The organism is Saccharospirillum salsuginis (assembly GCF_014651855.1).
GTDB classification, from domain to species: domain Bacteria; phylum Pseudomonadota; class Gammaproteobacteria; order Pseudomonadales; family Natronospirillaceae; genus Saccharospirillum; species Saccharospirillum salsuginis.
Map to the genome: position 1 here is coordinate 54763 of NZ_BMXR01000003.1, position 57671 is coordinate 112433.

Here is a 57671-nt window from a genome sequence, read left to right on the forward strand (position 1 = left end):
CGCAGGGATGCGGTCGCCAAGCCTACATGGACGTATTTACGGCGACCCCGGAGGGGTTTACCCCCTGGCCTTGGCCTCTCTATGGCACGGCTGGAGTAGCGCCAGGGTTCGGCGAGGCCACCGGGTACTCCCATTTGGGGTCGCCGTAAACCCGTCCATGGGGGCTTGACGGCGCGCGTCCTGCGCGCCGACATCCCCAAAGGGGAGCACCCGGCACCCTCGCCTTGCCACGGTGCCCATCTGAGCTGGTAACAAATTTCGGGCATAAAAAAACCCGGCATGGCCGGGTTTTCTTGTCGAAAGCCGATCTTATTTGATCTTGGCTTCCTTGAACATCACGTGCTTGCGAACAACCGGATCGTACTTTTTGAATTCCAGTTTGTCCGGAGTGTTACGCTTGTTCTTGTCTGTGGTGTAGAAGAAACCGGTACCGGCACTGGACACCAACTTGATCTTATCACGCATGGCCGGTCTCCTTAGACTTTCTCGCCACGAGCACGAATGTCGGACAGAACCGACTCGATGCCCTTCTTATCGATGATGCGCATGCCCTTGGAGGAAACACGCAGCTTCACAAAACGCTTTTCACCCTCAACCCAGAAACGGTGAGTGTGCAGGTTCGGCAAAAACCGACGCTTGGTTTTGATGTGAGAGTGGGAAACATTGTTCCCGGTTACAGGACGCTTACCTGTAACTTGGCAAATTCTAGACATGTTGCAATCGCCTCCGATTCTTCGGTGACACCGACGTTTGAGTAAACGGATCGACCCCCCGATGGTGTATTGGTTCGGTCGACCCGACACCCCTTAACAGGCAGGGATATCAGCCCCCGATCCGCCCTGTCGATCCGGGGCCCGGATAAAATGAGGCGCGATTTATACCAGAAGGAGCGCCTTACCTCAAGCAGAAATGGCGATTTTTTGTACTCGACAGTGTTTCCGCTCACTCAGACCTTGTGGTTGCATTTGGGGTGCCAGAACCCGCACCGGCTGCCGGGTACATGTATTCGGGGTCGCCGTGAACCCATCCATGGGGGCTTGACGGCCGCCGTCCTGGCGGCCGACATCCCCGAATACATGTACCCGGAATCCGGCGCTAGCCTTCGGTCAACCATTTCACACTGAGAGCTTCCGGATCCAACAATCTTTATATCCAGCCACGCTCGGCGAAGCTGACCACAACACCGGAGCCCACTACCATGTGATCGAGCACCCTAACATCGATGGCGCCCAGGGAGTCGACCAGGCGATCGGTGATCTGCCGGTCCGCCTGGCTGGGCTCGGCCACGCCGCTCGGGTGGTTGTGCGCCAGGATGGCCGCTGCGGCGTTGTGTTTCAAGGCGGTACGGACGACTTCGCGCGGGTAGACGGCGGCGCCGTCGATGGTGCCGTTGAACAGCGGTTCGTAAGCCAGCACCCGGTGCTGGTTGTCGAGCCAGATGGCCGAGAAGACTTCGTGCTTGAGCCCGCGCATCTGGGCCAGCAGGAATCGGCGGGTATCGCCGGGCGACGTCAGGGCCGGGCCGGTCCGCAGTTCGTCGAGCAAATAACGGCGGCCCATTTCCAGTACCGCCTGCAGTTGGACGTATTTGGCCATGCCCAGCCCTTTGCCGTGGCAGAACTGGGCTTGTTCGGCCGAGAGCAGCGGGGTCAGGCCGCCATAGTCCGACAGCAGTTGCCGGGCGAGGTCGACGGCGCTCTGGCCGGGCAGGCCGGTGCGCAGAAAGATCGCCAGCAGTTCGGCATCGGTGAGGGCGTCGGCGCCCAGTGAGAGGAGTTTCTCGCGTGGCCGGTCGGACGCCGGCCAGTCCTTGATTGACATAACTGTCAGTCCCTGTGTCCCTGCTCCTGAAAGAGCGTTGTCGATGAGGAACACCACACCCTTGTGGTATTCTAGCGAACCTATTTTCACGCCCGGGGCACCCGAATGCAAACACTGGTCAACAAACGCATCGTCGTCGGCATTACCGGTGGTATCGCCGCCTACAAGTCGGCCGAGCTGGTGCGCGAGCTGATGCGCGCCGGAGCCGAGGTGCGGGTGGTGATGACCGATGCCGCGAAGGAATTCATCACGCCGCTGACGCTGCAGGCGCTTTCCGGGAAGCCGGTGCATCACAGTCTACTCGACGAAGAAGCCGAGATGGGCATGGGCCACATCGAGCTGGCGCGCTGGGCGGATCTGTTGCTGGTCGCGCCAGCCACGGCCGATTTCATCGCACGGATGGCGGCCGGTATGGGCAACGACCTGTTGACCACCCTGTGCCTGGCCACCCGAGCCCCGATCGCACTGGCGCCGGCGATGAACGAGAAGATGTGGTTGAACGCGACCACCCAGGCCAATGTGCAACGCCTGCGCGATACCTACCCGGACCTGCGCTGGTTCGGGCCGGATGCCGGCCAGCAGGCCTGTGGCGATGTCGGGCCGGGCCGGATGCTGGAACCGGAAGGACTGGTGGAACTGGCGGCCGGCTGCTTTGCCCCGGGGCTGCTCACCGGTCGCCGGGTCGTTATTACCGCCGGACCGACCCGGGAGGCGATCGACCCGGTGCGTTATCTGAGCAACCACAGCAGCGGCAAGATGGGCTTCGCCCTGGCCCGGGCCGCCGCCGAGGCGGGCGCCGAGGTGGTGCTGATCGCCGGGCCGGTCGATCTGGCGACACCGGAACGCGTGACCCGCATCGATGTGGTTTCGGCACAACAGATGTACGAGGCGGCCCTGGCCCGGAGCCCGGGAGCGGATCTGTTCATCGCCACGGCGGCGGTGGCGGATTTCCGTCCGGCCGAGGACGCCGCGCACAAGATCAAGAAACAGCCCGGCCAGTCCGAGATGACGCTCAAGCTGGTGCAAAACCCGGACATCGTTGCCGGCGTCGCCGGGTCCGACAAGCGGCCCGCCTGTGTCGTCGCCTTCGCCGCCGAAACGCAGAACGTAGAAGACTATGCCCGTCGCAAATTGTCGAAGAAAGGGGTCGACTGGGTCGTCGCCAACGACGTTTCGCGCACGGACATCGGCTTCGGCAGCGACAGCAACGAGATCCTGCTGGTCGGTCGGGACCACAGCGAGCCGTTCGGCCCGGCCGGCAAGCAACAGGTCGCCCGCTTTCTGGTCGAGGCCTTCGCCCGATCACTGGGCACCTAGAAGATTCCAGTAGGAGTTTCGTAGTCGGTAGGGTGGGCACTGCCCACCATGGAAGGATACTTTGGCTCCGGCTTGTCTCTTGGCTGAAGTTTTTGTGGCGTGGTTGCTTACCACAAGCTGGTGGGCGGTGCCCACCCTACACGGCAAGCAGATTTCAGAGACGACTGCGAACTGCTTAGCTAAATACATGCCTGCCCGGTCACAAACCGGACGACACCGATTATTCTCGAGGACCGTTCATGAAAAAGACGTTGAAGATCAAGAAACTCGATGCCCGCCTGGGTGACAGCATTCCCCTGCCGACTTACGGCACCGAGGGTTCGGCCGGTCTCGACCTGCGCGCCTGCCTGGACGCGCCCGAGGTGCTCGAACCCGGCCAGACCAAGCTGATCGGCACCGGCCTGGCGATCCACATCGAAGACCCGGCCTACGCCGCCATGATTCTGCCGCGCTCCGGTCTGGGTCATAAACACGGCATCGTCCTCGGCAACCTGGTCGGTCTGATCGATTCGGACTATCAGGGTGAACTGATGGTTTCCTGCTGGAACCGGGGATACGAGACCTTCACCATCGAACCCGGCGAGCGTCTGGCGCAACTGGTTCTGGTGCCGGTGGTGCAGGCCGATTTCGACTGGGTCGAGGATTTCGACCAGAGCGATCGCGCCGACGGTGGCTTTGGTCATACCGGTCGTCATTGATTCGGGGCTCCGAACGCCTTGGCGGGCGTCCGCTTCATCCGCTAAAGTAGCTACAGTTTTGTCTGAAGTGGCCGCTCACTGACCTCGACACGAGCCCACCCCGCAGCTAATAAAAAGGAAGAGTCCGTGGCGTTTCCTGGCATCAAGAAGAATAAAGCCGCCGGCGAGAAACCGGCCCCGTCGAAATCGAGCCTGTCCGCCAACCGAGGCGTATTCAGTTTCATGCTGATCCCCATCGCCACACTGGTGGTGGCGGTCGCCGGTTCGGCCTGGTGGGTCATCGACAAGACCATCGGTCCGGTCAACCAACGCCACCAGACCGTTCTGGTCGAACAGGTGGCGGAGCAATACGAAGCCTATTTCAACAATGTGCTGTCCCAGCACCAGTCGTTGATCGACCGGCTGGCGAACAGCCAGGAAGTGGTCGAACGGCTGATGCAGAGCAGTCCGTCGGCCCTGGCGGCCACCGAACAACGCATCGCCAGCCAGGTACCCCATGGCCTGGCGGTCCACCTGTTTCCGACGGGTGAAGCCGAGACACAGCCCGAGTCCACCCCGCCGCTCGGCTTTGCCGGCCTCGACATGATTCGACGCACCGAACAAGGCCAGTCGCTGCCCTGGGAAGCGCATCAGGCCGAAGGCCAGCCCTACCTGCATGCCGTGACCGCCGTGCGCAACAATAACGGCACCCTGGTCGGAACGCTCAGCGTCAGCCAGAGCATGGATTATTTGCAACAGGAACTGGCCGGCATCGACGGCAGCCAGGGCAATGTGGTGGTGCGTCAGCAGTTTCAGAACGGTCCGCAGCAGACGCTGCTGACCTATGGCGCCAAGAACAGCAACGACGTCATCACGCTGCGCTCGGACAACCCGAACTGGACCCTGACGTTCCAGCCGTCCGATGAATTGACCCAGTCCACCGTCTTCGCGGCCAGTAGCTTGTGGGCGGCCTTCGGTCTGATTCTGGTTGCCGGGTTGGTCGCCATTGCCTTCGCCGCCCAACGACTGCAGAACGCTCTGCGACATGACGGCAACCTGTTCGCGCGGCATATTCAGCGTCTGATGGCCGGTCAGTCGAGTGAGCCGCAAGCCTACTCGCTGGCGATATTCAATTCCGTGGCCAAGGGCCTCAGTCGCATGCGTATGGGAAAAAACCCGGCACGCGGTTCGGCACCGACGCAACCTCCCGCGTCTACCCGATCCGCCCCGGTCACATCCACGGCGCCGGCCGCTCCGGAAGCCGAAGAAGTGGACGATTTCGACGTCACCATGATGGAAGGCGACAGTGATATCCTGGGAATGGACGCACCGCCATCCCCACCGCCCCAGACCTACACCACAGCGGTCTCACCCGAGATATTCCGGGCCTACGACATTCGCGGCATCATGGGGGAAACGCTCGATGCCGGTGTCGCCCGTCAAATCGGCCTGGCGGTCGGCAGCGAGGCCTACGACCGCGGCGACCAGACAGTCATCGTCGGTCGCGACGGGCGCCTGTCCAGCCCGGAACTGACCAAGGCGTTGATCGCCGGCCTGACCGAGAGCGGCCGCGACGTCATCGACATCGGTGTCGTCCCGACCCCGCTGGCTTACTACGCCACCCAGACGCTGGGCGCCACCTCCTGCGTGATGGTCACCGGCAGTCACAACCCGGGCAACTATAACGGCTTCAAGGTCGTCCTCGGCGGCAATGCCCTGACCGGCGACGAGATCCAGGCGCTGCGCGAGCGCATCGAGAACGAGCAGTTCCTCAGCGGCAGCGGCGGGGTCAGCACCAACGAAATCGTGCCCAACTACATCAATCGCGTGGTCGAGGACGTCAAGGTCGCCCGGCCGATGAAAGTCGTTGTGGACTGCGGCAACGGCGTCGCCGGCGGTGTAGTACCCAAACTGATTAAGTCGCTCGGTTGTCATGTGCTGCCGCTGTACTGCGACATCGACGGCAACTTCCCGAATCACCACCCGGATCCGGGCGATCCGAACAACCTCCAGGACCTGGCGCGCACCGTGGTCGAGACCCGAGCCGACATCGGTCTGGCTTTCGACGGCGACGGCGACCGCATCGGCGTGGTGACCAACAGCGGCAAGATCATCAACGCCGACCGTCTGCTGATGCTGCTCGCCAAGGACATGATCACCCGAAATCCGGGCGCCACCGTCATCTACGACGTCAAATGCAGCCGCCGACTGCACGGTTTGATCGTCGGCTACGGCGGCAAGCCGCTGATGTGGAAAACCGGACATTCGCACATCAAACGCAAAATGAAGGAATCCGGCGCGATGCTGGCCGGCGAGATGAGCGGCCATGTCTTCTACAAGGAGCGCTGGTACGGCTTCGACGACGCCCTCTACACGGCCGCCCGCCTGCTGGAGATCGTCTCGGCCAAGAGCGACAGCCTGGATGCCCTGTTCGGCGCCTTCCCGGAAGACATGTCGACCCCGGAACTGGCCATCGCCACGCCGGAGGACCGCAAATTCAGCATCATCGAGCGGCTGCAGCGGGAGTCACGCTTCGAGGGCGGCAAGATCACCGACATCGACGGCGTGCGCGTCGATTTCCCGGACGGCTGGGGTCTGGTGCGGGCTTCGAATACCAGCCCCAAACTGGTGTGTCGCTTCGAGGCGGACACGGATCACGCCCTCAATCGCATCCAGGCGGAGTTCCGGTCCCAGCTTCAGGCCGTTGACAGCCAGCTACAGATTCCCTTTTAATCCCGGCGCCCGACGGGGCTGGCGTTCGCGGCCACCCCGTCCCTTCCCGAACTAAGGACCGAACCATGCCCATCGATCGCACATCCGCACTGAACTTCGTCAATGTCCTGCACGAAGCGCTGCCCTACCTGCAGAAGTTCCAGGGCTCGACCGTGGTGATCAAGTACGGTGGCAACGCCATGGTCGACGAGACCCTGAAAGCGAGTTTCGCGCGCGACATCGTTCTGTTGAAGACGGTCGGTTTCAATCCGGTCGTAGTGCACGGCGGCGGCCCACAGATCGGCGAATTGCTGACCAAGCTGAACATCGAAAGCCGCTTCGAGGGCGGCATGCGGGTCACCACCAGCGAGACCATGGACGTGGTGGAGATGGTCCTCGGCGGCCTGGTCAACAAGGAGATCGTCAACCTGATCAACCAGGCCGGCGGCGAAGCCTTCGGCATTACCGGCAAGGACGGTCACACCATCCAGGCCCGGCAGTTGAAGGTGACCCGGAAGACACCGGACCTGGAGAAATCCGAAATCATCGACATCGGCCATGTCGGCGAAGTCGAGAAGGTCGACACCCGCTTGATCAAGTTGATGGCCGAAGGCGGCTATATCCCGGTGGTGGCGCCGATCGGTGTGGGCTCGGACGGGGCGTCCTACAACATCAACGCCGACCTGGTGGCCGGCAAGCTGGCCGAGGTGCTGGGCGCCGAGAAACTGATCCTGCTGACCAACATCAGCGGTTTGCAGGACAAGGACGGCCAGGTGCTGACCGGCCTGACCACCGAGCAGGTCGACGCCCTGATCGCGGACGGCACCATCCACGGCGGCATGCTGCCCAAGATCCAGTGCGCGCTGGACGCCATCCACAACGGCGTGAACAGCGCGCACATCATCGACGGCCGGGTGGCGCACGCGACCCTGCTGGAAATCTTCTCGGACGAGGGCGTCGGCACCCTGATCAGTAACCAAGTGGAAGGACTATGACCGAAAGTACCCCGACGGCGACGTTGTCCCGCCGCGACCAGATCCTGCAGGCCCTGGCCCATATGCTGGAAACCAGCCCGGGCCAGACGATCACGACGGCTCGGCTGGCAAAGGCGGTGGGTGTTTCCGAGGCGGCGCTGTACCGCCATTTCCCGAGCAAGGCGAAGATGTTCGAGGGTTTGATCGAGTTCATCGAGGACACGCTGTTTTCCCGGGTGAACCGGATTCTGCAGGAGGAGCAGAGTGCGGTACCGCGTGTCGAAGCGGTGCTGACGCTGCTGCTGGCGTTCGCGGAGCGCAATCCGGGCATGTGCCGGATTCTGATCGGCGATGCGCTGGCCGGCGAGGTGGAGCGACTGCGCTCGCGTGTGGCGCAGGTGTTCGATCGGCTGGAGACGCAGATCAAGCAGATCATCCGCGAGGCGGAGATTCGAGAGGGGATCCGCACCACGGTGACCTCGACCCAGGCGGCGAACCTGCTATTGGCGGCGGCCGAGGGGAAGATCAATCAGTTCGTACGCAGCGAGTTCAAACGCAAGCCCACGGATGACTGGAAAACCCAGTGGGACGTGCTGACCCAGGCGGTCTTTCGTCGGGACTGAGGTAGAAATGTTTCAGTGCCTGTGGTCCGCATCGGGAACCGGGTATTGAGTAGGTTGGATTAGCCGTAGGCGTAATCCAACAACAAAGTGGCACAGTCATTACTCGGCCTCATTTTGTTGGATTACGCTTCGCTAATCCAACCTACTGGACTACCCGGCTCCCGATGCTCGCTGTAGGGTGGGTCGGTACGTCTGGTCCGGCACCCCGGTTTCGGCTGCCCACCATCGGACCAACCACTTCATCAATCCTAAAACTTAATCCTCAACCCACCCCCGAACCGGGTCACATTCCCCTCACTCTCCTCGGGTAAAAACACCTCCCCGAAACTGTAACTGCTCACCTGGTTGCTGAATTGAATCTCATGCACGGCGGAAAAATACGTCTGGGTCTCATCGATGGTATCGGCGTCGTTTTCCTGCTGGGCATAGCCGCCGGAGACACGCAACCGGGTCGGCCAGCGGGTGACGTCCAGCGGCATTTTGGCGAAGCCGAGGAAACTGGTGCCATTGAGGTCCTGGTCGGAGTTGCCGGCCATTTGCAGCAGGCCGCCGAGGGTGATCTCGCCGAGGTCGTATTCGCCGACCAGACGGAACACCTGGGTGTCTTCGGCGGCACCGTTGACTTCGAAGCCGGCGCTGGCGCGGAAACTCGGCTGTTCGACGTTGGCGGCGACGGAGAAGCCGGTGTCGCCGTCGGGGTTCTGGGCGGGGAGGATGGCGCCGTCGAAGCTTAGACCGCCTTGGAGGTCGTTGCTGGTGTAGTTCAAACCGGTGTTGTAGCCGGTACCGGTGGGCAGGAACGCATTCGGTGTCAGCATGCCGCCGCCCAGAATCAGCGCATGGCTGGTCGGTTCGTCTTCCATCAGGTTGTAATAGGAGCGCGTTTTGGAAACCGGTGTTGGCCCGCCAAACAGGCGCAGGGTGCCGAAATCACCTTGCACCCCGACATGGCCTTGCAGCGCGAACGGGAAGGCGCCGTTGTTCAGGTCGACAATGTCGGCGTAGTAGCGGCTGTCGAAAACGGCGGTTACCTCGGGCGTGATGGGCGTATCGCCCTTGAAGCCGAAGTAACTGCGGTCGGCGTCGAGCTCGAGGCTGGCACCGGGGTCGGTGTTTTCGACGTAGACCATACCGTCGGCAACGCCGTAGATGGTGGTGCGAGCGTCGGCCGTGGCGCTCAGGCCGGACGCGATCGCGATGGCGGTCATCAGACGTGTGGTGTGCATAAGCCCTCCTCTTTTGATCGGGGCAGTGTAGTGCCAGAACCTTGGGCGTGTCTGCGACACAGGGCACATGTCGATTATCGTCGAAGCCGCTCATCCGCTATACTGACGGACGCGGTATCAACATTCGCGGGGATCGTTCGCTGTCTCCCTCGGTTTCGCTCACTAACCGACACCGACACTTCTATGGATACCTGGATACGCCATTACCGGCAATTGCCGGACACGCGCCAGCGCGAGGTGTTTTTCAACGCGCTGGTACAGCACTACACCGACCTCTTCGATGCCACCGAAGTCGGGTTCCTGTTACTCGACGAATCGCTCCACGTCTTATCGAGCAATGCCCTGGCCGCCGATCTGCTCGGTCATACCCCGGCCACGGGTCAGCAGATCCCCCGGCCGGGTGATTTGTTCGAGTTGGACGAGGACCATGAGGACAGCGATTGCGTCATCACCCGCGCCCTGGAGGAGCAACGTCCCTGCCAGACGGAGTTGACCGTGCGTCGCAACGGGGAGCTGCACTGGTTGCGGCTGACGGCCATTTCGGTCGCGATGCTCGACAGCCGCCAGGTTCTGATGATGGTGCAGGACATTTCGGCCGAGAAGCGTCTCGAGGCCGATGTGGAGGCCAAGCAGCAACAGCTGGACAAGGCGCGCACCCGCGATGCCCTGACCGGTCTGCACAACCGACGTTACATCCTTGAGGAACTGGACCACCTCAATGCCAAGGCGAAACGCTACGGCACTCCGTTTTCCATTTGCCTGATCGATCTGGATCATTTCAAGAGCGTGAATGACACCTACGGCCACGACATTGCCGATGAAGTATTGCAGTGCCTGGCAAACCTGATTCAGGACGAGCTGCGCGATGCGGACATCACCGCCCGCTACGGCGAGGAGGAGTTTATGGTGCTGCTGCCGGAAACCGGCGTCGAAGACGCGGTGCACACCATCAACCGCTTACGCCAGCGTTTTACGGAATCCCGGGTGCCGGGCATCAACCGCTCGTTGACGCTGAGCGCCGGTGTCATGCAGTGGGAGGCGGGGTTGTCGCGCGAGCAACTGGTGTTCAAGACCGACCAGCGCCTGGCCATGGCCAAGTACGCCGGCCGCAATCAGGTATGCGGTGATATCGACGAAACGGAGTAAGCCTGGATCGGGTGCGGTGCCACCGCTTTGGTGCCTGAGTCACGTTGGGTGCCAATGGCCCGTGCCCACCCTACGTCGGTTTGGTGCCGACTCAGGAATCGGACGTCAGGGCCCGGAACTCGTTCATTCGGCGCAGGCTCTTGAAGGAGTCGTCGGACTTGGCTTCCTCGCGGTACGAAGGCGCGACGCCGATCGCCTTTTCCAGGAATTCGAGCGCGACCGTGGGTTCGTTGCGTTGCGCGTAGGCACAGGCCATCTGGTAGTAGGCGTGGCCGTGTTCGGGGTCGATCGCCAACGCCTGTTCGCTGAGGTTGATCGCCCACTTGGTCTCGTCCAGTTCCAGCGCGGCGTCGGCCTTGTAGGTCAGCGCTTCGGTGTCGAAGGGCCGCAGGGTGAGGATGTGATCGTAAATCTGGATCTTCGCCTGGGGGCTGGCTTCCTGGCTGGCACGCAACCACAGCGAGTGAATCTCGTTGGTTTTCTCGATCTCCTCGCGGTTCTCCTCGATCACCGCCGTCTTTTCTTTCAGGTTTTTCTCCAGCGCCTTGAGTCGCTTCTCGTAAGAGGACACCAGTTTGGTCACCTCGCGGTCGGCATAGGTGTGCGCCTTTTCCTTGATGTCGCGAATGTTGGCGTAACCAATGACAACCAGCAATGAGGTCACACCGGCGATGAGATAGAAGAAATAGGTGACGGTGTCGATCGAATAGGTGACGGACTGAGTCGCCAATTCCAGCTGTTTGGCGTTCAGTTTGTCCGAATACTCGACCCGGAAGTTCATCATGTCCTGACGCAGCGTCTTGATTTCGTCGAGCATATAGCGCTCGATAAACGGGCTGTACATCGGTTCGTCGAGCCGTTCGACGGTTTCGGCGATGTCGTCGTCGGTGTAGGTGTCGGCAGCGGTGGGGGTGTTGGAGGTGGTTTCGGGTTGCTCGCCCCAGGCCGGGGCGAGCAACAACATCAGTATCAGCCCGATCAGGCTACGCATGTACTTTTATCCTGTATGGCGGGTTCGATCAACGCACTGTGCAGCGTGCGAATCGCTGCTTCGTACTGATCGTCCTCAACCACAACACGGATGTCAACCTGACGCATGCCCTGGTGAATGGCCAATACACTGATTTTGTTGTCCGCCAGCGCGGTGCTGAGACGGGCCAGGATACCCGGCACGTTCATATCGCTGCCGATGGCGGAGACCATGGCGATCTTGCGGCTGGAGATGTCGGCACCCGGATAGTACCGCTCCAGTCGGCTCTTGATGCGGCGGATCACCTTCAGGCCGGTGTCCAGATAGAGCGTTACGGTGTTGGCGTTGTGCTCTTTCGCCAGCAGCGGCACGTCGAAATCCTGCACCAGTTTCTGGATTTCAAGGAAGTGGTTCGGCTCGCCGACGATGTCCTGGTCAAACACATCGATCGCGAAGATGTGCGGCTTGCCGGCGACAATCTCGACCGCTGGCTCTTCGCTGCGGTAGTCGTTGTCGATCAGGGTGCCGTCATGGTTCGGCTCGAAGGTGTTCTTCACACGCAGTGAAATGCCCTTCTGGCGCAGACCCTTGGCGGCTTTCGGGTGGATGGCTTCCATCCCGATCAGCGACAGCTGGTCGGCCACGTCATAGTTGGTGCGGCCGATCGGCTTGACCTTGTCGTCGCCGACGACCTTCGGGTCCGCCGTGGACAGGTGGTATTCCTTGTGGATCACGGCTTCGCGGGCGTCGGTCAGTTCGGCGATCTTGCTGAAGGTGATCTCGCTGTAGCCCCGGTCGAAGGTTTTCATCAAACCTTCCTTGCACTGGGTGTAGCCGGTCACGATCGGCATTTCCTGGCTCAGGTCGAACTTGCTGAAGATGCGGTGGATCTTTTCGTCCATCAACAGGTTGTCCGGCTCACGCCAGCCGGTCAGGTCGACAAAGCGGGCGTTAATGCCTTCGGCCTGCAACAGCAGGGCGGTGTTGAACGCACTGTGGGCTTCACCCACACCGGCCAGCATTTCGCGGACGGTGGCCAGGTGCTCTTCGATCTGGAAGTGGCCGTAGGAGCAAACGCGCTGCAGGTCGAGCAGACAGGAGCGGATGCCTTCCATCCGTTCGGTGATGAACTGGTCGGCCTGTTTGCGGGTGTGCGGCAGCTCGAACATCTCGGCGTTGACGTCGCGCATCGCCTTGGCCGCATCGGTCAGACGTTCGCTCCACTGCCAGTCGGAGTCGTTGTTGGCGAACAGGGCGTAGACACCCGGTTCCTTGGTTTTCTTGTGCTCAAGCAGCAGGTTGGTGATGCCGCCATAGGCGGAAACCACGAAAATGCGTTGATAGAGATCTTTCGGATCCCGGTGGACCTGCACGATGTTGTCGCGCACGGCCGCGAAGTCGCTCATTGACGTACCGCCAATTTTCTCGACTGTATGTTCCGCCATCTGGTTAAACCTCCTTCGGCGCTGAGCGTTATTGAAACCGCCGGTGGCGAAACCGGCGTGGCATCAGGCCTGACTGTAAAAAGTGTGACTTGCGGTCATGAAACCGACTTCGGGCGATGACTGCGCTCACCCACCGCTCGAAGCCGCTCTCGGGCATACCAAGGCCCGCCCGGACGGGCGGGCCTTGACTTCAGGTCAGTTCGAGCTGACTCAGCTGGCCTTGGCCTTGGATTCGGGCATCACCTTGGCAAAGGCGTTTTCGAGAATATCGATGCCCTTGTTCAGGTCTTCAACCGGAATGGTCAGCGGACACAAACACTTTACAACTTCGTCCCACGGACCACTGGTTTCGATGATCAGGCCATTGGCGAAGGCTTCTTTACAGATCTTCTCGGCGATGTCGCCGTCCGGCGTGCCGATGCCGCGCATCATGCCACGACCTTTCAGCACCAACTGGTCTTCACCGAAACGCTTGATGATGTCACCGAACCGCTTCTCGATGATCTCGGCGCGCTTGGCGATTTCCTGTTCGAACGCCTTGTCCTGCCAGTACTCTTCCAGGGCAACCCGGGCGGTAACGAAAGCCAGGTTGTTGCCACGGAAGGTGCCGTTGTGCTCGCCCGGCTTCCACTGGTCCAGTTCAGGACGCATCAGAGTGACGGCGAACGGCAGGCCGTAGCCGCTCAGCGATTTGGACAGGGTGACGATGTCCGGGCTGATGCCGGCCGGCTCGAAGCTGAAGAAGGTGCCGGTACGGCCACAGCCAGCCTGGATGTCGTCGACGATGAACAGCATGTCGTGCTTGCGGCACAGGGCTTCCAGCTCTTTCAGCCAGTCCAGGCGCGCGGCGTTCAGACCGCCTTCACCCTGGACGGTTTCGACAATGACACCGGCCGGGACTTCGACGCCGCTGCCCGGATCGGTCAGCATCTGGTCCAGCAGTTTCAGGCCCATGAAATCGTCGCCGGCGTCACCGTAACCGTCGTAAGGGATACGCGTAACATTGTCCAGTGACACACCGGCACCGCCGCGCTGACCCTTGTTGCCGGTCGCCGCCTGGGCGCCGAGGGTGCAGCCGTGATAGCCATTGGTGAAGGAGACGATGCCGCTGCGGCCTTTGGCCTTACGAGCGATCTTCAGCGCCACTTCAACGGCGTTGGTGCCGGTCGGACCGGTGAACTGGACTTTATAGTCCATGCCGCGCGGTTCCATGATGATGCTCTTGAACGCCTTCAGGAAACGCTCTTTGGCATCGGTGAACATGTCCAGACCATGGGTGACACCGTCGTTCTGGATGTAGTCGATCAACGGCTGCTTGAGCAGGTCGTTGTTGTGGCCATAGTTCAAGGTGCCGGCACCGGCCAGGAAGTCGATGTAGGAATCGCCTTCCTTGTTCACCAGACGCGCGTTCTTGGCGGTGGTGAAGACTGTCGGGAACGACCGGCAATAGGAACGAACTTGAGATTCTACTTCGTTAAAAATGTCCATCTGTGCTCTCCAAATGATTGATTCTGTATGAATGCGTGTCTGAATCGGCCCAACTTCAACGGCGTATGGGGCCGATCCGGTACAGTTCTTCGGATTCGTGGCGGCCACCGAAATGAGAATCCTTATCAAAAAGGACGCTGATGTCCAGTTCGGCTTCCCATTCACGGGCCAACGCCTTGAATAAACGTTGCGACGGCTCGTTGTCCGGCGTGATGGTGGTTTCGAGATAAGCCACGTCGGCCATTTCGTCGCGCGCCATCAGGCTTTGAATCATGCGCTTGGCCAGGCCCTGTCCCCGTGCCTTCTCGCCGACCACGACCTGCCACAGGAAGTAGGTGTCGCCGGCACCGGGCTTGCGGTAGCCGGACACGAAGCCCACCAGCTCGCCATCCGCCTCGGCGGCGATGGCGGTATCGCCGAAGTGGCTCGTCTGCAGCAGGTTGCAGTACAGCGAGTTCGTGTCCAGCGGCGGGCTGTTCTCCACCAGCTGGTGGACGGCCAGGCCGTCCTCGGATCTGGGTTTTCTCAGTGTGATGTCCATTCTGTATTCATCACCTCGTTTCACGGCCCGGATCACGGGCTTATTTAGGCTTTAGTTCTTCATCTAATCTTTCGATGGCTAAAGATTTTAACACAAGTCTGAGCGAAGAATGCAAGTCCTGGCCGGATTTTGCCGCTGCGAACCTTTAGGCTTCGAAATTTTTACTTGCGATAGACCGCCTTATGACGCTAATCTAGATAGGGTTTCGAAATGGTTTCATTAGAGGACGAACCTTTTGTCATGCGATATAATCTGGCGCTAATGGGGGACAGTACCCAGCTGGTAAAGGATCAGACGATGAAACGAGTGGATGAAGTATTGGTGTCGTTGCGCCGGATCATCCGCGCTACCGATATTCATTCGAAGAAACTGAGCAAGCACAGCGGTCTGACATCACCCCAGCTGTTGATCCTGATGGCGATCGACAAGCTGGGCGACGTGACCATTGGTACCGTCGCCAAGGACGTGAACCTGAGTCAGGCCACCGTGACCACCATTCTGGACCGGCTCGAGAAGCGCGGCCTGGTGCAGCGGGTGCGCAGTGAAGTGGATCGTCGGCGCGTTCACGCCAAATTGACGGACGAGGGCCAGAAGATCGTCGAAGACGCTCCCAGCCCCCTGCAGGAGAGTTTTGTCGAGAAATTCGACACCTTGCCGGAATGGGAACAAACGATGATTCTGTCATCGCTGCAGAAACTGGCGGAACTGATGCAGGCATCGGACATCGATGCGGCCCCTGTGCTGCACGTTGGCGATGTGACGCATCATTACACCAACTCCCAGAACTGAGACCGCCCCACACCGCGCGACGCTACGTCCTCCCCGCCTCCCAGGTCGCGCGGTCCAGCACATACAGCACGCCCATGTCATCGTAGAACCGGTCCGTCCGCTCCAGGAACCGCATGCCGATGCGCTCCATCACCTTGAGCGAAGGCGTGTTCTCGGGGTCTGCGATGGCGTAGAAATACGGCAGGTTCAGAGTCTCGAAGGCGTAATCGCGGATGGCTAGGGCCGCCTCCGTCGCCAACCCCCGCCCCCAGTATGGCCGGGCCAGATGCCAACCGATCTCGATGTGCTCCGACAATTCGCCTCCGCTGTAGGGCAGGGCTTTCAGCAATAGAATGCCTGCAAAGGCGTTGTCGTCTTTCATTCGAATCGGAAATACACCGGAACCCGGCGTATGGGCCTCCCACAGCGGCGGCCGATCCTTGAACAGACGCTTCATTTCGTCATAACCGGGCTGCTCTGACCATCCTAGGTACTGCCACATTTCGGGGGACTCGTAGATCGCCCAGTGCTCGTCCAGATCCCGCTCGGGTTCATAGGCTGTTATAAAACAGCGTTCGGTTTCGATAGATTGCATCTGGGCATCCTCACAATCGGGTAGTCAATGTGACACACAGTGTAAACCATTGCATACGCCTGAGGCAGCTTCAGGTCTGAACCAGTGAGGAAGCCGTCCCGTCCCAATCGGACTCTGCGTTCCCGGAACGCTCAAAATTCGATCACCGAACGCCTCTATGGCGCTGTTTTGCGCTCGGTAACGCCCTGTGGTTTTTTGTAATCGCCGCTTTCAATCCGTCATCGCTGGTCTACCTTGACTATTGAAGCTGTGGGACGTGCAACCCTTGCTTCACCTGTGATGGGGGCAACCCCAACGTGGGCGGTTGGGCTGGCTGCTGCTCGGTTTCACTGAGTGGCACCCACCGCCCCAAATTTTACCCTTCTGTTGTATTTCCTGTTTCTACTGTGGCCGTGGGCTGTAATGTGCCCTGGTTGTGCGGTGGCTCGGCTGTATGGGTTGCTTGTCGCCCGTGAATGAGGCCGGGCATGCTCCTTCCGGGGCCGCTGTGAACCCATCCATGGGCGCTTAGCTTCGACTTCCATGTCTCAGATACCCCTCCACGAGCATACCCGACCTCTCTCACTATTCATTTTGCCACCGATTAACCACCTAACTCGCATCGTTCAATATGAATGGGTTTGGAGTACTAGCACCAAGGACAGTGTCGGTGCCTGGGATGCTCGTGGAGGGACATCGGCAGCATGGATGCTGCCGTTAAGCCCCCATGGATGGGTTCACGGCGGTCCCGGAAGGAGCATCACAGGCCTCAAACACGGACGCATGGCATCCAAGCTATCCCAGCCAAGGTCAACCCAGGCAACCGAGCAATTGAGAGGCACAATTCGACCCTAACTTTGTAAACTGGAGGCACAAAGCAATCTGGAAAGGAGGAAAATATGAAAACGGTTTTGATTACCGGAGCCAACCGGGGCATAGGGTTGGCGATGGTGCAACAGGCGTTGGAGGCCGGAGACGAGGTGATTGCGACCTGCCGTCGTCCGGAGGAAGCGGAACGCATCCTTCCACAGCACGAACGATTGCGTTGGGTCGCGCTGGATGTGACCGACGAAACCTCCATCGCCGCCCTAGCCAAGCAACTGGATGACATCGGGGTGGATGTATTGATCAACAACGCCGGGACCTATGGCCCCAAAGGCGTGCCGCTGGGCGAGGTGGAAGCGGAGCCCTGGCTGGAGGTGTTCCGGACCAACACCATCGGGCCCTTGTTGGTGACTCAGGCCATGTTGCCGGCTCTGCGGCGCGGCTCGGAGCGAAAAATCGCCTTTGTCAGCTCCAAGGTCGGTTCCATCGACGACAACGGTTCCGGCGGCAGTTACCTGTACCGCAGTTCCAAGACGGCGTTGAACCAGGTGATGAAGAGTGTGTCGGTGGACCTGTCCGAGGAAGGCTTTGTCGTGCTGGCGCTGCACCCCGGCTGGGTGCAGACTCGGATGGGTGGACCGAATGCCCTGATCGATACCGATACCAGTGCCCGTGGCCTGCTCCGGGTGATTCAGGATTCGACACCGGAGCAGAGCGGGCGGTTTTTCAATTACGACGGCTCGACCATTCCCTGGTAAGCCGGGTCGGCCGGGTTACTCCGGTCGCACGGTCAGTTGGTTGGTACCCAGGCGAGCCCGCAACCGGACTTCCGAGTCCGCCCCGACCGGCAGGCTGATGCTCGCCTGTTCGTTGCGGTCGTTATCCCAATGGTTCAGTTGGATCCGGGTCTCGACCTCGAAGCTGTTGCGATTGGTGAGTGTCAGCCGCCATTCGTTGCCACCCAGCGGTTCGCTCGCCAGGGTCACCAGGTCGGAGGAGCCGAGGCTCAAGGTGGCGCTGGTGTTTTCCTGGGGCCGGTATTGAGTCTCAAGCAGGGCGACTTCCTGGTCCCAGACGGCTACCTGAACCGGGCCGGCGATGGCCGGCAGGTCGTCCTCGGAGCGAAGCTGCAGCGACCACTGGCCGGGTACGGTCTGGGTTTGACGGGTGTTCCAGCCGAACTGGTAGTGGTGGCGGACGCTGGACAGCTCGGACGCTTCCACCATCAACCAGGCGTGGCTGCCACTGGGCAGGCTGACCGGCTCTTCGGATTTCAGCGTCGCCTGGCCGCTGCTGTCACCGGCCTTGGGGGCACCGGCCGCGGTGTCGCTCTCGGCCATCATCGTCTGACGCGCCATGACCGGCCCCTGAGCGGTGCTTTGGGCGTAGCTGTAGCCCGGGGCACGGAGGCTGTAGTCAGACTGGTTGTGCAACACCAGTTGCTGATTCAGCGTCTGGGGGTCACCGGTCAGGTCAAGGCTGTAACGGACCTCGGCGGCGATACTCGGATCGAACCAGGCGTAGTCAAATGGATTCGAGCGGGCCTCGCTCTGGCGGACCTGAAGTTCGAAGTCGTCATCGATGTTTTGCCCCACCACCCAACTCAATCGGTACCACTGGTCGCGCGGCAGGGGCTTGCGTACGCCGGCCTGGGCCAGCATGAGCAGATCGTCACTGACATTGACCACCGTCCAGGAGCCGGACCAGCCATCGATCTGGACCACGGTATCCTCGGTTACCCACCATTTGCGTTCCGGTGTTTGCCAGGTCAGCGTCAAGTCGGGGTGTTCGGCCTGCCACCAGAAGTGGGCGGTTTCGAGGTTGTCCACCGGCAATGGCAGGGCGGTGGATTGCTGGCGCAATTCGGCGGAACGCTGAACCCAGGCGCCCTGGCCGGTCAGGTAGAGCCAGTCAGCTTCGATCGGGTCGCTGGCGTGAGTCAGCGGGGAAACCGCCAGTGTGGTGGCGACTCCCAGCCAGAGTGATGTGCGCAAGGTCATACTTGCCTCCCTCGGTGATCGGTGTGTGAACCCTTTGAACGCAGTGTAAAACGATGAGGGAGGGTTGTCTCGGTCTATCCGAGCCGGCCTGTGCCGTCAGTACGGATTGGTGTGCAACTGCCCGAGGACGTAGGCCTGGAGGGCGATGGCGTCGTTCTCGTCGAGACCGCGCCATTGCAGGCCGATGTTACAAGTGCCGCTTTTTTCGTCGAGGACAAAGGACCGGACGATGGCCTGAAGACGCATGACCTTTTCGACGGCACCGAGGTCGAGCTTGGTGACTACGGACAGATGTTCGCCGATCTCGAACGCCTGGGCCCGGGTGCGCACGCGGCCGCCATCGGTGCTGAGGTCGATGATCTCGCCGCTGCTGCGTTCGCCTTCGAAGACGAGGGTGGCGTGAACGCTGACCTTGGCGCGCACGGCCTTGCGCACTTCGCCGAGAAAGAGCTGGCTGGGCATGGCGAGGTGGAGGTGCGGGAAGGGAGCGACGGAGACGTGGATGATGTGGCTGCGGAAGGCGCAGGCGCCGTTGATTTTGTTGGCGAACAGGCGGACGTTGACGCCGGTGTCGAGTTTAACGGTGATCGGGTGACCGTTGACGATCGGTGTGGTGACGATGATCGATTTACCCAGGCGGTAGCCGACCAGGGTGCTGCGGTCTCGGTCGTTGGTGTAGCCGTCCAGTTCCAGTTGCAGAGGTTGGCCCGGGAGCAGCTTGAGCGATTCGAAGGTGGGGTTGTTGTCCGACATCAGAACTCTGTTCCATACATCCTCTGACAGGATAGTCAGAATTTGGCCTGAGCTCTATAGGTAATTCGGAGGTTCTGGTTCTCTTTGGTGCTTAGTACGACGGTGCCATAATCCGCATTTGGTGCCAGAGTTGACCGTGGCTGGGTCCGCGCCTGCCGCCGGGGGTGTCCCATCCGGGGTCGCGCGGTATGCCGCCCACTCAACCCATCCATGGGGGCTTAGCTTCGGCATCCATGCCTCAGATATCCCCGGATAGGACACCCCCGGCGCCAGTCGCTCGGATCCGTGGCTGGCATCACATCCTGATCCCTCAACCCGAAAACACGGTATGGGTAAGTAGGTTGGATTAGCGCGTGAGCGCGTAATCCAACGTTCGTAATTGTGACTCCCAGACCTACTCGGGTTAATCATGTTGAATTACGCCTTCGGCTACCGAATCGTCGGACCGATCCAACCTACAACCGTTCTCGGACAGCCTCTCAAGACCCTGTTTCAGCGTCCGTATTCGATCAGGACGTCCGCTTTACCGCCATGACCACGGCTCCGGCCAGTGCCAAAACCAACAGGATGGCGGTACCGTAAGTCAGCGCTTCGACCATGGTGAGGCCGAACAGGAAGTCGGGGGAGTAGCCGCACATGGTCCAGACCTGGAGGACGTTGGGAAACCAGTCGTCGAGGGGGAGCCAGTCGGGGTAGCCGGGGTCCATGCCGCAAACGCCGTCGTAGGTGCCGCGTTCGACCCGCAGGGCGACGTAGCTGCGTTCCAGCAGGCCGGCGAGGCTGACGATGAGCACGCCCTGGCTGAACAGGCGGCCGGGCCAGCGGCGGTAGAGTATAAGGCCGAGGCTGCCGGCAACGATGGCGCCGAAGGTCCACAGACGGGCGTGGATGCACAGGACGCAGGGCGGCTCGTCAAGGACGTGCTGGTAGAAGAGGGCGATGGCCTCAAGGGCGATGCCGCCCAGCAGGATGGCGAGCCAGTACCAGGGGGTGGCCATCCAGCGGTCGATTTTGTCTGGCAGGGAAGGAGACTCCATGAAAATTCCTTACTCGAACGATGGCCGCATTCTATCCGCTCAGGGCGCGGCTGTCGCATTGTTGGGCGAGAGGTTTACCGGTCCATGACAGTTCGGCCAGGATCGGGTAGTGGTCGGCGGGGTAGACGCCCTTGTAGTCCCGGGTGTAGCGCCGAATGCCGTCGAGGGCGCACAAATCGTCAGTGACGAGGATGTGGTCGATCGCGGGAATCAGGTGCCAGCCCCGATTGTGGTGGTAGGTACTGCCGGCGGGGTCGACCAGGCGGAACCCCTGGTCTTTGAGGAATCCCATCGGTGGCCAGAAGCCGGGGGCGTTGAAGTCGCCAAGAAGGATGACCGCTTTACCGCTGTTGAGTACCGATTCCAAGCGGTTGGCGACCAGTTCGGCGGATTTTCGACGGTTGCTGCCGCTGGCGTAGTCGAAGTGGTTGTTGACGATGCGGACCGTCTCGCCGGTGGTACGGTCGGTCAGCTCGACCCAGGTGGTGAAGGCCGGGTAGCTGCCGTTGAAGGTGCGGCTGTAGATCTCATCCGGGGTGTCGGAATAGAAAAACCAGCCCTGGTCTTCGAGCGTAAAGCGCTTGGAGCGGAACAGGATCGGCTGGGTGATGGGAAATTCACGCGGGTCGCCGATGGCCCCGGCCGTGTACTCCGGGTAGTGCTCCAGCACCCAGTCGAGTTGGCGGTTTTCATCGTTGAAATGGCCGCCGACGAAGGTTTCCATCTCCTGGAAGGCGATGATGTCTGCGTTCATCTCACCGATCACCCGACGCACGGCATCGCGCCGCTCGGACCAGACGATGTCGGTCTGATTCGGGGTAATGTAGTGGATGTTGAACGAAGCGACGCGGAGTGGGGCGGCGTTGACGGCCGCCATCAGTGACAGGAGAAAAACTGCTACGCCAAAACGAACCATATCACCTCGAAGGGTGGGCATTACCCACCGTTGGAGACAGCCAGGCCCGGAACATGCCCACAGCCAATTGAGCCAAATGCCCCGTCCACCCCAAAATGGTGGGCGGGACATCGTTTGGGTTTACTCCGCCAGGCCCTTCATAAATTCCGGCAACGCCAACGCGCCTTTATGCACACCGGCATTGTAGTACAGCGTCTCGAACGCCTTCGCACCGGCATCCGCCTCGCGAAAACCCGTCACATCTAGCCCCTGGCTCGCCATCGTGCAGCTCCACCAGCCCGAGGGATAGATCGGCTGCGGGAACGGCAGCGTCTGCAGGCTCTTGAACCCGGCCGCCCGCATCTCACGGTACATTTCCTTGATCAAGGTCTCGGTGTGAAACAGCGGGCTCTCACTCTGCTGCACCAACAAGCCATCCTCGCCCAAGGCACGCAGGCAATGCCCGAAAAACTCGCGGTTGAACAACCCCGCCGCCGGCCCGACCGGATCGGTCGAATCCACAATGATCACATCCAGATCACCCGGCTCGCAGTTCTTGATCCACGCGATACCATCCTCGAACAACAACGACGCCCGCGGATCCCCGTTCGACTCGCACAGCGCCGGAAAATACTCCTCCGACACCCGGGTCACCCGTTCATCGATCTCAACCTGCCAGGCCTGCTCCACATTCGGATGCTTCAACACCTCGCGCAAGGTCCCGCAGTCACCGCCGCCGATCACCAACACCTTCTTCGGATCCGGATGCGTAAACAACGCCGGGTGCGTCATCATCTCGTGGTACAGAAAATTATCCCGGTCCGTCACCATGTAACAGCCATCGAGCACCATCAACCGACCCCAATGCCGGGTCTCAAATATCTCGATCTTCTGGAACTCGCTCTGCTCCTCATGCAACTTCGCCGTCACCTCCAGCGAAAACGCCGAACCTTCCGGCGACCAGACTTCCGTGAACCAACCTTCGTTGAGTGGGGTGTCAGACATGATGTTTCCTGATGTATTTAAAAATGAATTTGCTCGACAACCAATTCGCTGCGATCACCTAATTCAGCAGAATGGATTTCAGATTAGATATGTTTGGTACTTGGGCGAGCGACTGATGCCGGGTGTGCTTATCCAGGGATGTGCGAGGCATGGATGCCGAGGTCAAGCCCCCATGGATGGGTTCACGGCGACCCTGGATAAGCACACCCGGCAGCAGTTGCGGGTTAGAAGCACAGAACTCTACCCCTGGACCCGCTCGATTTTACCCACAGGCTTCAAAGAGTGTAGCCGACGAATCACCCGGGCCAGATGCTGGCGACTCGACACCGCCACCGTCAGATTCAACCGACTCGTCGTCGCATCCCGCTCCTGCATTTCAATGCTCTCAATGTTCGCATCCGCCTGCGACACCGCATTCGCCACGCTCGCCAACACCCCCCGGGCATTGCGCATCTCCACCCGCAAATCGACGATGAATTCTCCTTCCATCGACTTGTCCCAGCGCAAATGCACGCACTGATCCGGATCCTTGCGCTTCTCCACAATATTCCGGCACTGCTCGACATGAATCACAATGCCCTTGCCCTTGCTGATCACCCCGACAATGGGATCGCCCGGAATCGGCCGGCAGCACTTCGCATAGGTCACCAGCATGCCCTCGGTGCCGCTCACCGTCATCGCCTTGTCATTGCTCGCCTCAGGCAGTTCCGGGCTGTCGTTCAACAGGCGCCGCGCTACCACATAGGACACCTTGTTGCCGAGACCGATATCCTCCAGCAGATCGTCCAGCTTTTTCAGGTGATACTCCTGCAGCAGGCCATTGATCGTCTTGTCGGACACAGCCTCAAGTTCGGTGTCGAAATTCTTCAGCGAATTGTTCAGCAGCTTGCGGCCCAGTTCGACCGAATCCTGCTTCTTCAGGTTCTTCAGGAAGTGGCGGATGTTCGAACGTGCCTTGGCGGTGATCACGAAATTGAGCCAGGCCGGGTTCGGACGGGCGCCCGGGGCGGTGATGATCTTGACCGTATCGCCGCTTTCCAGCGGCTGGCTCAACGGCGCGATCTGCCGGTTGATCAGACAGCCGACGCAGCTGTTGCCGATGTCGGTGTGGACCGCGTAGGCGAAATCCACGGCGGTCGCGCCCTTGGGCATCTCCAGGATCTTGCCCTTGGGTGTGAACAGGTAAATCTCATCCGGGAACAGGTCGATCTTGACGTTTTCGATGAACTCGACCGGATTGCCGGCCCGTTCCTGCATCTCCAGCAGCCCCTTCACCCAGCGCCGGGCGCGGGCGTGTGTCGGGCTGTTGTCGGAGGAGTCGTCGTTCTTGTAGAGCCAGTGCGCGGCGATCCCGTGATTGGCCATGTCTTCCATTTCCTGTGTGCGGATCTGGATCTCGATGGGCACACCATTCATGCCGATCAGCGTGGTGTGCAGGCTCTGGTAGCCGTTAGCCTTGGGAATGGCGATGTAATCCTTGAAGCGGTTCGGCACCGGCTTGTAGAAGTTGTGCACCACACCGAGGATGCGGTAACAGGAGTCGACCGAGTTGGTGATGATGCGAAAACCGTAGACGTCGAGGATTTCCTGCAGCGTTTTGCGCTGGTCCTTCATCTTGTTGTAGATGGAGAACAAATGCTTCTCCCGGCCGACCACCTGGGCGTCGATGCCTTCGACCTCCAGTCGATCGGCCAGCGCCTGACGGATCTGCGTGACCAGCTCCTTGCGATTGCCCCGGCTCTTCTTGATCGCCCGGGCGATGCGCTGGGCACGCAGCGGATAGAGCGCCTCGAAAGCCAGGTTTTCCAGCTCGATGCGCAGGTCGTTGATGCCCAGACGCAAGGCGATGGGGGCGTAGATGTCCAGCGTCTCGCGCGCCTTGCGGCGCTTCTTCTCGGGCGGCATGGCGCCCAGAGTACGCATGTTGTGCAGCCGGTCCGCCAGCTTGACCAGAATCACGCGGATGTCCTTGGACATCGCCAGTACCATCTTCTGGAAGTTCTCGGCCTGCTCTTCCTTCTTGGTCTCGAATTCGAGGTGGGTCAGCTTGGAGACGCCGTCGACCAGATCCGCCACGCCCGGCCCGAACTGCTCGACCAGGGCGTCCTTGGACACCGCGGTGTCCTCGATGACATCGTGCAGCATGGCGGCCATCAGGCTCTGATGGTCCATGTGCATCTCGGACAGGATCGTGGCCACCGCCAGCGGATGGGTGATGTAGCGCTCGCCGCTGCGGCGCATTTGCCCCTCGTGCGCCTGTTCGGCGTAGTAATAGGCCCGTTTGACGCGGCGGACTTTCTCCGGCGCCAGGTAGGATTCGAGCCGTTTGGCTAGCACATCAACGGTGGGCAAAGGTGTCGTCGTCCAAAAAATCAGCGGGTTCGAACATCGGCAGGCCGGATGGGGCGCTGGATGCACTCATTTGAACCTAGTGTAATTAATGTAGGGACGGCGGCAACAGAAAAGTAGGGGTGGGACGGGGCAGATACCGGCCGGGAGGTGGAAAAATCGAGGATCCAGCCTCCCGAACGGCGATCAGGGCGTCAGATCACTCTTCGATTTCTTCCAGAATCGACGGATTGACCTTGTTTTCCGCGATTTCGCGCAGGGCGATCACGGTCGGCTTGTCGTTGTCTTCCGGCACCAGGGGATCGGCACCGTCATTGGCGATTTGGCGCGCGCGCTTGCTGGCGACCATGATCAGTTCAAAACGATTGGCTACGTTTTCCAGGCAATCTTCAACAGTGACTCGAGCCATCGAGGTCTCCTAACAGGATATAAACGGTTCCGGGTCGGCGGATTGTACGGAGTTTGACCAAAAGCTCAAGCCCCGATGGAGGTTGGCTGCGTAAAGAGTACCTGGCTGATGGCCACGGCTCGAAGCCTTTACCCGTTCAGCAGGTGTTCGAACAACCCGCCAAACCGCATCTGCTGTTTCTCGAGCCGCAGTCGATGCGCGATGAAGATCGAACACAATTCATCCAGCGCCTTATAGAAGTCGTCATTGACCACGACGTAGTCGTATTCGTGGTAATGCGACATCTCGCTGGTCGCATCCTTCATCCGCCGAGCGATGACATCGGCACTGTCCTGAGCCCGTTTCTCCAACCGCTCCTGTAACGCCTGGCGCGACGGCGGCATGATGAAAATACCCTGCGTCTCCGGCATCTGCCGACGGATTTGCTGGGCGCCCTGCCAATCGATCTCCAGAATCACATCGTGGCCCTGGTCCAGTTGGCTCTGCACCCAGACCTGGCTGGTACCGTAGTAGTTGTCGAACACCTTGGCATGCTCCAGAAACTCGCCGCGCTCAACCATGGCCAGGAAGTCGTCGGTGTCGACGAAGTGATAGTGCTCGCCGTCGGTCTCACCGGGCCGGTTCGGTCGCGTGGTGTGGGAGATGGACAGGTAGACAAAGGGCAAACGCTTGATCAGGGCGTTCACCAGGCTGCTCTTGCCCGCGCCGGACGGGGCGGAAACCACATAGAGGGTGCCGGGGGCGCCGGCATCGGATACGGATGCGTTCATGCTGAGGATACCTTTACGGCCTTCTTTCGAATTAAGGCTGAGCCGAATGTGGCGCGCAGTATAGTGGCTTTTGGTTTGAACAGCACGACCGGCCCCGATCGCGGGCGGTCTTTTGCCTGTCACGGGGCTGGTGTATTATCGCCCCCCATTTTAACGGCGGCGAGCCCAAGGCGACGCGATCGATGCTCAAGAAGGTGATGTTCTGGACCCCGGCCTACAAGCGCTGGCGCAAGACATGGGGTGAGAAGCTGACATCGCCCTGGGTGCGGCTCTGGGCCCACCTGGACATGGACTGGGTCGACCACGGCTTCCTGCGTGTCTTTTTCTCCAACATCCATCGGTTGGACGAGGGCGTCTACCGCTCCAACCAGCCTTCGCCCCGGCAACTGCGTGCCTGGCACAAGAAGGGCATCCGCACCATCGTCAATTTCCGGGGAGTCAGCAACTTCGGTTCCTACCATCTGGAAAAGGAATGGTGCGAGAAGCTGGGCATCAAAATGATCGATTTCCGCCTCTATTCGCGCAAGATGCCGTCCAAAGAGAACATCCACGAAGCGCGCGAGGTGTTCAAGCAGATCGACAAGCCCGCGCTGTTCCACTGCAAATCCGGCGCGGACCGGGCCGGCATCGGTTCGGCGCTCTATCTGTTGCTGCACAAGGGTGCACCGGTGGAAGAAGCGCAGAAACAACTGTCGATGCGGTTTTTGCACATCAAGTACGCCAAGACCGGCCTGCTCGACCATTTTCTCGAAAGTTACCGTAAATTCAACGAACATCGGCCCACGCCCTTTCTGGAATGGGTCGACTGTTATTACGACCGGGACGCCCTGTCCAAGGAATTCATGAGCCGTGGCTGGGCCAATACCCTGGTGGACAGGTTACTGAATCGTGAGTAAAACCCTCGAGCGCACACAGCCGGACAGTCTCAGCCAACGCGGTACCCGCAGCCTGCTGACGCAGATCTGGCGCGATTATGTCGCCCAGCATACCGGTCTGTTGTTGATCGCACTGGTGTTGATGATCATCGAAGGCAGCGCCCTGGGTGCGGTCAGCTATCTGGTGCGTCCGCTGTTCGACCAGGTGATGGTCGCCGGCAACCAGGACATGATCGGCCTCGTGGCCATTGGCCTGTTCGTTACCTTCCTCGCCCGTGCATTGGGCGGGTTCGGCCAGCGTGTCATCACGGTCAGTGTCGGCCTGCGTGTTGTCACCGGCCTGCAGAAAGACCTGCTGGCTCACCTGATCAAGCTCGACACCGGCTTCTTCTTCCGCAATTCTCCGGGCGCGCTGATCGAGCGGGTGCGCGGCGACGCCCAGACACTGCAGGGTCTGGCCAGCAACGCCCTGATGACCCTGGGCCGCGACACCTTCAGCCTGATCGCCCTGCTGGGCGTGGCCATCTACAACGACTGGCTGTGGACCCTGATCGCCTTTGTCGGCATTCCCTCCCTGGTGCTGCCGGTCATCTATCTGCAAAAACGCATTCGCAACACCACCCGGCGTGCCCGCATGACCTCGGCCAACATCTCCACACGGCTGGACGAGATTTTCCACGGCATCAACGCCATCAAGCTGAACAACCTGGACATGCACGAGAAGCACCGCTTCACCAAAGAAGTCGACCGCTTCCTGCATGCCCAGACGCATTCGGAAATGGGCAAGGCCGGCATGCCGGCCATGATCGACATCATCGCCGGGCTCGGCTTTATGGCCGTGGTCTATTTCGGCGGCCAGCAGATCATCGCCGGCGAGAAGTCACTGGGCGAATTCATGAGTTTCTTCGTCGCCATGGGGCTGATCTTCGACCCGCTGCGTCGCCTCAGCAATGTCGGTGGCGTCATCCAGGCGGCCATGGCCAGCATCGAACGTCTCTACGGCCTGTTCGAAGTTCAGCCGACCATCGTCAACCAACCCCGACTGGCCGATAACATCGAAGCCGCGGCCCGACAGGACGTCGTCCTCGACAATGTGCATTTCGCCTACGGTGACAACCCGGTGCTGAACGGACTGACGTTCACCGCGCCCGCACGCAAAATCACAGCCCTGGTCGGCCCCTCGGGCGCCGGCAAGACCACGGTGTTCAACCTGCTGACGCGCCTGATCGAACCCCAGTCCGGCCGGATCCTGCTCGGCGACACCCCGATCGACGCCTTCGATTTGCGCGACCTGCGCCACCAGTTCGCCGTCGTCAGCCAGGAATCCGCCCTGTTCGATGAGAGCATCCGCCAGAACATCGCCCTGGGCGAACTGAGTGCGGACGAGTCGGCCGTCGAAGCCGCCGCCGACCAGGCGCTGGTGACCCGCTTTACCGACGCCACGGCCGAGGGCCTCGACGCCCTGGCCGGCCCGCGCGGCACCAATCTCTCCGGCGGCCAGCGCCAGCGCGTCGTCATCGCCCGCGCCATCCTGCGCGACGCCCCCGTCCTGCTGCTGGACGAAGCCACCTCCGCGCTCGATACCCGCACCGAACAGGAAATCCAGGCCACGCTGGACCGCATCTCCCGCGACAAGACCACGCTGGTCATCGCGCACCGACTGTCGACGGTGATGAACGCCGATGTGATTCATGTGCTGGATAAAGGCAAGGTTGTGGAGAGCGGGACCCATGAGGAATTGCTGGCGAAGAAGGGCGCTTACTTCGGTTTGTATCAAACGCTGGAACAATAGACGACCGACTTGTCTGTGATCGTGTCGACTGAGTTCAACGTTTTGATCCGCTAGCATAAGCCCTTGCAGCCGATAGGGACGTTATCGGCTGCGTACCATTCGAATTGACTCCCGCGCAAGGACTCGAACCATGAACACGCCTCAGCAAACACTCACTTCCCGCTTCCAACTCGAACACTTCCGCCCCGGCCAGGAAGCGGTCATCCAATCCTTACTGGCCGGTCGTTCCACCCTGGCCATTTTCCCCACCGGGGGCGGCAAGAGCCTGTGTTATCAGTTACCGGCGCTGCTTCTGGATGGGCTGACGATCGTGGTATCGCCGCTGATCGCCCTGATGAAGGATCAGGTGGACCGGCTCAACGCACTTAACATTCCCGCCGCCCGACTGGATTCCAGTCTCAGCACCGAAGACGTCATCTCTCTCTACGACGGCCTGGACAACGGTCGCATCAAACTGCTGTACATCGCACCGGAGCGGTTGGCGAACGAACGGTTTCTGGCGCGGCTGTCGCGACTGAACATCAGCCTGATGGCGGTGGACGAGGCGCATTGCGTGTCCGAATGGGGCCACAATTTCCGGCCGGATTACCTGAAACTGGCCGGATTGGCCCGACAGCTCAATGTGGGCCGGACCCTGGCCCTGACGGCGACCGCCACGCCCAAGGTCGCCGAGCAGATTTGCCGCAGTTTCGACATCGAGCCGAATGACCATGTCCAGACCGGTTTTTACCGCCCGAATCTGCACATCGGTGTGGCGCCCTGTTCAACCGTCGACAAAAAAGCGGTCTTGTTGCAACGCCTCCGGCAGGCGCCCGACCAATCCACCATTGTCTATGTCACCTTGCAGAAAACCGCTGTCGATGTGGCCACCTATCTGAACGACAACGGCATCCAGACCGAACCCTATCACGCCGGTTTGAAAGACGAGGATCGTCATCGCATTCAGGATGCGTTCATGGCCGGCGAGTCGCCCGTGGTGGTGGCGACCATCGCCTTCGGCATGGGCATCGATAAGTCGGACATCCGTGCGATCTATCACTACAACCTGCCCAAATCCCTGGAAAACTACATGCAGGAGATCGGACGCGCCGGTCGCGATGGCCTGCCGTCCCGATGCGAGCTGCTGGCCTGCCGCGACGACCTGACGGTGCTGGAGAATTTCACCTACGGCGACACGCCGGACCCGGCGGCCCTGGCCAACCTGATGCACTGGCTGGACGGTCAGCCGGACGAGTTCGACATATCGATCTATGAACTGTCCCACCACTTCGATGTGCGCCCGCTGGTGCTCAATACCCTGTTGACCTATCTGGAGCTGGACAACCAACTCCACACCACGGCGCCGTTTTACACCGAATACAAAATCGCCTTTAAGGAGCCACGCTCGGCGATTCTCGATCGGTTCGACGCCCATCGGGCCGAGTTCCTGACCCGTCTGTTCAACACCGGCAAGACCGGCCGGACCTGGCTGACGCTGAAACCGGACGATGCCGCGCAGCAACTGGGCGAAGACAAACAGCGCATCATCAAGGCACTGAATTATCTCGAACAACAGGGCTGGATCGAACTGCGGGTCGCGGGGGTTCGCCAAGGCTATCGCAAAACGGCGTCCAACCTGGCCACTGCGGAACAGATCGAACGCATCGCTCAATTATTCGCCGAACGCGAGACCCGGGACATCGACCGTTTGCGGGCCATTTGCGACTGGGCCGAGACCCAGGGCTGTTTGCAACAACCCTTGATGGCCTATTTCGGCGAAACCCTGACCCAGCCCTGTGGACAATGCAGCGGCTGCCAGGGCCATGCCGCGTCCTTGCCCGCCCGTCGGCATAAAGCACCGGACAGGGCTGTCATAGACGCGATGGTGAATGAGGCGCACGAGGCACTGGGTACACCGAGAACCCTGGCGCGCTTCCTTTGCGGCATCACCAGTCCCAAGGCGAGCCGGGCCCGCCTGGGTAAACATCGCTGTTTCGGTGCGCTGGCCGACGCCCCCTTTGCCGAGGTATTGGCACTGAGTACGCAAGCGTTGCCGTCACCGGCGCCACAGCCATAGAATTCGTCAGCCCGGCGCTGACGCTCAGCGTACTGTCCGGCTTTGCCATAGTGGCCAGTGTCGCGTGGCTGTATCGGATGCTCAATTCCGGGACAGCAGCAACCGCAACCCCGCCGCCCCAAACACAGCCGACAACACCCCGTTGAACCAGGCACCCAGGCGACGATAAGCCGCCTGGGCACGCGGTGTGGAAAACAACACCGCGTATCCGCCGAAGACAAGGACCCCGAGACTCAGGCAACCGACGACGATCAACAAAGCGGACAGGGCGGAAGACCCTTCCGGCAGGGCAAGGGCCACGATCGCCATCCAGGCGAAGAGCGCTTTCGGGTTGGTCAGATGCAAGCCCAAACCCCGGAGATACAGTGTGGATAGCGGCGTCTTGGTTCGGGAAGCCGGTTCAACCTCGGACGTGCCATGCGCAAGCGCCGAACGAAGCGACTTGTACGCCAGCCACAATAAATAAACACCGCCCAGCAGCTTGATCATGTAGAAGAGCTGGACATAGGTCGACAGCAAAGAGGCAATGCCGATCACGGCCGCCAGTGCCCAGGTCATCGAACCGGTGATAACACCACCGGCGAAGACCAGGGCCGACTTCCGCCCCTGACTCATGGCCACATCCATGATGGCAAGCGTCGCCGGGCCCGGGCTGGCGGTGGCGATCACATAAGCCGCGAAGGCCAACAACAGATTGAAGACTGAATCCATTTAATACGTCCTTTTCACAATAACCATCGGTTCATACTAACGTGCTCATATTGGGGATGCACAGCGACCCGACACCGACCGACGCCCGACCAGCATGACCGACTAATCACCCTCGACCGGGTTCAACAGCAACCGAGTTTCAAACTTGCTGCGCTTGCGTGAAATCAAGGTCCGGAATTTGCGAATGTTCGGTTCGGAATACAGCACGTTATCGCAAAACCGGTCGTAGGATGCCATGTCAGGCACCAGCACAATCAGGACAAAATCGACTTCACCGGTCACCTGGTAGCATTGGGTCACTTCCGGCGCCGCTTCCACACGCTGCAGGAAGCGTTGGTAGAGTGTCTTGTGATCCCGCTCCATGATGACTTCCACCACCATATGCAGAGCGAGCCCCAGATGCTCGGGCGACAAGAGCGCGACTTCCCGCTCGATGACGCCGGCCTGTCGGAGCTGTTTCACCCGCTTCAGGCACGCCGAAGGCGAGAGGCCGACCGCATTGGCCAGAGCGTGGTTGGTCACGCTGCTGTCATTCTGTAATACGTCGAGGATACGACGGTCCAATCGATCCATGTGAATAATCTGTCGTTTATCTGGATATAAAGACGAATTATTGCGTTGTCAGTGCACATTCAACAACCCATTTATGTATTCCTCTTTATGATGGTCGTCTTTCGACGCCATACGGAACCACTGACGTGATCGCACAGTTGCGTACTCTCCTACAGGAATCTGGCCAGGTTTATTGGACCCTGCTCAAGATCATGGTGCCGGCGCTGATCATCGTGAAAATCCTGGAGAGCCTGGGCGCCACCCAGTGGCTGGGCCATGTGCTGGCGCCGGTGATGGGGGCGCTGGGTTTACCCGAAGGGTTCAGCGTGGTCTGGGCGGCGACCCTGTTGACCAACATCTACACCGGCATGGCGGTGTTCATCGACATCGCGGACCAACCACTGACCGTGGCTCAGGTCTCGGTCCTCGGCGCGCTGATGGTCGTCGGGCATTCGTTACCGATCGAAGGCGCGGTCGCCAAAAAGGCCGGCGTGCCCTGGTGGCTCACTTTAGTGCTGCGCATTGGCGGCGGCTTATTGCTGGGTTGGTTGATGCACCGTCTGTATCAGCAAGGCGACTGGCTGCAACAGGCCAACCATCTGGCCTGGCAACCGGAACGAACCTCACCGGGACTGGTCGCCTGGGCGTGGCTGCAAATCAGGACCCTGGCCGTCATCTATTTCATCATCCTCGCTCTGATGGCACTGCTTGTCGTGCTGCGATACCTCGGCATCGAACGGCTCATGCACGCGATCCTGGCGCCGCCGTTGCGCCTGATCGGCATTGGCCGGGATGCGAGCAACACCACCATTATCGGGCTGACATTAGGGCTCAGTTTCGGGGCGGGTTTGCTCATTCGCGATGCCCAATCCGGTCGGCTCAGCGCCCGGGACGCCTATCTGACCCTGTGCCTGCTCGGGCTTTGCCACAGCCTCATCGAGGACACCCTCCTGGTCATGTTGCTCGGCGCCCATCTCAGCGCCGTGCTCTGGGGGCGGCTGCTGTTCAGTCTCGTCCTGATGGGAATTCTGGCTCGGTTACCACGCCTACCGGACTTGCCTAAAAACGACAATTTCGAATCCGATTAAGAAAACGTGAACCAGGCCGCTTCGAAAGTGACCATGCCCGCACGGAAACATCCGTAAACCACTGTTAGGGTGGCGCGCGCCGTAAGAAACACTCACAAAAACAGATATGCCCACTCACGTATAAGGACGTTACATGAAACGAATATCCAGCCTGGTCGCGGTTCCGCTGACCACCCTGGCCCTGTTGGGTTGCGAACCCCAGGGTTTCAAAGACACCACCGAGAACAGCCAGACAACGCCTCCTCCCAACGACACCACAAGCGATCGGCCTTTATCCGAAACGGAAGGCCCGGAACGATTGCTGGATATTCAGATCCGTTTGGAAGCAGGCTCGGGCCGCAGTGCGTCCGGTACCGATGCCGTGCAGGCAAGACTGGACCCGGTTCTGACCGCTCGCGCCAAGCACCACGCCGACATCGAGGTTACCTCGTCCGATCAAATGGTCCTGGTCGGCCTGGATCGGGACGGCGAAGAGGTCTATCGCGCCGTGGTTCAGGATCCGCTTGAGCGCGAGGTCGAAGTGTTCGACCCGAACACCGGCTCGGTCGAGATGAAACGCAAGGTGGAACAGTCATCAGCGCTGCTGCGGACGAAAATCCCGGAACGGCTGAGTGTGGACCGACTGAAATTGTATCGGGTGGATGACGGCGCCGAAGGCTTCGAGCTTCGTCACCTTCAGGACGTCACAGTCGTGCCCGCCCCGGAAGCCGTACAACCGCGTGCGACGAGCCGGTCGTTCGACGCCAATGGCGTCTACTCGGTTAAACAGTCCGGGGATTCGGCCAACCGGGTCGACCTCGTGGTGCTTTCCGAAGGCTATACCCAAAACGATCTGGCACAGTTCGAACAGGACGTGAACACCATCGTCGACGGTTATTTTGCCGAGGACATCTATTCGGACTACGAGCCGATGTTCAATGTCTGGCGCGTCGAGGTGGCCAGTAACCAAAGCGGCGCCGGTCAGGGCGCGCCCAAAGACACCCGGTTCGGCGCCCACTTCGGTTGCTACAACATCCAGCGCCTGCTGTGTGTGGACGAAGCCGAGGTGTTCGATTACCTGCGCTCGGTGTTGCCGTCCAACGCGATCGACAAGGTTCTGGTCGTGGTGAACACCGAGACTTACGGCGGAGCCGGTGGCCAGGTCGCCACCATGTCGCTCGCGCCCCAGGCGATCGATCTGGCGTTGCACGAACTCGGCCACAGTTTCGCCAAGCTGGCGGACGAATACGACTACGGCACCTGCCGGCTGCGCGAACCGAACAACGCCAACGCGACCACCGACCCGAACGGCGGCAAGTGGAGCCAGTGGTTCGACCGGGCACAGAATGTGGGGGTTTACGAGGGGGCGATGTACTGCCCGACCGGCATGTACCGGCCGACCTTTACGTCGATGATGAAGGACCTCGGCCAGCCGTTCTATGCCGTGAACGAAAGCCAGATCGTGCGCAGCATTTATCAATACGTGGACGTACTGGATGGCACGGCGCCCGCCCCGTCCTCGATCACACTGGAAGGCGGCGACACCCAAACCTTCACCGCCACATCGGTCAACAACCACAACGGCACCGCGCAGGTCCGGTGGTTGCTGAACGGTCAGGTTGTGCATCAGGGCTCTCGATTCGACTTTGTCGGCGCCGATCACACCGCCGGCACCTACACCCTGAAAGCCGAGGCCCGTGACACCACCGACCGGGTGATCGAGGACCCGGACAATCTGCTGACGGCCAGCCGCACCTGGACCATCTCCCTGACCGACTCCGGCCAGAGTTGCGACCGGGCGCCTGCGGTACCTTCAGCGTTTGCCTCGTCCGACGTTGGCAGTGACAACTTCCGACTGAGTTGGGAATCGAGCCGGGGCGCACAGCGCTATCATGTCCAGAAATGGTCCGGCTATCAGTGGTACAACTTCAAGGAAACGACGGACACCTCGCTCAACGTAACATCCGGCCAGGGCGGCCAGACCGACTATTTCCGCGTGTATGCCGAGAACGACTGCGGCACCAGTGCGGCCACGAACTGGATCAGTGTCCGCTACCCCGTCTGTACCGCCGTGCCGGCACAGCCGACCGGATTGCAGGCGCAGGACATCCAGTCGACGCAGTACATGCTGACCTGGTGGCCGGTGGACGGCGCCGAATCCTATCGGGTGGAAGTCTGGAACGGTTACGACCGCACCTGGGATGAGCTGGTGACCACCACCGATTCGTGGAGCCGGATCGCCAACCTCAGAGCCGGTACCGTTCAGTACGTGCGTACCGTGGCACTCAACAGCTGCGGCAACAGCGAGGCGACGCCCTACATCCGGGTACAGACGCCTTACTGATGTCAACGTAACTGGCTGTCTTTACTGCCCCGGCGGTTATAGCTGCTGTACGTCGTTTGTGCGTCCTGTTCGCTCTGGCACCGGACGCACAAACGCACCCCGGGAATCGCCTTGCGCCGGGCTTCGGGGATTTCGGCCTCGCACTCTTCGCAGTGGGTGCGGCTTTCGCCGCTGGGCATTTGCCGGCGCGCGCGGTCGATGGCGTCTTCGATCGTGCTGTCGATCTGATCCTGGACCGCGCCGTCTCCGGCCCAACCATTGGCCATGATGCGCTCCTGTTTAACGCTTCGGGTACCGTAATCTAGACCATCCCGGGTGAGCGCGCGACGTGTGTGGCACCCGGGTGTCGCAAGCGGACCAGGTAGAACCCCTGACCTCGGTCGAGGTAAGGGGATTTGAAATGAACGCCGCGCGGGGAGCGCGGCGATTCGATTGGACGGCTTAAGGATTGGCGGTGTTTTGGCCGTCGCGCAGCATGTTCACCAGATTGCTGGCCCCCAGCACAGCGGCCGCGCCTTCCAGGCTGCCTTCGGAACCCGAGCTGACGTTGACCGTCGGCACTTTGATGATGTCCGGGTTTTCCATGGCCGCCGCCAGCACTTCCTTCAGCATGGCCAACTGGGCCGCGTTGCGGGCACCCAGCACTTCGGCACGGGCCTGCTCACCCTTGGCGATTTCGATCAGCTTCAGCTTCTCGCCTTCACCTTCAAGCGCCAGAGTTTCCTTGCGCTGCTTGGCGGCTTCTTTCTCGATCTCGGCCTTCACCAGCGTGGACTGCTGATCGGCCGTGGCCTTCTGGCGTTCGACTTCGATGCGCTCCTGCTGAGCCAGTTTTTCCTGCTGGAAGGTGGTTTCCAACTGGCCGGCCAACTGCTCGCGCTGACGCGCCACCAGAAGTTCGGGCGGGATCACCGGGTCCGCCATTCGGACTTCCTTCAAGGTCACACCGGCCTTGGCCAGCTCCGGTGACAACGCCTGTTCGGTGTAGTTTTCCATCTCCTCGCGCTGCTCGATCAACTGCAGCACCTTGCGACCTTCCTGACCAGTCACATTGCGCAATACCGAGCGGACGCTGGGCGTGGCGATCTTGTTTTCCACAGCGTTCAGATCACCCACGGAGGCCACCACACGAGGGGCGTCTTTCGGGCTTACCTCGACCAACAGACGCAGCTCGATCGGAACCCGCCAACCCTCGACGTTGGTGATGATGGCGCGGTCGGCCGCGTCATTGGGTTTGCTGACATCGATGGTCGTGGCCCGCTGCTGAATGCCGCCGTCCTCGGCCACGGTCAGGTCGATCTTGCGGGTCTGGTAGCCCCCCTGATAGGTCCAGCTCTGCGCCCGGGTCTGGATGATGGTGGCCTTGTAGGCGCGCGGGTTCAGGTAGTAGTTACCCGGCATATAGGGCTCATCCCAGACACCGATACAGCCCTTGGGTACCACGGGTGTGGACAGGTCGTCGTTGGTTTCCAGGTCCGGTATGACCTGGGGGCAATCGCCGTCTTCCAATGTCTGGACGTTGGACTTGATCACAGCGACTTCACCGGTATCGACTTCCACAGCCGGTACGGTATCGAGTTCGAACAGGTAACGGTTGAACCGGTATTTCCCCGGTGGCAGTACGGTGAGCTGCGTACCCTTCTGGCCGTTCCCGGTCAGGAAGGTCTTGGCGTCGAGCATTTCGTTGATGTTCTCCTGCCCCCAACCACGGGCCAGGAATTGGCCGGAGCGCAATGGCTGACCATCACGGGCGGTCAGAATGCCCATCTGGCCGTCCGGCACTTCGGGCACCGGCAGTTCTTCAACCTGGTACTGAATCTTGATCAGCGGAATGATGTGAAAGCCGGGGCCGAGGACATCGGCCTGTGGACCTTTTTCACCATCGCGGGCGATGATTTGCCCGGTGGGCAGATCCTTGAAACCGTAGATTTTCTTCAAATGCCCGATGCTGTCCTGGCTAATATGAACAAAGGACGTCTGGGCGACCACGAACACAGCGACGATGACCAGACCCACTTGCAGTGGAGCCTTGAACACCTTGTGTTGTTCGGGCAATTTAGCGGGAATGACGAAAGCGAGCACCAGCGCGATGGCGGCGACAATCATCCAGATCATGTAAAACTCCTTGAGACGGGGTGGGTGTCGTCGGTACCCCTGGCACGGACATCCATGCCCTGTAACCGACGGCCGGATATTGGACCAGCCCCCCGCTCAGGAATCAATAGGCTTCATTCCGGGTTGGACGGCCGGTTCCTGTGCCGCACCAGGGGAATGATTTTCAGCAGTACCCAGATTTCCAGCGCGATACCGCCGCCCAGAAAGCTGTAAACCACGCCCTGATCGTTCAGTATGGGCAAAAAGGCATCGCCCTGGGCGCCGAACAAGCCGTAAAGTCCCAAACCGATCAGCACCACGGCCGGCGTACTGAACAACTGGTACTTCAGCAACTGTTTCTGAATGGTTTTGGGATCGTCGTTTTCAAACGTCATGGATAGTGGAGCCTAGTTTAATCCGAATTCTTTTTTTAATTGTTCAACCCGCTCCGGATTATCCGTCATCCATTGGCTGAATTCGTCGATGACCCCGTGATGCTCCAGGGTGGACAGATAATAGAACGATTGATCGTGAGGCAAATGTTCCTGGAAGGTGAGTGCGCCTTCCTGATTCATTTCCCGCAGTTGATACCTGAGAACGTCGATATTGAAATAGGCCCCCTGCGCCCGGCCGGCCAGTACGAACTGGATCAGCTGCTCGACATTGTTCTGCTGATGCAGAGTGATTTCGCCACTGTTGACCTTGTCCATATAGGTCCAGGGCGTGAACCCTCTGACGGTGGAGAGTTTTTCGAGATTCTCGATCCGGCTCGGCGCCGCTACACCGTCGATAAAACCAATGACCGGGTCGGAATAACTGAAACTGAGCCCTTCCCGGATATCGGCCCGCCAGTTCGGGTTATCCGGGTATTTGAAATCCACACCACCGTTGAGAAAGGTATCCATCAATCGCGATACCGGTAGCGGCCGATACGTGAAGGTGTGACCGCTGTCCTCGGCGAATGCATCCAGAATGGCCCGGGCATGGCCACCGTACTCGCCGTTTTCAGTCGTGTAATAGGGGAAGTAGCTGATGTTTTCGACGCCGACGACGAAATCATCCGCCATCGCGATTGAGGCCATCCATAGGCTGGTTACTCCGATCAGGATCCGGTTTATCACTGCATCAACCTCACCAGGGAATGGTCTGAATCAGTAAAGACCAAGTCGGTGAATAAGCAAATCCGATGGCCGGCCAGGAACCTCGATGAATGAGGCCCTGTGCCGGCCGGCCCGATTGTGCTTTTTTGTAATGCCGGGTCATCGCTCCTACACATCCTGGTCCAGTGGCAATTCCACCTCGGCGAACCCGACTACGTAATTCTCACCATAGGCTTTAGAGCACTTCGGACAGGTCGTGTAGAAGAAGTAGGTCCCTTTCAGGGTTTTACCGGCCTTAATCGCTTCATCCGCCAGGGCTTTCTCCCATTTGGACATATCCCGATAGGGGCCTTCGAAGACACGGGTAATGAAATCGCCGGTCAGGCGCTCCATTTTCAATCCGGGCACGGGTTTATCCACCAGGAAATAGTGATCGGCCCGCCAGGGTGAGACTTCCCGGGACAACACCACCGTAGTGTCCTCCAGAGCTCCGTGGGCGTCGTGAATCGCGGTGAAAGTCTTTTTGAAAACAGGCCCCATGTTCAACGGCATGTGAAACAGACTTCGGGTGCTGGCTTTGGCGAACAGCTTGTCGCGGAAATGCAGATCCTGGTGTTCCCAGCCATCCGGATGAAACCGGGGACAACATTGGGTGGGGCGATCGCTGATGTCGTAATACGGAACGGCATTGGTTTCCATGGTCGAACCTCCTGCGCAGGGCGCATGGTGACTCGATCGGTTCCGGGTCCACTGCGGGGCGTGGAATGACAGCCTCGGTCGGTAGCTATCGGGTCGATGGTGTTTACAAGTCGGTGGAGTACAACCACCGAGGGCAGTATAGCGCCGCCCAAACCTGTGAAGGATTGACCCGGGTCAAGGGTATAACGTCAAGGATGTCGGGAGGGTCGGTGACCCGCGTTCGACAGCGGGCCACCGGTTAATCAGTACAGCGACTGTTCCGGCCAGGCATACCAGAGGCTGAATACAAGCGGCAGTGCGGTCGCCGCAACCAGCACAACCGGTTCCAGCCAGCGGGTGTCCGGTCGCCTGGCCACAACCAGGACGGCCGAGCCAACCCATGGCAGGGCAGCCGGCAAGAGCGCCCAGGGCGACACTTCAACCAGATGATAGGCGACCAACGCCACCCAGACCAGCGGCAGGGTCAGTACCGGCACCAAAGCCCGCCAGGTCCGGTGGGGACGTTGCCCGGACACCAATGGCAAACCAAAACCGATCAGCCAGCTCACCGCCATGACTACGCCCAGCGCACCCGCCAGCTCCGCCAGTTTCAAGCTGCCGGCCAACCCGATCACCGGTGCCAGAACGGCCGCCGGTGCGATCAGAAAAGCCGTGGGCCAGAACAATGAGCCGGCATCGTCGGGATCGGCCCGGTTCAGCCACAGCCAGGCCAACCCGACCGGCACCAACAGAGCCAGTATTTGAGCGACCCAGACCATCGGCGTCAGGCTGGAGGCGAACACCCAGACAGCCCAGACGCTGACCGGCAGCCCCAGCAGCAACAGGGCGACCGCCCGGCCCGGCCGCAGCAAAGCAGCCACGGAGGCGACCAGCCCCATCAGCCAGATGCCGTCCATCGCGGTAGGCGGCCACTGCATGGCGCCCTGAATCCAGCCATACGCCCCGAGACCGGCTACAAACGCCGCCACAGCGGGCATCCACGCGGAACCGCGACCCAGGGCGAAGGCCACTCCCATGATCAGCAGCGGCCAGATGACCGTCGGTAACACCAATTCAGTCAACATAACAGATACCAGCGCCGATGCGGCTTACTGGCGAACCCCTTCGATGTAGATGGTCAGTTCGGTTTCATCCGGCACATTGGGGATGAAATAGTCGATGCCGAAATCGCTGCGCATCACCTCGGTGCTGGCCACGAACCCTTGACGATAGCCGCCCCAGGGGTCTTCGCCCTCATCGATCTTCTCAACGTCCAGCTCAACCGACTGTGTCACACCATGCATGGTCAACTCGCCGGTGAGCACACCGCCTTCGGCATCGCCTTCATAGCCGGTGCTGGCAAAGGTAATCGTCGGGTATTGTTTGGCGTTGAAGAAATCCGGAGAGCGCAGGTGCTTGTCGCGATCGGCATGATTGGTGTCGATGCTGTCGGTCTGGATCTCAATGTTGACCGAATTGTCGCCCGGGTTGGCATCGGACCAGACATAGCTGCCGGAGAATTCGTTGAACCGGCCCGGCAGACGGGACACACCGAGGTGACCGGTCTCGAACGTCACGGCGGAGTGCGCCGGGTCAATCTGGTAATCGGCGGCCAATACGGTGGTGCTGAAGAAGGAGGCCGATGCGACGGCGAGGGACAAAGTAAGTTTGTTCATGGGCGAAATCCTTGGTGTGGAGAGTGTCAGGCACGCCACTGTACGGATTAACACGCGGAAATTAAGCACCGTGAATGAGAATGGTTTTTTCGAAATTGGAAAATGTTGAACCGTCCCCCAACACCGCGTATAGAAAGTTTAAGGATCGCCCCTGAGGGCGGTATTCGCGGTACCATGCCGGGTTGTCTTGGGCTTGGGAGCCGGAAAGGATGGACCGACTGACCGCATTACGGGTGTTCTGCGCCGTAGTGGAGCACAGCAGTTTCTCGCGCGCTGCCGTCGAACTGAACATGTCCGTCGCCAAGGTGAGCAAATTGGTACAGGGACTGGAACATTCGCTGAACACCAGCCTGTTGCGCCGCAATACCCGACGCATCACCGTCACCGAAGCGGGTGAAAGCTACTACCAGAGCATGGCGCCGCTGCTGGAGGAAATGGCCAACGTCGACGCCCGGGTCGAGCAAATGACCACCAGCCTGTCCGGCACCCTGCGCATGACGGTGCCACTGGATTTCGGGCGACGACTGATTATGCCTTTGATCCCCGAGTTCAAGACCACCTACCCGGACCTGGAATTGGACATCGAACTGTCCGATCGGCATTCCGACCTGGTCGCCGAAGGCTTCGACCTCGCCGTGCGCATCGCCGACCTGAAAGACAGCAGCCTGATCGCCAAACCCCTCGGCCGCTACGCCATGCTCTGCGCCGCCTCCCCGGATTACCTGGCCCGCCACGAACCCATCCGGACACCGGCCGACCTGGAGCATCACCCCTGCCTGACCTATTCCCTGATCAGCCAGCCGACCGTCTGGCCACTGAGTAACGGCGACGAGGAAACCAAAGTCCTGGTTCGCTCCGCTCTGCAGCTCAACAACGGCGATTTACTCGCCCAGTCTGCCAGCCAACACCTGGGCGTGCTCTATCAGCCGGACTTCATTCTCAAACCCTACCTGGATGCCGGCCAGTTGGTGACCGTGTTGCCCGAGTGGCAACAACGCAGAGTGAATGCATGGCTGGTGTATCCCGCGAGGAAATACTTGCCGATGAAGGTGCAGGCGATGGTGGGATTTTTGGAAGGGCGGTTTTAGCCAACTTCTCCAAGTGACAGACGACCGGGGGCACTGAAATATTCTATCCGCAGGGCCTGAACATCGCACAAACTACCACTCTATCGCGCTTAACTGATGGACAGTACTGCTTCTACACCACTCTATTCCGCCAAACGTGTATAAGAAATTTGGTTTTCATGACATGTCACCTTTGATGCGTATCAATAACGACGCTTTTTATACAGTTTCATACGGAGTCCGGATTAGCCATGCTGCCGTTACTACTTTTGGATAACCTCGAACGCTGGGAATCAAGGACTGCTCTAAAAAAGCTGCCGAAGCTCACCGTTATCTTGCTGAGCTGAAAGGGACCGCAGTAACCATCCCTATAGAAAGATGGAATTCGTGGTGGACGATCTTAAGGTTTCACGCATTACCGCCGCCAAATATCTGGACCAGCTCGTAGATCTGAATTTTCTGGATAAAGCTCGCATCGGGCGCAGCAATTATTACATCAATACCGCTTTGATGAGATTGTTTCTGGATAGAGCGTAATTGAATGTCTCACTCCGGCTCTGGTAACCAAACCGCTTCCTGCTCCAACCCCAATCCCTTCTCAGCCATGGCATCCATTAAGGCCAGGGCAGGATCGGCTTCGTCGAGCTCGCTCAATGCGCGGCGGGCCGAATTGAAATGCTCCCGGGAAGACATCCAACGGTCTGAATTCCCGTAGTGCGCCAATTTGGTGGACCAGTTAGGCATCAACCAAAGTGATACGCGATCACCCAGCCTTGCCCGCGCCCGGGCATAGTTGCCTAAGCCAACCCCGTCGTAATCCGGGAAGAACCAGATCCGGTCGGCGCGCGGTTGTTCGGCCAGCCAGTCGAGCAGGAGCCCGCTGAGATGGCCACCGTAGTACAGAGCGCTTGCCTGGGTTGATTCCGGAAGCCAGTCGAGTCGGTCAAACAGCGCCTGGTTTTCGATCAGCCAGAGGTCGCCTTCGGTCGACCATCGATTGTCGGCCGAGATGGCCAGCGCCGCTGCGCCCTGAGCATCGGTGGCCTGCCGCAGGTCCAGTCGGTGGCCTTGGTCGTCATGCCAGATGGGATATCCTCCACCGGCCTTGAGCAGAAGGTATTGAATGGCATGGCCGTGGCGGGCGCCTTTGCTGTCGCGTCGGGTACCGATGTTGGTGGCCCGGTCGGGCAGAGCGGCATCCAAATCATCGGCCTCGACCGGGCTGAGCCGACGCCAGTGGTGCTCGACGATGGTCGGCTGCACGATGTGGTAGATAACGCCGCGACCGGCCGGTTCGCGGCGAACGGCGCCGGTTTGGCGCGCGAAATCATCCAAGGTGGTTTTCTGGGCCTTGCTCAATGCCGACCCGGGCAGGCGGCCTTGTTCGGCCGCGCGCAATTTATCCAGTGCGGCGCGTAAGGGCCGGCTCATGCCGGGGCCTCGTCCAGGCGTTCCAGAATCTGCCAGCTTTGCCGACTGATGTGGTTGCGCCCTTTATGGTGACGAATGGGCACGCAGTAGCGCGCCGTGGTCAGCGGCGCCGGGGAGGCGAAGATCAGCGCGAACCCGAATTCACTGGCCGTGTCGATCAGGCTTTTCTGGTTGCGTGCGTCCAGCGCCAGGGCTTCGTCCAGGTAACAGATGGCGCGCACCGGGTGGCGCTGGTCCTGCATCAGATACAGCATGGCGAGGCCGGTGACCAGCTTGGCCATCAGGACGGTGCCGTTTGACGCGGCGCTGTCGATGTCGTCGAAGGATTCAGGCGCCTGGTCGGTCTTGCCGACGATGAACACCAGGCGGAACAGGTCGGCGACCTTCAAGCCCTGCCGGGCGTTGCCTTCGTCGATCAGGATTTGTTTGGCGCGGTCCAGTTGGGCGTCGTCCAGCACGCTGCCGTGGTTGAACAGTTCGAAGGTGTCGCCGCTGTCGACCTGGGCGGCGGTGTCGATCAGGGTATGGATGGCTTCGACCAGATGGGTTTCGTCTTCGGGCTCGATCTTGAAGGTTTTCAGGTCCGACAGTTGACGGTGTCCGATAAGACGGTTGAATTCCCGCATGCGGCTTTTGAACGCATAGAGTCCATCGCGCAATTCACGCAGGCTGGCGGTGACATTCACCACAGCGCTGCGCGCTTTTTTCTCCAGCGCTTCGGCTTCGCGCGGCAGGTGATGGCTGAATTCGATGATGCGCTTCAGCTCGCTGTCGTGATCGTCGCTGTATTGATATTTGGTGAGCCCGCCGGCGTGCAACTCGGCCAGTATCCGGTGCAGGTCACGATCGAGGTCCAGCAGTTCGCGGCAATCCCGCTGATACCGCTGCAGACGATCGGCCAGTTCGTCCAGGGTCCAGTCCGGTTCGCCCAGCCAGGGGTGATGGTCGAGTTGATCCAGATAGCCGAATTGTTCCGCTTCGTCGCCCCGCTGATGGCGAATCCGGTCGATGGCTTTATGACGCGCGTCGAGGGTGGCGCGGTCGTCAGCCACGGCTCGAATTTCGGCGCGCAGGCGATCGGCCGTTTCCTCGGAACGGGCCTGGGCCTCCCGGATATCGTCCAGTTCCCGTTGCAGTTCATCCAGCTTCTCGCGGCGCTGTGGCGCCTCCGCCGTCAAGGACTGCCACTCGTCAAATTCGGCGATATCCCGTTCGATGCGTCGCAACTCCTCTTCCAAACGGTCCTTCTTGGCCCGTGCGGCATCCATCGCTTCTGCGGCCGTCAGTTGTTCCTCCAGGGCAGCCTGTTGCAGCGCCAACTCTTCCAGCCGTTCACGCAACTCGGTCTCGGAGTGCTGAGCGTGTTGAGCGGTCAGTTGACTCAGGTCGAGCGTCAGCCCCGGCCAGCGCAGTTGGTCCGGTAGGTTACCCGACAGCCAGCGTTTCAATTCGGCGGGGTCCAGCTCGAACCCAGTCGGCCCCAACGTCAGAGCGGAGCGATTGAAGGCCCGGTTCAGACGGTCCAGCTCTTCCTGAGACAAAGACTCGCTCAGCCGGCGAAACAGGTTGTCACTCAGATTGGCCAGTTCCTGTTCGATCTGGGCATGATCCGTCCGATTGCGCGCTAACTCGCGACGAATGGACGACACACTGCGGGCCCCGGCCTGACTGACCAGGGCGATCTGGTCCTCGTAGGCGCGCTTGGCATCCATTTGTTGTGCCTCGAGATGGGTCCGGTCCGGCACCAGCTCGAATCGTCGCGCCAGTTCGGCTTCCCGCGCTTGTGTGGTGTGCAGCGATTGTTGTTCCTGTTCCAGCCGCAGTTTACGTTCGGTCAGTTCCCGGTCGCGCTGGACCAGGCGGCGTTCGTCCTCGCGCAGGCGGGTCAGGCCTTCATCGAGTTCGGCCACGCGCTGTTCGTAGTAGGCTTGCCAGTCGACCAGTCCCTGTTCGATGCGCGGCCGCCAATCGATCAATTTACCGCGCAGAGTCAGACGTTGTTCATAGGCTTGCTCCAGTTTCCCGATGCGGTCTTTCATGGCGACGGCGGCCTGGTACTGGGCCCGTTCGGCATTCACCTCGGCGAACGCCTTGTCCCACTCCTGTTTGAAGTCGATGCTGGCATCGGGCAGGTCGCGCTTGAAGATCTGCAACAGGTAGTTTTTCACATCGCCGGAATTCAGCTTGTCCAGCCTCAGTGTCCGGGTCAGTACGCGCCGAAACGCCTGGGCATCGGAGGCGTTTTCCAGCCGGAACACGGTGAAGTCGGGTTCATGCCCGGATCGGGATTTGCGTCCGCCGTACAACAGTTCGGCGAATTCACTGGCGTTGTAACGGAACATCGATTTGCCGCGTTCGGCCAGATGGGTCGCCAGTTTGGGTTGCGCGACCAGCGAGCCATCCGCCAGCCGATAGTCCTCGACATCCAGAGGCCCCTGGTAAGCGAAATAGTCGTAATCATGACCGACGCCTTTGCCGACACAGCCCAGTACGACGGTGCCGCTTTGCGGCAGGCTGGCCTCAAGTAAAATATAGGCGCTGTTGTTGGGAAAGTAGAAGCGCCGGGTCTTGTCGAAGTCGTGGGCGCCGAAGTCCATGCGACGCCGGTCGATGATCAACAGGAATTGCAGCGCGTTTATTAAGCTGGTCTTGCCGGTGTTGTTCGGCGCGATCAGGGACACCGAGTCGTCCAGCGGGAGTTCGGCGCGTTGGTAGCCGGCGCTGCCCAGCAACACCAATCGCTGAAAGCCAAAGGTCATCATAGCGGTTGTTCTCCCTCGTCGTCGTTCTCCTCCAGCACGACCTCCTCGGTTTTAGCGACGTTCGCCAGTTCCTCGTAATGGTCGAGGTAGCGACAGACGGCGGGAAGTAACCGCCAATGGCCATTGTAGGCCAGGGCGAATCCAAAACGCTGCGCGGTCTCGAACAAGGCGACCAGCCCGTCCGGTTCGATGCCTTCGGCCACGAGCAATTCCTGGTGTTGTTCGTGCACGGTTTTCAACAGGCTGGAGTCGATCACCCAGTCGCCGAATCGCATCAGGGGTTTGCCGGCGTCGGCCTGGGTGTCGAACAGGACCATAAACAGCAGCGCTAACTGGCGTGTGGCTTTGTTGGTCGCGCTGGTGGCCTCATCGGTGTGGAACCAGGCGAAGCCGCGCCCGTCGATGCGCAGGTCGTAGCCAAGCGCCTCGAATATCGCCTGATACGCGGTCTGCTCGCGTTCCAGCTCCGCCCAGAGCGCCGGTTCGGCTTGACGGTTCAGGTGTTTGCCGTTGTTGAACAACCGAAACAGGTCGGCCAGGGACGGCAGTTGGGCAAGATCGATTCGATGGTCGCTCATTGAGGTTCCAGACGATGTGGATGGTAATGAACCCGCACAGTTTTCAATTCGGTTTCGGTGGCGTCGTCACGCAGCCTGGATTGCCAGGTCGGATCTCGCACCAGATCGTGGTACAGACGTAACACGACGGGATCCGGCAGGTGGCCGTAATGCTGACACAGCCACGCCATCAGGTCCTGGACTGGAAGCGCGTCCAACAGCGCCTTCTTCAAGGCCTCTTCGTCCACCCATTCGGCCATGTCGGCCGGATCGGCCGCCACTTCCTCGGGGAAAGCGGCCACTTCCGGTGTGAACGACCGGGCTTCGGCCATGATCGACAGCACTTCATCGTCCACACCCAGTTTGCGGCCGCGTTCCACTTTCCAGCGCGGCAGCCGACCCCTGACACCCTTGGCACTCAGCCCGCGTCGCAACCCCTGCTTGCGCACCCGCCCGAGGACATGGCTGATCGCTGCGGACAGTTCGTTGTGTTGACGAGCCTCTTCGCGCAACGGCAACAAAGTATCGGCACACTGCTGCGCCACGATGCGACCCAGCCGACGCAGTTCCTTGGCCTGGTAGGCGACCTGGCGAAGCTGCAGACGATGCGTGTACAGGGCGCCTTGCACCGACAGCGCCTCGCTCGCTTTATCCAGTGCTTGTTCGGCCGCCTCGAGGTAGGGATAAAATGTGCCATCCAGCCCACTGTCCATCATCTCGTTCATCGGTTCGACGTACTGGTCGTAGGCTTCCAGTACCGCCTTGTAGCGACGCTCAATGGGCATGGAGGCATCGGTCGACTTGGCGTTCTCGGCCAGTTCCAGAATGGCGTGCCGATCCTGATCCAACTGCTGAGCGATCTGGCGAAACAGGTCCGACAGACGGGCCGCGCCTCTGCGCAAGGCATCGTGATCGTGGTCGGCCAGACCGTCGCTGAGTTGCCGGGTCGCGTCGCGGATGGCCTCGACCCGGGCTTTCAACACGGACGACAGCCCCAACTCGTGTTCCCGGGTCAGGCCACGCACAAAATCCAGCACCAGCGGATTCACTTGCAGGCTGTTGGATCGGGTCAGCCATTGCAGAACGTCGGCGTTGCACAGGGAGCGCAAAACAGCTCCCGGATCATCGCTTTCGCCCGGGGAGCCGTGTTTGCCGATGGTCGCCAGCACCTGACTTTCCTCGAATGCCGGAATATCGCGCGAGGCGCGCGCCAGGGTTTCGACGATGTCCCAGTGTTTGTGGAGGTGGTAAACCAGGCTTTTGGGAGTGGCCATGAGGGTTCCGCCTTATCCCGGTGTTACTCGATGTTCTGCACCTGCTCGCGCATCTGCTCGATCAACACTTTCAAATCCACCGACGCCTGGGTCACCCGGCTGTTGGTGGCCTTGGAACCCAGGGTGTTTGCCTCGCGGGTGAATTCCTGCATCAGGAAATCGAGTCGGCGGCCGACGGCGCCCTTGGCCTTGAGGATATGGCGGACTTCCTGGCAGTGAGTGTCGAGACGGTCGAGTTCTTCGGCGACGTCGGCCTTCTGGGCAAGTAGGACGACTTCCTGTTCCAGGCGCTCCGGTTCGAGGTCGACACTGAGTTGTTGCGCCTTGGCGCGCAGGTTGTCGCGGAAGGTTTCGACCCATTCGGGGACTTCCTTGCGCACCTCGGCGACGATGGTTTCGATGCCGTCCAGGCGCTCCCGCAGTGCTGCCGCCAGCTCTTCGCCTTCGCGCTGACGGTGGGCGAGAAAGTCCTTCAAGGCGGTGTCGAACAGGCTCTTGGACTCGGCAAAGACCTGGTCCATATCGACATTGGCCTCGGCGAGTACGCCGGGCCATTGCAACAGGTCGAGGGCGTTGGGCGCGGCGCTGTCCAGGATGGTCTGGCGTACCTTGTCGAGCGCACCGCCCAGGGCTTGCAGCCGGTCCAGGTTGACGTCGAGACCGGCTTCGGTCTGAGCCAGGTAAAACCGCATTTGCACGTCCACCTTGCCTCGTTTCACCTGTTTTTTCAGGCGTTCGCGCAGCGACATCTCGACCGGTTTCAGGGTATCCGGCAGTCGAAAGCTGGGCTCCAGGTAGCGGTGGTTCACGGAGCGCACTTCGACCGACAGGGTGCCGGCCTCGATCTCGGTTTCGCGCCGGGCGAAGGCGGTCATGCTGTAGGTCATGGCATCAGGCCTCTTCGTTGAGCACGGCTTTCTGGATCTCGCACAGCTCGGCGACGCCCTTGGACGCGAGGTCCAGCATGGCGGTCAGTTCCTTCGGCTGAAACGGTTCGCCTTCGGCCGTGCCCTGGATCTCGATGAAGCCGCCGTTGTCGGCCATAACGACGTTGAGATCGGTCTCGGCGGTGCTGTCTTCGGCGTAGTCGAGGTCGAGGACCGGGGTGTCGTTCCAGACACCGACAGAGACAGCAGCGACGGCGTGCTTGATCGGGTTCTGTTTGATCATTTTGGCGTCCAGCATGTGCTGGATGGCATCGGCCAGGGCGACGTAGGCGCCGGTGATGGAGGCGGTGCGGGTACCGCCATCGGCCTGGATGACGTCGCAGTCGAGGGTGATGGAGTGTTCGCCGAGGGCTTTCATGTCGATGGCGGCGCGCAGGGAGCGACCGATCAGCCGACCGATCTCGACGGTGCGCCCGCCCTGTTTGCCGCGTGCGGCTTCGCGCTGGTTCCGGGAGCCGGTGGCGCGCGGCAGCATGCCGTATTCGGCGGTGACCCAGCCCTGGCCCTGACCCTTGAGGAAGCGCGGTACGCTGGCTTCGACGCTGGCGGTCACGATGACCTGGGTGTCGCCGAAGCTCACCAGCACGGAGCCTTCGGCGTGTTTGGTGAAGCGGCGTTGGATGGTCACGGGGCGGAGTTGGTCCGGGGTACGGCCACTGGGTCTCATGGAATGAAAGCCTTATTTGGAACGATGAATGTGGCCGGACAGTATAAGGGTTTGGGGTGGGTTGGCTACAGTGGTTGCTTAGGCTGCTGTGGCACTGGTTCGCACCCGGTGGCGGGGTATGGCCGTCCGGGGTCGCCGTGAACCCGTCCATGGGGGCTAGACGGCAGCATCCATGCTGCCCACTTCCCCGGAGACCATAACCCGCCACCGGGTGCTTGGAGTTACGCCGCCATACACCAAGACCCCGGATTTTGCGGTGATGGAATTTGTAGGGCAGAAGAGCGACAGCGTTATCTGCCGTGGGGAGGATACGGTGGCACTGGAAAAAACGCCGATATCGGATTCATACCTTTGTTTTGATAAGGAACTGGCAGTCAGCCATATTCGATAATTGTGGCATCGGTTAGCCCAAAGGCTTCAGTTGAGAACGGCAGATAACGCTGTCGCTCTTCTGCCCTACATTCAAATTTGAACTCAGCGGCAGTAGGTGTGGTCGGGGAAGAGAGTAAACCGGTAGCTGTGCGGTGGCTGGGTGGTTTGGGGATCGATATTTCGCCAGGGCAGTGGGTTCTTTTGCTCCCAATCCAGTGTTTCGGGCAGGTGGCCTTCGATCTGGACTAAACGGCTGTCGAGGGCAAGGCTCGTGACGGTGACGCTTTCCAGCGGTTCTGGTGCCGGCAGGCTGAGGCTGGCCGGTCGGTCGCCGAGGTTGACGGTGAGCAGGGTGAGGGTGCCTGTCCGGGTCGGGTGGCAGTGGGCGTAAGCCTGGAACGGGCCGCTGTGACCGGTGACGGTGAGCCATTTGGCGCCCATCAGGCGTTGCCAGAACACCTGGGCCCAGTAGTCGGGGTTGGGGCTGTAATTCTGGCGGTAGGCGAGCAGGGCATAGTCGCCGCCCATCAGGCTTTGGCGGATGACGGTTTGCTGGCCGGTTCGGGCGGCGATGCCGAGGTGGGTAAGCCACCAGAGGCTGGAGCCGAAGCGGTTGGTGAACCGGTCTTCGCCGCCGCATTGGGCGGGGCCGGTTTCGCCGAGCCAGAGTCGGGTTTGCAGTGAATAGCGGTCGATCCAGCCTTTGACGCGCTCGGCCTGGCGGGTGAACTCTTCGACGGTCTCCAGATCGAGCAGGGATTCCCACTCGACGCCTTCGGTTCGCACGGTGCAGCGGTCGGACTGGGTGGGGTAGTAGTGCCAGGTGAAGATGTCGGGTTCGATCCCGCTCTCCAGAAACGTGCGCGAGGTGCCGACCAGGGCGCGCAGCGGTTCGCCGACTTCGGGCCAGAAAGCGTTGGCGGGACCGGCGAGGGGGATGTCGCCGACAATATCGCGGGCCTGCTGATACTCAAGCGTGTATTGCTCGAAGCCGAATTGGTGACGCGGACCGAACATCAACCAGTGGGCGCCGGGTTCGTTGCCGAATTCGAGCACACCGTCGAAGTCGTCCGGCAGCCAGTTCACCAGGCGGCGCAGTTGGTCGGGTTGCCAGGTGCCGTCCCGGCGAACCCGGGGGCCGGTGCTGACGGTAATCATCGCGCGCGCGTCGAGGCGGTCGACGAAGCCGAGAAAGGCCTCCAGATCGGCGCGGTTCAGGTTGGGTTCGGCGACGGTCTCGCCGTCGGCCTGCCACCAGAGGCGATCGGCTTCGGTACCGCCCAGGCGCACCCAGTCCGGGCTCAACACCCGCGTCCAACGCACCAGGTCCGGATCGGTCAGGTCGACCGGGCGCGGCAGATGACTGTCGCCGCTCCACCAGTCGCCGCCGGTCAGCATGGCGGCGTCGATGGCGACACCGAGGAAGTCCGGGCTTGTTTCCCCGCCTTCGAACCCCCAATTGATCACCAGATCGGATGGCGCGTCTTCCTGCGCGAACAGCATCCAGACAGTGACAATGACGAGCGCCGCGGCCAGAGGGTGGCGGCGGCGATGGGCCAGACGGTAAAGTGATTGAAACATGGCGCCTTTCTACGCGCGCAGGATGACAGTTTGACGACATCACCCCAATTCAGAAAAGGACCCTTGGTATGAGCAATCCCCTGCTGGAGCAGCACGAGCTGCCGCCCTTCGAGCAATTCAAACCCGAGCATGTGGTGCCCGCGGTCGAGGAGATCATCGAGCGCAACAAGCAGCACATCGATGACCTTGTGGCGAAGACAAGCGACCCGACGTGGGACACCTTTGTCGAGCCGATCGACCGTTGGAACGAGGACCTGGATCGCGCCTGGTCCGTGTTCAGCCACCTCAGCGGGGTCAAGGATTCCAAGGACCTGCGAGATGCCTATGGCCAGGCTCTCGGCCTGGTGACCGACTACCAGAGCTGGCTCGGCCAGCATCAGGGCCTGTTCCAGGCCTATAAGGCGATCGCCGCGCGAGACGATTTCAATCGCTTGTCGACGGCGCAAAAGACGGCCGTCGAACATGCGCTGCGCGATTTCCGCCTGTCCGGTGTCGATCTGCCGGACAACGACAAGAAGGCGTTCGCCACCCTGCAATCGGAACTGGCGAAGCTGAGCCAGACGTTCAGCGAGCACCTGCTCGACGCCACCCAGGCCTGGAGCCTGCACATCACCGACGAAAACCGCCTCAAGGGCCTGCCGGAATCCGCGCGCGCCACCTTGCAGCAATATGCGAAGCAAAAAGACAAGGACGGCTGGCTGGTCACGCTGGAAATGCCGTCGGTCCTGCCGGTGCTGACCTATGCCGACGATCGCGAAGTCCGCCGGGAAACCTACATGGCTCACATCACCAAGGCGTCGGACCAGGGCCCGAACGCGGCTCATTTCGACAACGGTCCGGTGATGACCACGATTCTCGACAAGCGTCACGCGGCGGCGGAACTGCTGGGGTTCAAGAACCACGCGGAGGTGTCGCTCGAAACCAAGATGGCCGAATCACCGGAGTCGGTGCTGACCTTCCTGCGCGAGCTGGCCGACAAGGCCGTCCCCCAAGCCAAACGCGAGTTCGAAGAACTGCAAACCTTCGCCCGGGACGAATTGGGCCTGGACGACCTGCAACCCTGGGACGTGGCCTATGCCAGCGAAAAACTGAAGGAAAAACGGTACGCCTTCTCGCAGGAGGAGTTGAAGCCCTACTTCCCGGTACCGCGCGTCATCGACGGCCTGTTTGAAACCGTGCACCGGCTGTTCGGTGTCACCTTCGAAGCGGTCGAGCAATTCGAGACCTATCACCCGGATGTGCGTCTTTACAACGTTCTGGAAAACGGCGAGGTGGTGGCCCGGTTCTACCTGGACCTCTACGCTCGCGAGGGCAAACGCGGCGGCGCCTGGATGGATGAATGCCGCAAGCGGCACCGCTTGGGCGGCCAGGTGCAGAAACCGGTCGCCTATCTGACCTGCAACTTCACACCACCGGTCGGCGACAAACCCTCACTGCTGACGCACGATGAAGTGACTACTTTGTTCCACGAATTCGGCCACGGTCTGCATCACATGTTGACTCAGGTCGATGTCGTCGATGTCAGCGGCATCAATGGTGTGGCCTGGGATGCGGTTGAACTGCCCAGCCAGTTCCTGGAAAACTGGTGCTGGGAACCGGAGGCGCTGGCATTCATTTCCGGTCACGTCGACACCGGCGAGCCGCTGCCCGGCGAGTTACTGGATAAAATGCTGGCGGCGAAGAACTTCCAGTCGGCGATGCAAACGGTCCGCCAGTTGGAGTTCTCGTTGTTCGACATGGAGCTGCACCGCAAGACCGAGGGTTTCATGGTCACGGACATTCAGGACGTACTGGATCGGGTGCGGGCCGAGGTCAGTGTGGTGCCGGTGGTACCGGAGAACCGTTTCCAGCACGGCTTCGGCCACATTTTCGGCGGTGGATACGCGGCCGGGTATTACAGCTACAAGTGGGCCGAGGTCTTGAGCGCGGATGCGTTCAGCCGATTCGAGGAAGAGGGCATCTTCAACGAACGGACCGGTCGGGATTTCCGCGAGGTGATTCTGGCGAACGGCGGCAGCGAACCGGCGGGAGAGCTGTTCAAACGGTTCCGGGGCCGGGAGCCAAGCGTGGATGCGCTGTTGCGGCATTCCGGTATCGCGGCTTAATAGATGTAATCGCCGAAGAATCCGCGCCGGCCGCCCGGTAGTCTCCCAGGGGGCCGGCGTGAACCCGTCCATGGGGCCTTAGCCTCGGCATCCATGCCTCGGATATCCCCCTGGAAGACTACCGGGCGTCCGTCGCTCGCATTTCAAACACCTTCCTACTATCCCTTTCTCGCAATCACAGTCCAGTAGTGCCAATGCTTGGGTTTTCCCAGAGCCGTGGTGCCGGGCTCGTCGCGTTCGTGGGCGTGGAGGATGTCGAAGCCGTCGAACAGGGTCTCGAGGTCGTTTGAGTCGACGGTGACGCCCCGGAAGCGGTCGAGTCGGGTCCAGCTGTCGTCGTGACCGAGGATTTGGCCGCAGAAGAGACCGCCGGGGTGGATGGCGTGGCGGACCCGGTGCCAGACGTCGCTAAAGTGTTCGGCTTCGCAGAAGAACAGGCTGGAGCTGGCGTTGATCAGGCTGACGGGGTGGTAGTCGAAGGTGTGGAAGTGGGCGAGGACGGGTTTGAGGTTCGGCCTGACCTGGGTGTTGTGGGTGAGCGAGGCGATGGCGGTGGGTTCGGCGTCGAAGGCGGTGACGTCGAAGCCTTGTTCGGCGAGGTGGATGGCGTCCCGGCCGGTGCCACAGCCCATGTCGATGGCGGTTTTGGGCAGGTCGGGGCTGAGCAGGTCGAGTGCCTGGATCAGGTGCGGACGCGGTGGCTGAGACCGGGTCAACTCGTAGTAGGCCAACCATCGGTCGGAGTGTGAGTTCATGTTGTCTCCCTGGCGATACGATCGGGCGTGTTGGACGCCGTTCCTTGAGTCGAATCAAAGCCTGACAGGTTAGTCAGTTTTTGATCGACCGTCGACGCCCCGGGTCCGGGGTTGTGCGTTCGATCCCAATCCGCGCGGTTTATTTCGCCTTGAGCGGGATCTGTTTGAAACTGACACCGCGCCAGCCGTGGCGCAGGAATTGCCGGATGTTTTGATGGTCGTCACCGTCCGGGTGTTGCAGGACGTCGACGCGAAAGTAGTCGCCGAACAGGTGCAGGGTGGTCGGTTCGGGCAGGTTCATCAGGTGCCCGAACGCGAGGATCTTGCACGAACCGAGATTGCTGCCTTCGCCATTGTGTTGCTCGCCGACGCTGAAGGCGGTGGGGGTGAAGTCGAAATGCCGGTCGATGGCGGCGATGGTTTCGTCGAATGCGATGGCTTCGGGTTCGCTGTAGATGCGGTCGACAAAAGCTTGCAAGGACATGACTCGGTCTCTGTTCGTGAAAACGGCCGGCCAGTATAGCCGGCCGGGCCCTTGTTGTCAGAGCCCGGTCGAATCCGGCTTAGAGCATGACTTCGCGACCGAACAGCCAGTCCTTGAAGTGCCGTGCGCGCAGGCGCAAGCCTTCGATGGTGATCAGCATCGCCGGGACGTAGAACAGGATCAGGACGGTGGCGAAGATAAGCCCGAAGGCCAGGCCCGCGGCCATGGGAATCAGGAACTGGGCGTCGAACGAGGTTTCGAACAACAGGAAGCTGAGGCCGCCCACCGTGGTCAGGGTGGTCAGCAGTACGGCGCGCAGGCGCTGAACGCTGGCTTCAATGACGGCCGGTTTCATCGCCATGCCCTGTTCGCGCAGTTGCCGGTAGAAGGTGACCAGGACGATGGAGTCGTTGATGACGATGCCGGACAGCCCGAACAGGCCATAGATGCTGAGCACGCTGAGCTCGAGCCCCATGATCCAGTGACCGGCGATGGCCCCGGTCAGCCCGAAGGGAATGGCGGACATGACGGCCAGTGGCCAGCTCCAGCTTTCGAATACCCAGGCCAGGGCGATGAAGATCAGCAACAACCCGAGCACAGCGCCGATCTGGACGTCGCGGAAAAAGTCGCTCTGGGCCTGCTGATCGCCTTCCACGTCCAGTCGCAGGTTGGGGTAGCGTTCGCGCAGTTCGGATCGGATCTCGGTGTCGATCAGGCGATTCACCTCGGTGAGGTTGAGGTTCGGGTCGTTCAGTTTGGCCGAGACCAGGACCGACAGTTCGCCATCGACCCGGTTCAACTGCTGAATGGCCCGCTCGGCGGTGGGCTGGGCCAACGCGCCCAGCGGCCGGGTGCGGCCGTCGGGCAGCGGCAGCGGGATCTGCGACAGCGAGAACCAGTTGTCGACCTGGGCTGGATCCAGTGCCAGCGTGACGTCGATCTCGTCGCCATCGACCTGCAGGCTCTGCACCGGATAGCCGTCCACCCACTGGCTCAGCGTGCGCGCCAGCTGGTCCGGCGTCAGGCCCAGGGCTTTGGCGTCCGGGGTCAGTTGCAGGTCGAGCTGTTCGGCGCCCAGCGGCAGGTTGTCGCGGATTTCGATCAGTCCGCCGATCTCCGCCAGCCGGTTTTTCAGCCAGCCGGCCGCCGTCTGCAGCCGCCCCAGATCCTCGCTGACCAGGCGCACACTGACGCCGTCGGTCGACGGTCCCTGCTGACCCTCAACGAATTCGAGATCGACCAGACCGGCCGGTTCGGCGACCTTGGCCCGCCAGAGCCTTATGATCTCGGCGTTGGACAGCGGCCGTTCGGTGCTGTCGTCGAGTTGCACATAGAGGCCGCCGTTTTCCAGGGCGTCCTTGTGGGTTTCCAGTACCGTGGTTTCGACGATGTCGAGCCCGCTGTTGGCTTCGACCTCGAACAGGGCCGCTTCCATCCGGTCCAGAAAGTCCCGGACCCGGGCCGGGTCGGTGCCCTCGGCGAACTCGGCGTTCATCTGCACGGCCGGTTGCTGAATGGCGGGAAAGAAAACGAACTTCACCCGGCCGCTGGCGACCAGCGACCCGGCCAGCACCAGCGCTACGACGACCAGCGCGAAGGTGGTGCCACGATTGTCCATGGCCAGAGTCACGGCACGGCGGAACGGCCCCTGCCGAAACCGGTCGAAACCACCGTCGAACCACTGCCGCAGCCGACTGGAACGGCGCTTTTGCCCCTTGGCGAAGCTGTGCGCCAGATGGCCGGGCAGGATCAGGAAACATTCGATCAGGGAGGCGGCGATGGCCATGATCACCACCAGCGGCACGCTCTTGGTAAAGACCCCGGCCTGACCGCCGACCAGCAACAACGGCAAAAAGGCGGCGATGGTGGTGATGGAGGACGCCAGTACCGCCGGCAACATGCGCCGGGCGGCACCGATGGCGGCCGTCTGCGGGTCGTCACCCGCTTCCATGCGGGCATAGGCGTTTTCGCCGACCACGATGGCGTCGTCGACGATCACGCCCAATGCGACCAGAAAGCCGAACAGGCTGATCAGATTAATCGAGTTTCCGGTCAGTTCCAGGAACACAAAGGTCGCCAGGAAAGAGATCGGTACGCCGGCGGCCACCCACCAGGCCAGGCGGTGATTGAGGAAGATGAACAACACAATCAGTACCAGCAGCATCCCGCCCAGGCCATTCGAGAGAATGATGTTGACCCGTGACTGCACGAATTCGTAATTCTGGTTGTAGATGTGCAGCTGCATGCCGGAAGGCAGGGTCGGCTCGAAGTCCGCCACCCAGTCGTTGAGGACCTCCGCCATGGCCAGGGTGTCTTCGCCCTGGGTCCGGCTCAGCGCCAGACGCACTGCCGGCAGCCCCTGATAGTGAACCCGGGTCTCGTCGTCGGCGCGGGACTGG

General features: G+C 60.7%; 51 protein-coding genes and 1 pseudogene (1 of these 52 running past the window's edge). 16 read left to right on the forward strand and 36 right to left on the reverse strand.

Going from position 1 to position 57671, the window contains the following annotated elements; translation table 11 throughout:
- Positions 1-309 precede the first annotated feature (309 nt).
- From rpmG to radC, 3 genes are all read right to left on the reverse strand, one after another.
- The gene (rpmG, locus tag IE111_RS06445) at positions 310-465 is read right to left on the reverse strand and encodes a 50S ribosomal protein L33 (protein WP_189607702.1); all 156 of its coding nucleotides are present in this window, start codon (positions 463-465) and stop codon (positions 310-312) included.
- A gap of 11 nt (positions 466-476) precedes the next feature.
- Positions 477-713, reverse strand: a complete 237-nt coding sequence (gene rpmB / locus IE111_RS06450) for a 50S ribosomal protein L28 (protein WP_189607703.1) — start codon at positions 711-713, stop codon at positions 477-479.
- A gap of 433 nt (positions 714-1146) precedes the next feature.
- Positions 1147-1821: a RadC family protein gene (radC, locus tag IE111_RS06455; protein ID WP_189607704.1), complete on the reverse strand. Its 675-nt coding sequence runs from the start codon at positions 1819-1821 to the stop codon at positions 1147-1149.
- 105 nt (positions 1822-1926) lie between these two features.
- Here radC and coaBC point away from each other — a divergent pair, with 105 nt between their 5' ends.
- The 5 genes from coaBC to slmA all read left to right on the forward strand — a co-directional run bounded on the left by coaBC (position 1927) and on the right by slmA (position 8124).
- A complete protein-coding gene (gene coaBC / locus IE111_RS06460) occupies positions 1927-3138 on the forward strand; it encodes a bifunctional phosphopantothenoylcysteine decarboxylase/phosphopantothenate--cysteine ligase CoaBC (RefSeq protein WP_189607705.1) in 1212 nt (403 codons plus the stop codon).
- A gap of 239 nt (positions 3139-3377) precedes the next feature.
- Complete coding sequence (gene dut / locus IE111_RS06465; RefSeq protein ID WP_189607706.1) at positions 3378-3836, forward strand: dUTP diphosphatase; 459 nt, start codon at positions 3378-3380, stop codon at positions 3834-3836.
- Between the two features lie 126 nt (positions 3837-3962).
- Positions 3963-6548, forward strand: a complete 2586-nt coding sequence (locus IE111_RS24715; RefSeq protein ID WP_189607707.1) for a phosphomannomutase/phosphoglucomutase — start codon at positions 3963-3965, stop codon at positions 6546-6548.
- Between the two features lie 65 nt (positions 6549-6613).
- Positions 6614-7522, forward strand: a complete 909-nt coding sequence (gene argB / locus IE111_RS06475; RefSeq protein WP_189607708.1) for an acetylglutamate kinase — start codon at positions 6614-6616, stop codon at positions 7520-7522.
- Positions 7519-8124 (forward strand): nucleoid occlusion factor SlmA, encoded by a 606-nt coding sequence (gene slmA, locus IE111_RS06480; protein ID WP_189607709.1) that lies wholly within the window; start codon positions 7519-7521, stop codon positions 8122-8124. Before argB ends, slmA begins: the two co-directional genes overlap by 4 nt.
- Positions 8125-8372: 248 nt before the next feature.
- Here the strand turns inward: slmA and IE111_RS06485 are convergent, their stop codons facing one another.
- Positions 8373-9350: a porin gene (locus IE111_RS06485; protein WP_189607710.1), complete on the reverse strand. Its 978-nt coding sequence runs from the start codon at positions 9348-9350 to the stop codon at positions 8373-8375.
- Positions 9351-9533: 183 nt separating this feature from the next.
- Here IE111_RS06485 and IE111_RS06490 point away from each other — a divergent pair, with 183 nt between their 5' ends.
- Positions 9534-10496, forward strand: coding sequence for a GGDEF domain-containing protein (locus IE111_RS06490; RefSeq protein WP_189607711.1), 963 nt, complete (start codon positions 9534-9536; stop codon positions 10494-10496).
- Positions 10497-10587: 91 nt separating this feature from the next.
- On the opposite strand, the gene IE111_RS06495 is transcribed toward IE111_RS06490, so the two are convergent.
- The 4 genes from IE111_RS06495 to ectA all read right to left on the reverse strand — a co-directional run bounded on the left by IE111_RS06495 (position 10588) and on the right by ectA (position 14940).
- On the reverse strand, positions 10588-11487 hold the full coding sequence (locus IE111_RS06495; protein ID WP_189607712.1) for a tetratricopeptide repeat protein: 900 nt from the start codon (positions 11485-11487) through the stop codon (positions 10588-10590).
- Positions 11475-12911, reverse strand: a complete 1437-nt coding sequence (locus IE111_RS06500; RefSeq protein WP_189607713.1) for an aspartate kinase — start codon at positions 12909-12911, stop codon at positions 11475-11477. Before IE111_RS06500 ends, IE111_RS06495 begins: the two co-directional genes overlap by 13 nt.
- A gap of 210 nt (positions 12912-13121) precedes the next feature.
- Entirely contained in the window at positions 13122-14399 is a 1278-nt protein-coding gene (gene ectB / locus IE111_RS06505) for a diaminobutyrate--2-oxoglutarate transaminase (RefSeq protein WP_189607714.1), read from the reverse strand.
- Positions 14400-14454: 55 nt separating this feature from the next.
- On the reverse strand, positions 14455-14940 hold the full coding sequence (gene ectA / locus IE111_RS06510; protein ID WP_189607715.1) for a diaminobutyrate acetyltransferase: 486 nt from the start codon (positions 14938-14940) through the stop codon (positions 14455-14457).
- Positions 14941-15237: 297 nt separating this feature from the next.
- Between ectA and IE111_RS06515 the strand changes: the two genes are divergently transcribed.
- Entirely contained in the window at positions 15238-15729 is a 492-nt protein-coding gene (locus IE111_RS06515) for a MarR family winged helix-turn-helix transcriptional regulator (protein ID WP_189607716.1), read from the forward strand.
- A gap of 22 nt (positions 15730-15751) precedes the next feature.
- Here IE111_RS06515 and IE111_RS06520 read toward each other — a convergent pair whose 3' ends face one another.
- On the reverse strand, positions 15752-16303 hold the full coding sequence (locus IE111_RS06520; protein WP_189607717.1) for a GNAT family N-acetyltransferase: 552 nt from the start codon (positions 16301-16303) through the stop codon (positions 15752-15754).
- A gap of 878 nt (positions 16304-17181) precedes the next feature.
- Here IE111_RS06520 and IE111_RS06525 point away from each other — a divergent pair.
- On the forward strand, positions 17182-17865 hold the full coding sequence (locus IE111_RS06525) for an SDR family oxidoreductase (RefSeq protein WP_189607718.1): 684 nt from the start codon (positions 17182-17184) through the stop codon (positions 17863-17865).
- A 15-nt stretch (positions 17866-17880) separates the two neighbouring features.
- On the opposite strand, the gene IE111_RS06530 is transcribed toward IE111_RS06525, so the two are convergent.
- From IE111_RS06530 to gmk, 8 genes are all read right to left on the reverse strand, one after another.
- Positions 17881-19107 carry a hypothetical protein gene (locus tag IE111_RS06530; RefSeq protein WP_189607719.1) on the reverse strand — a complete coding sequence of 409 codons (1227 nt, stop codon included), beginning with the start codon at positions 19105-19107 and terminating at the stop codon, positions 17881-17883.
- Between the two features lie 96 nt (positions 19108-19203).
- Positions 19204-19860, reverse strand: coding sequence for a flagellar brake protein (locus IE111_RS06535; RefSeq protein WP_189607720.1), 657 nt, complete (start codon positions 19858-19860; stop codon positions 19204-19206).
- Positions 19861-20369: 509 nt separating this feature from the next.
- Positions 20370-20897, reverse strand: coding sequence for a disulfide bond formation protein B (locus tag IE111_RS06540; protein WP_189607721.1), 528 nt, complete (start codon positions 20895-20897; stop codon positions 20370-20372).
- Positions 20898-20928: 31 nt separating this feature from the next.
- On the reverse strand, positions 20929-21813 hold the full coding sequence (locus IE111_RS06545; RefSeq protein WP_189607722.1) for an endonuclease/exonuclease/phosphatase family protein: 885 nt from the start codon (positions 21811-21813) through the stop codon (positions 20929-20931).
- A gap of 120 nt (positions 21814-21933) precedes the next feature.
- Entirely contained in the window at positions 21934-22797 is an 864-nt protein-coding gene (gene speE, locus IE111_RS06550; protein WP_189607723.1) for a polyamine aminopropyltransferase, read from the reverse strand.
- Between the two features lie 240 nt (positions 22798-23037).
- Entirely contained in the window at positions 23038-25149 is a 2112-nt protein-coding gene (spoT, locus tag IE111_RS06555; RefSeq protein ID WP_189607724.1) for a bifunctional GTP diphosphokinase/guanosine-3',5'-bis pyrophosphate 3'-pyrophosphohydrolase, read from the reverse strand.
- A gap of 196 nt (positions 25150-25345) precedes the next feature.
- Positions 25346-25555, reverse strand: coding sequence for a DNA-directed RNA polymerase subunit omega (gene rpoZ / locus IE111_RS06560; protein ID WP_189607725.1), 210 nt, complete (start codon positions 25553-25555; stop codon positions 25346-25348).
- 128 nt (positions 25556-25683) lie between these two features.
- On the reverse strand, positions 25684-26325 hold the full coding sequence (gmk, locus tag IE111_RS06565) for a guanylate kinase (protein WP_189607726.1): 642 nt from the start codon (positions 26323-26325) through the stop codon (positions 25684-25686).
- Positions 26326-26507: 182 nt separating this feature from the next.
- On the opposite strand from gmk, the gene IE111_RS06570 reads away from it, so the two are divergent.
- The 3 genes from IE111_RS06570 (at position 26508) to IE111_RS06580 (ending at position 31048) form a co-directional block, all read left to right on the forward strand.
- On the forward strand, positions 26508-27221 hold the full coding sequence (locus IE111_RS06570) for a tyrosine-protein phosphatase (protein ID WP_229805266.1): 714 nt from the start codon (positions 26508-26510) through the stop codon (positions 27219-27221).
- The gene (locus IE111_RS06575) at positions 27214-28992 is read left to right on the forward strand and encodes an ABC transporter ATP-binding protein (protein ID WP_229805267.1); all 1779 of its coding nucleotides are present in this window, start codon (positions 27214-27216) and stop codon (positions 28990-28992) included. The genes IE111_RS06570 and IE111_RS06575 overlap by 8 nt, the downstream gene beginning before the upstream one ends.
- A 130-nt stretch (positions 28993-29122) precedes the next feature.
- Complete coding sequence (locus IE111_RS06580; protein WP_189607727.1) at positions 29123-31048, forward strand: RecQ family ATP-dependent DNA helicase; 1926 nt, start codon at positions 29123-29125, stop codon at positions 31046-31048.
- Between the two features lie 81 nt (positions 31049-31129).
- Here IE111_RS06580 and IE111_RS06585 read toward each other — a convergent pair whose 3' ends face one another.
- Positions 31130-31759, reverse strand: coding sequence for a LysE family translocator (locus IE111_RS06585; protein ID WP_189607728.1), 630 nt, complete (start codon positions 31757-31759; stop codon positions 31130-31132).
- A gap of 102 nt (positions 31760-31861) precedes the next feature.
- Positions 31862-32332, reverse strand: coding sequence for an Lrp/AsnC family transcriptional regulator (locus tag IE111_RS06590; RefSeq protein WP_189607729.1), 471 nt, complete (start codon positions 32330-32332; stop codon positions 31862-31864).
- 125 nt (positions 32333-32457) lie between these two features.
- On the opposite strand from IE111_RS06590, the gene IE111_RS06595 reads away from it, so the two are divergent.
- Positions 32458-33399 carry a nucleoside recognition domain-containing protein gene (locus IE111_RS06595; protein WP_229805268.1) on the forward strand — a complete coding sequence of 314 codons (942 nt, stop codon included), beginning with the start codon at positions 32458-32460 and terminating at the stop codon, positions 33397-33399.
- A gap of 133 nt (positions 33400-33532) precedes the next feature.
- Positions 33533-35722, forward strand: a complete 2190-nt coding sequence (locus tag IE111_RS06600; protein WP_189607730.1) for a M64 family metallopeptidase — start codon at positions 33533-33535, stop codon at positions 35720-35722.
- Between the two features lie 2 nt (positions 35723-35724).
- Here IE111_RS06600 and IE111_RS06605 read toward each other — a convergent pair whose 3' ends face one another.
- From IE111_RS06605 to IE111_RS06635, 7 genes are all read right to left on the reverse strand, one after another.
- Positions 35725-35988: a DksA/TraR family C4-type zinc finger protein gene (locus tag IE111_RS06605; RefSeq protein ID WP_189607731.1), complete on the reverse strand. Its 264-nt coding sequence runs from the start codon at positions 35986-35988 to the stop codon at positions 35725-35727.
- A 175-nt stretch (positions 35989-36163) separates the two neighbouring features.
- Positions 36164-37837, reverse strand: coding sequence for an SPFH domain-containing protein (locus tag IE111_RS06610; protein ID WP_189607732.1), 1674 nt, complete (start codon positions 37835-37837; stop codon positions 36164-36166).
- A 113-nt stretch (positions 37838-37950) separates the two neighbouring features.
- Positions 37951-38211, reverse strand: coding sequence for a hypothetical protein (locus IE111_RS06615; protein WP_189607733.1), 261 nt, complete (start codon positions 38209-38211; stop codon positions 37951-37953).
- A gap of 12 nt (positions 38212-38223) precedes the next feature.
- Positions 38224-38898: a substrate-binding periplasmic protein gene (locus IE111_RS06620; RefSeq protein ID WP_189607734.1), complete on the reverse strand. Its 675-nt coding sequence runs from the start codon at positions 38896-38898 to the stop codon at positions 38224-38226.
- 186 nt (positions 38899-39084) lie between these two features.
- On the reverse strand, positions 39085-39615 hold the full coding sequence (locus tag IE111_RS06625) for a hydrolase (RefSeq protein ID WP_189607735.1): 531 nt from the start codon (positions 39613-39615) through the stop codon (positions 39085-39087).
- A gap of 242 nt (positions 39616-39857) precedes the next feature.
- On the reverse strand, positions 39858-40679 hold the full coding sequence (locus IE111_RS06630; protein WP_189607736.1) for a hypothetical protein: 822 nt from the start codon (positions 40677-40679) through the stop codon (positions 39858-39860).
- Positions 40680-40703: 24 nt separating this feature from the next.
- Positions 40704-41270, reverse strand: coding sequence for a YceI family protein (locus IE111_RS06635; protein ID WP_189607737.1), 567 nt, complete (start codon positions 41268-41270; stop codon positions 40704-40706).
- A 209-nt stretch (positions 41271-41479) separates the two neighbouring features.
- Here IE111_RS06635 and IE111_RS06640 point away from each other — a divergent pair, with 209 nt between their 5' ends.
- Together IE111_RS06640 and IE111_RS24785 are read left to right on the forward strand one after the other, a co-directional pair.
- Positions 41480-42358 carry a LysR family transcriptional regulator gene (locus IE111_RS06640; RefSeq protein WP_189607738.1) on the forward strand — a complete coding sequence of 293 codons (879 nt, stop codon included), beginning with the start codon at positions 41480-41482 and terminating at the stop codon, positions 42356-42358.
- A gap of 351 nt (positions 42359-42709) precedes the next feature.
- Positions 42710-42874, forward strand: a pseudogene (locus tag IE111_RS24785) (Fic family protein); the annotation flags it as partial.
- A 9-nt stretch (positions 42875-42883) separates the two neighbouring features.
- Here the strand turns inward: IE111_RS24785 and IE111_RS06645 are convergent.
- The 7 genes from IE111_RS06645 to IE111_RS06675 form a co-directional block, all read right to left on the reverse strand.
- On the reverse strand, positions 42884-43768 hold the full coding sequence (locus IE111_RS06645) for a DUF7281 domain-containing protein (RefSeq protein ID WP_189607739.1): 885 nt from the start codon (positions 43766-43768) through the stop codon (positions 42884-42886).
- The gene (locus IE111_RS06650; protein ID WP_229805269.1) at positions 43765-46530 is read right to left on the reverse strand and encodes an Mks condensin complex protein MksF; all 2766 of its coding nucleotides are present in this window, start codon (positions 46528-46530) and stop codon (positions 43765-43767) included. Before IE111_RS06650 ends, IE111_RS06645 begins: the two co-directional genes overlap by 4 nt.
- Entirely contained in the window at positions 46527-47108 is a 582-nt protein-coding gene (locus IE111_RS06655) for a condensin complex protein MksE (RefSeq protein ID WP_189607740.1), read from the reverse strand. Before IE111_RS06655 ends, IE111_RS06650 begins: the two co-directional genes overlap by 4 nt.
- Positions 47105-48361 (reverse strand): MksB family condensin complex protein, encoded by a 1257-nt coding sequence (locus tag IE111_RS06660; protein WP_189607741.1) that lies wholly within the window; start codon positions 48359-48361, stop codon positions 47105-47107. The genes IE111_RS06655 and IE111_RS06660 overlap by 4 nt, the downstream gene beginning before the upstream one ends.
- A 23-nt stretch (positions 48362-48384) precedes the next feature.
- A complete protein-coding gene (locus IE111_RS06665) occupies positions 48385-49248 on the reverse strand; it encodes a YicC/YloC family endoribonuclease (protein WP_189607742.1) in 864 nt (287 codons plus the stop codon).
- 4 nt (positions 49249-49252) lie between these two features.
- On the reverse strand, positions 49253-49975 hold the full coding sequence (rph, locus tag IE111_RS06670) for a ribonuclease PH (protein WP_189607743.1): 723 nt from the start codon (positions 49973-49975) through the stop codon (positions 49253-49255).
- 474 nt (positions 49976-50449) lie between these two features.
- Positions 50450-51928, reverse strand: a complete 1479-nt coding sequence (locus IE111_RS06675; protein WP_189607744.1) for a hypothetical protein — start codon at positions 51926-51928, stop codon at positions 50450-50452.
- A gap of 68 nt (positions 51929-51996) precedes the next feature.
- Between IE111_RS06675 and prlC the strand changes: the two genes are divergently transcribed.
- Positions 51997-54033, forward strand: coding sequence for an oligopeptidase A (prlC, locus tag IE111_RS06680; protein ID WP_189607745.1), 2037 nt, complete (start codon positions 51997-51999; stop codon positions 54031-54033).
- A gap of 158 nt (positions 54034-54191) precedes the next feature.
- Here prlC and IE111_RS06685 read toward each other — a convergent pair whose 3' ends face one another.
- The 3 genes from IE111_RS06685 to IE111_RS06695 all read right to left on the reverse strand — a co-directional run.
- Positions 54192-54788 (reverse strand): class I SAM-dependent methyltransferase, encoded by a 597-nt coding sequence (locus IE111_RS06685; protein ID WP_189607746.1) that lies wholly within the window; start codon positions 54786-54788, stop codon positions 54192-54194.
- A 139-nt stretch (positions 54789-54927) separates the two neighbouring features.
- Entirely contained in the window at positions 54928-55272 is a 345-nt protein-coding gene (locus IE111_RS06690; RefSeq protein ID WP_189607747.1) for a HopJ type III effector protein, read from the reverse strand.
- 79 nt (positions 55273-55351) lie between these two features.
- On the reverse strand, positions 55352-57671 hold the 3' portion of the coding sequence (locus IE111_RS06695; RefSeq protein WP_189607748.1) for an efflux RND transporter permease subunit. The gene runs 770 nt beyond the window's last position; 2320 of the gene's 3090 nt are visible here — the last part of the coding sequence; its start codon lies beyond the right edge, outside the window; the stop codon is at positions 55352-55354.

Bases quoted from the DNA above. Each gene is read 5' to 3' on its own strand.
- rpmG (WP_189607702.1), bottom strand. From the start codon at position 465: ATGCGTGATAAGATCAAGTTGGTGTCCAGTGCCGGTACCGGTTTCTTC.
- rpmB (WP_189607703.1), bottom strand. From the start codon at position 713: ATGTCTAGAATTTGCCAAGTTACAGGTAAGCGTCCTGTAACCGGGAAC.
- radC (WP_189607704.1), bottom strand. From the start codon at position 1,821: ATGTCAATCAAGGACTGGCCGGCGTCCGACCGGCCACGCGAGAAACTC.
- coaBC (WP_189607705.1), top strand. From the start codon at position 1,927: ATGCAAACACTGGTCAACAAACGCATCGTCGTCGGCATTACCGGTGGT.
- dut (WP_189607706.1), top strand. From the start codon at position 3,378: ATGAAAAAGACGTTGAAGATCAAGAAACTCGATGCCCGCCTGGGTGAC.
- argB (WP_189607708.1), top strand. From the start codon at position 6,614: ATGCCCATCGATCGCACATCCGCACTGAACTTCGTCAATGTCCTGCAC.
- slmA (WP_189607709.1), top strand. From the start codon at position 7,519: ATGACCGAAAGTACCCCGACGGCGACGTTGTCCCGCCGCGACCAGATC.
- IE111_RS06485 (WP_189607710.1), bottom strand. From the start codon at position 9,350: ATGCACACCACACGTCTGATGACCGCCATCGCGATCGCGTCCGGCCTG.
- IE111_RS06490 (WP_189607711.1), top strand. From the start codon at position 9,534: ATGGATACCTGGATACGCCATTACCGGCAATTGCCGGACACGCGCCAG.
- IE111_RS06495 (WP_189607712.1), bottom strand. From the start codon at position 11,487: ATGCGTAGCCTGATCGGGCTGATACTGATGTTGTTGCTCGCCCCGGCC.
- IE111_RS06500 (WP_189607713.1), bottom strand. From the start codon at position 12,911: ATGGCGGAACATACAGTCGAGAAAATTGGCGGTACGTCAATGAGCGAC.
- ectB (WP_189607714.1), bottom strand. From the start codon at position 14,399: ATGGACATTTTTAACGAAGTAGAATCTCAAGTTCGTTCCTATTGCCGG.
- ectA (WP_189607715.1), bottom strand. From the start codon at position 14,940: ATGGACATCACACTGAGAAAACCCAGATCCGAGGACGGCCTGGCCGTC.
- IE111_RS06515 (WP_189607716.1), top strand. From the start codon at position 15,238: ATGAAACGAGTGGATGAAGTATTGGTGTCGTTGCGCCGGATCATCCGC.
- IE111_RS06520 (WP_189607717.1), bottom strand. From the start codon at position 16,303: ATGCAATCTATCGAAACCGAACGCTGTTTTATAACAGCCTATGAACCC.
- IE111_RS06525 (WP_189607718.1), top strand. From the start codon at position 17,182: ATGAAAACGGTTTTGATTACCGGAGCCAACCGGGGCATAGGGTTGGCG.
- IE111_RS06530 (WP_189607719.1), bottom strand. From the start codon at position 19,107: ATGACCTTGCGCACATCACTCTGGCTGGGAGTCGCCACCACACTGGCG.
- IE111_RS06535 (WP_189607720.1), bottom strand. From the start codon at position 19,860: ATGTCGGACAACAACCCCACCTTCGAATCGCTCAAGCTGCTCCCGGGC.
- IE111_RS06540 (WP_189607721.1), bottom strand. From the start codon at position 20,897: ATGGAGTCTCCTTCCCTGCCAGACAAAATCGACCGCTGGATGGCCACC.
- IE111_RS06545 (WP_189607722.1), bottom strand. From the start codon at position 21,813: ATGGTTCGTTTTGGCGTAGCAGTTTTTCTCCTGTCACTGATGGCGGCC.
- speE (WP_189607723.1), bottom strand. From the start codon at position 22,797: ATGTCTGACACCCCACTCAACGAAGGTTGGTTCACGGAAGTCTGGTCG.
- rpoZ (WP_189607725.1), bottom strand. From the start codon at position 25,555: ATGGCTCGAGTCACTGTTGAAGATTGCCTGGAAAACGTAGCCAATCGT.
- gmk (WP_189607726.1), bottom strand. From the start codon at position 26,325: ATGAACGCATCCGTATCCGATGCCGGCGCCCCCGGCACCCTCTATGTG.
- IE111_RS06570 (WP_229805266.1), top strand. From the start codon at position 26,508: ATGCTCAAGAAGGTGATGTTCTGGACCCCGGCCTACAAGCGCTGGCGC.
- IE111_RS06580 (WP_189607727.1), top strand. From the start codon at position 29,123: ATGAACACGCCTCAGCAAACACTCACTTCCCGCTTCCAACTCGAACAC.
- IE111_RS06585 (WP_189607728.1), bottom strand. From the start codon at position 31,759: ATGGATTCAGTCTTCAATCTGTTGTTGGCCTTCGCGGCTTATGTGATC.
- IE111_RS06590 (WP_189607729.1), bottom strand. From the start codon at position 32,332: ATGGATCGATTGGACCGTCGTATCCTCGACGTATTACAGAATGACAGC.
- IE111_RS06600 (WP_189607730.1), top strand. From the start codon at position 33,533: ATGAAACGAATATCCAGCCTGGTCGCGGTTCCGCTGACCACCCTGGCC.
- IE111_RS06605 (WP_189607731.1), bottom strand. From the start codon at position 35,988: ATGGCCAATGGTTGGGCCGGAGACGGCGCGGTCCAGGATCAGATCGAC.
- IE111_RS06610 (WP_189607732.1), bottom strand. From the start codon at position 37,837: ATGATCTGGATGATTGTCGCCGCCATCGCGCTGGTGCTCGCTTTCGTC.
- IE111_RS06615 (WP_189607733.1), bottom strand. From the start codon at position 38,211: ATGACGTTTGAAAACGACGATCCCAAAACCATTCAGAAACAGTTGCTG.
- IE111_RS06620 (WP_189607734.1), bottom strand. From the start codon at position 38,898: ATGGCCTCAATCGCGATGGCGGATGATTTCGTCGTCGGCGTCGAAAAC.
- IE111_RS06625 (WP_189607735.1), bottom strand. From the start codon at position 39,615: ATGGAAACCAATGCCGTTCCGTATTACGACATCAGCGATCGCCCCACC.
- IE111_RS06630 (WP_189607736.1), bottom strand. From the start codon at position 40,679: ATGTTGACTGAATTGGTGTTACCGACGGTCATCTGGCCGCTGCTGATC.
- IE111_RS06635 (WP_189607737.1), bottom strand. From the start codon at position 41,270: ATGAACAAACTTACTTTGTCCCTCGCCGTCGCATCGGCCTCCTTCTTC.
- IE111_RS06640 (WP_189607738.1), top strand. From the start codon at position 41,480: ATGGACCGACTGACCGCATTACGGGTGTTCTGCGCCGTAGTGGAGCAC.
- IE111_RS06645 (WP_189607739.1), bottom strand. From the start codon at position 43,768: ATGAGCCGGCCCTTACGCGCCGCACTGGATAAATTGCGCGCGGCCGAA.
- IE111_RS06650 (WP_229805269.1), bottom strand. From the start codon at position 46,530: ATGATGACCTTTGGCTTTCAGCGATTGGTGTTGCTGGGCAGCGCCGGC.
- IE111_RS06655 (WP_189607740.1), bottom strand. From the start codon at position 47,108: ATGAGCGACCATCGAATCGATCTTGCCCAACTGCCGTCCCTGGCCGAC.
- IE111_RS06660 (WP_189607741.1), bottom strand. From the start codon at position 48,361: ATGGCCACTCCCAAAAGCCTGGTTTACCACCTCCACAAACACTGGGAC.
- IE111_RS06665 (WP_189607742.1), bottom strand. From the start codon at position 49,248: ATGACCTACAGCATGACCGCCTTCGCCCGGCGCGAAACCGAGATCGAG.
- rph (WP_189607743.1), bottom strand. From the start codon at position 49,975: ATGAGACCCAGTGGCCGTACCCCGGACCAACTCCGCCCCGTGACCATC.
- IE111_RS06675 (WP_189607744.1), bottom strand. From the start codon at position 51,928: ATGTTTCAATCACTTTACCGTCTGGCCCATCGCCGCCGCCACCCTCTG.
- prlC (WP_189607745.1), top strand. From the start codon at position 51,997: ATGAGCAATCCCCTGCTGGAGCAGCACGAGCTGCCGCCCTTCGAGCAA.
- IE111_RS06685 (WP_189607746.1), bottom strand. From the start codon at position 54,788: ATGAACTCACACTCCGACCGATGGTTGGCCTACTACGAGTTGACCCGG.
- IE111_RS06690 (WP_189607747.1), bottom strand. From the start codon at position 55,272: ATGTCCTTGCAAGCTTTTGTCGACCGCATCTACAGCGAACCCGAAGCC.